Raw genomic sequence first — 54,393 nt, 5'->3', positions numbered from 1 at the left:
CACCTGAGAAAATGCATCAACAAAATATTCTAAAAAGAAAAACATATAAATCAAAAAACCTGAACAATAAATCTATTGTTCAGGTTTAATTAATTATTTTTAATCTTTAATAATCTGTATTGATTATTTAGGACTAGACATTAATCAGATTATTGGTATTTATATTTTATCCGCTAACCATTCTTTTAAAGCATAGAAATTTTGAGGAGCAACACCATGACCAACAGGAAATTCACTATACTCATGTTTTATGTTTAAAGATTTTAAAAATATAGGTGCTTTTCTAGCCCAATCTACAGGAATAACTTGATCTACACTACCATGAGAACAATAGAAGTTAAGACCAGAATAGTCTTTAGTTTCTACATCTTCTGGTAAAATTGCAGGATTTATATAACCACTTAAAGCGATGATGTTTTTCACTTTTTCTGGATAGGTTAATGCTACACCATAACTTAAAATAGTTCCTTGACTAAATCCTAAAAGCGATACATTATCTTTATTTACAGGATAGTTAGCAATTGCTTCATCTATAAATTTTGCAATAAGATCTCTCGATTGTTTTGCTTCTTCATCATCACTCCATTTTGCTCCAGTAGCATCAAAATTGATAGTGTACCAAGCGTTACCATAAGGTTGCATGGCTTGAGGAGCTCTTACAGAAATTATAAATAACTCTTCCGGTAATTCGGCAGCAAAAGAAAACAAGTCGTTTTCGTCGCTTCCATAACCATGAAGTAGAATAAGTAGCGGCGCGTTTTCTTTTAAAGAAGATTCACGAATGATATGATGAAGGGAAAGGTTCTGTGTAGTCATTATTAATTAGATTCAGGTTTACCAATATTTGCGAATAATTTTTGAAAGAAGCCACCAACTAATGGCACTTGTTGCATTTTACCAGAAATAGCAGAAGATATACCATAAACAAATAATACAGCAAAAAACACCCAAAAACTAGAGGTGATTGGCCAGCTATCAAAAGAATTAATGACTCTTCCTAGCAATAAAAACATAATCCATAAACCTAGTCCTTGTCTAATATGAAAGGAAGAGAAATCGTTTTTTTTATCGTTGTTTAAAAAATAAGCTATTATAGGACCAAATATGGTGATGTACGCTACAATGGCTAATTTTTTTCCTTCTTCAATGGTTTGTTCTGTCATTATTTAAGAATCATTTTATTATTTGCAATAATACCATAAACACTTCCTTTTAAGGGCGTATTTAAAAATATACTGTTTTTAGATTTTGAAAGTATATTCGATTTTTCGAAAGTAAATTTACCATTCGGATTAAACAAACTTGCGTTTATTTTATTTCCTTCGGAAATTGTTATGCTTTCTTGTCCGAATCGTTCTTTTCCTTTCGTTAAAATACTTACCGTTTTCTTTACAGAGAATAACGTGTTTAATGCAGCGAAAGCGCTTTCTAAACCAATAGTTCCGTAGTCAGCATAATCGAACTCAATATTTTTAAGTTCAATGTTTAACGGATTATGATCACTGGTAACCAAATCGATAGTACCATCTTTTACGCCTTCCATTAAAGCGTCTACATCTTTTTGAATTCGTAAAGGTGGTTGTACTTTATAATTGGTGTCAAAATCGGTTAAAACTTCGTCTGTAAAAAATAGATTGTGAATTGCAACGCTACAGCTGACGTCTAATTTTTTCTTTTTCGCTTCTCGAATAAGGTCTACCGCTTCTGTAGTAGAAATAGTAGGAATATGTAATTTTCCGTCCGTATATTCCAATAAAAACAAATCACGAGCTACTTGCAAGGCTTCGGCAAGATTCGGATTTCCTTTTAAACCTAAAGTCGTACTTGTAATATTTTCGTTTACAACACCATTTCTGCTAATAGATTTATCTTCTGGATAGGAGTACACCAAAGCATCAAAATTACTAGCATATTGTAAGGCGATTTTTAGCATATTGGCATTTGCAATGGGCTTTTTATAATCTTGAAAAGCGCAGGCGCCAGTATTTTTCATATCAAACATTTCTGCAAGATGCTCCCCTTTACTGTCTTTAGTTAAAGCACCAATGGGTAATAATTTTACCGCATGATGTTGTGCTTTGCTAATTACAAATGCAATGTCTGAACTAGAATCTAAAATAGGTTCTGTGTTCGCATTCATGGCAACCGTTGTAAATCCAGAAAGCGCAGCAGTTTGTAAACCGTTGTTTATAGTTTCTCTGTCTTCAAATCCTGGTTCACCAAAACAAACACTACTATCAAACCATCCTTGGGATATGTGTAAATTTTCTAGATGTATTTCTTTATAATTGGCAGTATTTTTAATGTCTTTAGCAATTTTGCTAATCACACCTTTTTCTATTAAAATATCTTGAACCGTATTATGAAACTCGCTTTTAGAGTCTATAATTGTAGCAGATTTTAGGAGTACGTTCATTTCAAATATTTTAAGAGTAGCATTTCAATAACCAAAAATACCAATGCAAAAATAACAAACCATTTCCATAGCTCGTTAATTTTAGAGTCACTTTTTAAAGTGTTAAATAATTGGGTTATCGAATTACTTGTAGTTATATTTTTAAGGGTGCTAAGGTCTTGATATACCAAATTGCTTTCGGCTCTATCTAAGTTATAGCTTACGTTTTCTATGCTTTCGGTTTTGTTTTTTATGGAATAAATTCCAGCTTCGTTTGGTGTTTCGTTCGTAGTTATAGAAACCTTATTATTAAAATATTGCTGCTGCGGAATCATATTTATTTCCGACTTAGATAACGAAAGAATATCATCTTGCTGCAGCTTTACAGTAACATCATAGTTATTTTGTTTTCCAATAGTGTAATATAATTTAGGAATCTGTAAACTACGTTTCGCAATATTATAAAAGGTAGGTACAATTAAAGGCGAATTTTTAAAATTGGAGTTTTTACTGTTTAAAGCGGAAGCAAATACAAATACATTTTTGTTATTTGCTAGAAAGGATTTAGCATCTTCAAATTGTAATACTTTGGAAGCATTTTCTGTTTGAAACGTATAATAGCTATTTACTTTCGGATACTGAAAATTAGCCACACGTTTATCAAAAACATTCGTGTATAAAGGATGCGAATAATTAATCGTTGTTATCTTTTTTTCGGAAGTATTTTTAGCGTTAAAAGCTAATCCAGATTGCAATAATAAATTATTGTAGGAGGAAAGCGTGCTCTCTTCATTAGGAATAACAATTAGAAATCCTCCAGTATCTGTAAAAGCTGCAAGTGCAGTAGAAAGTGCATTTGGTATCTCTCTTAATTCGTTTAGAATAATAAGGTTTTGTTTTTCAAAAACACTATAATTCAATTGATTCTCTTTGGTGCTGGTATAGTTGAATTCGCTTTCTGTAAAAATTCGTTTTAAATACGAATCGTTCGCATTATCAATACTTAGTACATTAATTTTTGCAGCTTTATTGATATTAAAAAATAAGCTATTATCAAATTGAAGCTGTGTGTCTTCTATCGTGATTTCGCCAAGAATACTTTCATTTGCAGGAATCGTAAAATTTGCAGTAGCTTCTCCTTGTATAGCAACGGCTGTTTTTGCAATGAGTTTTCCATTGTTTAATAAAGAAATGGGAATGTTATCTAGAGCAATTCCTGTGTTTTTTAATCGCACACTAATATCTATATTCGTTGCAGTAGTTTTTGAAATGTAGACACTATCTACAGAAATATTATTCGTATTTACTGGTTTTAAAGCTACAGCATGCACTTTAATTAAAGAGTCTGTTTTTGGGTTGAAACGGTTTTCCTTTTCTTGAAAATCAGATATAAAAACCAAGTTCTTAATGCTGTTTTCTTTACTGAATAACGTTTTACTTTTTAAAAGTACAGCATCATAATTTAATTGATTTGGAGCATAATCCAATTGTAATAAATCATTTTTAATAGCCTTTATAGTCGTGTTTTTAAAGGTTTGATTATTGGTGATAATCGATATACTTTCGTCTTCTGGAACTTCTGTAAGTACATCTTGAATTGCTCTTTTAAGTAATTCTCCTTGTGCGCCTTTTGCTTGTAAGCTAAAACTATTGTCTAAATAAATAACCGTTTCTGCTTTAGTAGTTAAACTATTAGTTTTAGAAGTATAAGGTTGTGCAAAAGCAATAATTGCTGCTGCTAGTAGAAGTAGCCTGGTTAATAAGGTTAGCCATTTTTTTAGAATCGCACTTTTACGCGTTTGTAGATTTACTTTCTTTAAAAAAGCAACGTTGGTAAACTTTTCAATTTGAAACTTACGAAGCTGAAATAAATGGACAATAATAGGAATAAGCAGTGCAAATAATGCGTAAAGAATTTCTGGGTGTTTAAACTGCATATTATTTTAGATTGGTCAAAGATAAAAAATGATTGTGAATTTAAAAGTTTTTTTCGTGACGAATACACGAATGTTTTTTTGCGAATTTATTGTAAAATGTTATAAAAAAAATATTAGTGGATTCATGACAGATTATTTGTTTCAGCTAAAAGTTAACAAAAGAAAAAATAATCGATCATAGGTTTCATTTCATGGGTATTAAAATAGGCTGTTATTTCTTTCTGTGCTTCGTGATTAGCAACGGTAACGATACATTGCGGATTTTCAATTTGTTTTAAGTATTCAAAATTATGCAATTCTTGATTGTAAATATGTTTGCCAATTTTCTTCTGGTTATCGCAAATCCAATAAAAAGGAATTTCCTTTTCAATTAAAGCTTTGGCAATATTTTTTCCTTTGGTTCCTGCTCCCCAAATAGTGATTGGTCTTTTAGTATCATAATCCAATTCTAAAAAGTAATGCAATTTGATATCTAGAAAATAATTTTGTGCATAATGCTCGTGTGTTCTAGAAGTTCTGGTGCTATAATCTCGCCATTGATGCAGTACTTGATTACATGGAATACATTTGAAATTATGTTTGTAAAACCGGAATGTTAAATCATAATCCTCAGGATAACGACTCGGATTAAAAGCATCCGCTGTAATAAAATCTTCCCGATGTAACATCCAACAAGGAGAAGGAATTACGCATTCTTTATAGATTTCAGAATAATTACTTCCTTTTATAGTTAGGTCATTCAGCCAGGTTTCATATCGTGCATAACCATTGCTAATGCCTTCGTCACTAAAATACTTTACCAATCCGACGGCAACGTGTTGTTTTCCGCTTTCAAGTAAACTATGTATCATAATTTGCAATTTGTCTTCATGCATAATATCATCACTATCCATTCTAGTAATATAGGTTCCTTTACTATTTTTAAAAGCAAGTTGTAGTGCGTCTATAATGCCTTCGCCATTATTTTTAAAAAGTTTTATTCTAGCATCTAATTTAGCATAGGTTTCTACCAGTTTATAGCTCGCATCCGAAGAACTATCATCTACAATAAGTAATTCCCAATTGGTATAGCTTTGTTGGAGTATAGAATCGATGCAATCGGATAAAAAAACTTCGGTATTTTTAAAAGGAGTGATAATACTAATGAGAGGATTTTGCATCTAGCTAATATAGGTTTTAAGTTAGAAGTATTTATAGTTATTAGCACTTAGAGTTTGAAATGTTTTGAAGGTACTATTTTTTATATTAGGTTTAACTTTAAATACTTTAGGCACTTCAAGGACTTGTAACTTCTCTTATTTTAACAAAAAGTTAAGGAATTAAATTGTAACACATTGTATTTTTGAGCGTCAATTAAGCAAACTCAAACCAATTTCTCCTAAAAGAGGGAATATTAAAATATTAATTTATGAAAAAAGTATTAGCCGTTATTGGCTTAAGCACATTGTTAGTCGCTTGTGGAACTTCTACTAAAACGGGATCCAATGATTTAGCAACAAGTACAGCAATTGAAACTGCTTTAGATTTAACTAAAGTTGTTAATGACAAAGTTCCAGTAACTATTAATCCAGGACGTTTTACTGTAGAAACGGTAACGTATAGATTGCCTAGAGTAGTTCAAGGTACGTATTCTGTTAGTGATTTTGGAAAGTATGTAGACGACTTTAAAGCTTTTGATTACAAAGGGAATGAAATAGCGACTACTAAATTAGATGATAATTCTTGGACCATTGCAAATGCAACAAACCTAGACAAGATTACATATTATGTTAATGATACTTTTGATACAGAAAGCTCTGGAGGAATTGGAGGAGAAAATCCTTTTTCACCAGCAGGAACGAATATTGAATCTACAAACTACGTATTAAATTTACATGGTTTTGTTGGTTATTTTGACTCGTTAAAAAACGCACAATATAAATTAGATGTAACTGCACCAGCAACTTTTAAACGTTCTTCTGCAATTCAAGAAGTAGGAACAGCAACAAGTAAAGATGGTAGTACTTCGACTACGAGCTATTTTGCACCACGTTATTTTGATATTACAGATAATCCAATGTTTTATGGGGATCTAGATGTTGAAGAATTTCAAGTAGGTGATATAAAAGTAGTATTAAGTGTATATTCTCCAAACAAAGTGCACACAGCGGCTTCGCTTAAAGAAACAATGTTTAACATGATGCAAGCGCAAAAAGCATATTTAGGAGATGTGAATGCAACACCTCGTTATGATATTTTCTTGTATTTAAGTGAAGGTAAAGAAGATTCACCTAAAGGATTTGGAGCTTTAGAGCATCATACATCTACAATGGTAGTAATGCCAGAAAGTTCTCCTGCTGAAGGTTTAGCTAAAAGTATGACAGACGTTGTAGCACATGAGTTTTTTCATATTGTAACCCCTTTAAGTGTACATAGTGATGATGTACATTATTTTGATTATGACCAACCAACATTCTCTAAACATTTATGGATGTATGAAGGTGTAACAGAATATTTTGCACAACACTTTCAAGTATATGAAGGTTTAATGACAGAAGACGAATTTTATACTACTATGTTAAGCAAAATTAAAACTGCTGCTAACATGAACGATACGATGAGTTTTACTAAAATGAGTGAAAACGTATTAGACGAGCCATATGCGCCACAATATTACAATGTGTACATGAAAGGTGCTTTAATTGGTATGTGTATAGATATCTTAATGCGTGAAGAAAGTAACGGAAACAGAAGTATGCTTTCTTTAATGAAAGAACTTTCTGCTAAATACGGAAAAAACAAACCTTTTAATGATGATACTATTATTGAAGAAATTACAGCAATGACATATCCATCTGTAGGTGCATTTTTAACGACACATGTGGAAGGTACAACACCAATTGACTACAATGCGTTTTTTGCTAAAGTAGGATTAGCATTTGAAGAAAGTAAAGTAAAAACAAACTACATTCAAAATGATGGCGAATTTATTTTTGCTCCAAACAGAGAAACGCAAACTATTGCGTTTTCTCCTGCAGTTGCAAACAATAGCTTCTGGAATGATAATGGTGTAAAAGCTGGTGACGTTTTGAAATCTGTGGATGGCGTAGCATTAACTATGGCTTCTGCACAACAAATTATTGGAGGTATGTATGCATGGCAACCAGGTAAAGAAATAAACGTTGTTTTAGATAGAAATGGAGAAGAAGTGATTATTAAAACTACACTTACACAATCTTATACTTCTGGTGAAAAGTTACAACCAAAAGCGGATGCTACAGAAGCACAAAATAATTTACGTAAGGCTTGGTTAAAAGGATAATAAATCTTTTTGTAAAGAAATAAATCTCTTTATATAGAGATTAAGAATAACTAAAAATGCCAGATACAAATTGTATCTGGCGTTTTTTTATTTTGCAATGGAAAAAGTGAATGTACTTCCTTTTTCGGGCTTAGATTCTAGTTGAATAGATCCTCCAAGTTTTTCTACAAGCGTTTTTACTGTGTATAAACCAATTCCTGTTCCCTTTTTCCCTCGTATATCTGTGGTTTCTGCAGTACTAAAAAGGTTAAAGATATCTTTCTGTTTTTCTGCTTCAATACCGTTTCCATTATCGGTAACGCTAAAAATATATTCGCTTTCTGTACTAGAAAAATGTAACGAAATTAAAGGTTCTGGTTTGTTATTATATTTAATGGCATTATCCACCAAATTAAGAAGTATTTGCGTGATTGCTGCTACATTTTGATTCTGTATAAAACCTTCTTTTGTGTATTTGAAATTAGTATCTTTAAGCATTAGAATAGATTTTATCTTTTCAAATAGCTTAGGTATTGAAACATCTTCAAACTCCTTATTTACAAGGTCATCTGCTTTATAGTGCATTAAAATACCATCAATATAATCTCTTAATGTTTCCGCAGATTCTTCAATGTAATCAATGTATTGTTTAGAATCTTTAGATAGTGTATTTATGTTTTCTTCTTTTAATAATTCGGTTAAAGAACTAATATTTGCTAATGGTGATTTTAAATCGTGTGAAACATGACTTGCAAAACTTTTTAAATGGTTATTTCTATTATTAAGTTCCTCTTGCAGACTTTGTAATTGGTCGTTCTTTTTTCGTAATTCAAATAAACGCATGACTTGTTTTCCTAAAGAAACTAATGCTGCCATTTGGGCTTTAGTTAATTTTCTTGGTTCATGATCATAAACACACAAAGTACCTAAAGCCAAACCTTCTGGATTTCGTAAAGGTACTCCAGCATAAAAAATGGCTTTAAAGCCTTCTATTAGTGGGTTACCCTGAAAACGTTTGTCTTTTCTAGAGTCTTCAACTATAAAAATATCTTCTTCTTGTAAAATAGCATGTCCGCAAAAAGAAATGGACCTCGGGGATTCTGATATATTTATACCATGATGTGATTTTAAAAAATTTCTATCCGCATCTAATAACGTAATTAAAGAAATAGGTACATTACATATTGCAGCTACAAGCTCTGTAATATTATCGAAATCGCTTTCTGGTAAAGTATCTAGTAATCCAGATTCTTTAACGCATTTAAGGCGTTCAATTTCATTATCAGGTAATTTGGGCTCTATCATTTAATAATTGGTTTAACAGGGAGTTTTATGAATTATTTAAACCTAATAAGTAAAAGTATCTTATTTTTTTTAAGTTCTATAATTGTAATCCTTTTTTTTAAGAATACATTAAGTAAATGTTTAGGTTGAATAGAAAAAATACTATATTTATAAGGCTATTAATCCATTTTCTAATATTATGAAAAATATTTTTTTGTTATTCATCCTGATGCTTTTTACTACCGGAAGTCTTTTTTCTCAAGATAAAAAGGAAATTGTAGATGCTAATTTTTGTGTTTCCGTAAACGGAAAAGTTTTTAAACATGAGAATGGAGAAATCGTTTTGCTAGAGAAAATTATAAAGTTGAACAACGGAACTATGATGTATCCAAATGGAGGTTATAGACTAAAAAATGAAGATAAATTCTATTTAAAAGAAGGGGAATGTATCGGTTTTAGCGGAAAAGTATATGAAAGCCAAGACAAGTTAAACGTTGTTTTATACAAAAAGTTTAAAAGAAATAGAAAGTAATTTAAAAGCCTTCAAAAACACCAAGTCCAAATAAAGCAAAATCATATTTTACAGGATCTTTAGGATCTAATTTACGTAAAGCAGTATCTAGTTCTAATAAAGCTTTTGCATCATTTTGTTTGCGATTAAGTATCCCAAGTTTTCTTGCAACATTTCCAGAGTGTACATCTAGCGGACAAGATAAAAGGCTAGGAGAGATGCTTTGCCAAACACCAAAATCTACTCCAGCATTATCGTTTCTAACCATCCAACGTAAAAACATGTTTATACGCTTTGCAGCAGAACCTTTAAGTGGATCGCTAACATGCTTTTGTGTTCTTTGTAAATGTTCTATTTCAAAAAAAGTTTGTTTAAAGTGATGAATAGCCTTCTGTAACGAACCGTTTTCTAAATGATTAGCAAATACAGCTTCTAAACCGTTATGCGTTTTGTAGATATGCTGCAAAGCTTTCACAAAGGTTATAAAGTCTAAGCCATTGAAAGTTCTATGTACAAAAGGTTCTAGTTTTTCTAAATCGCTTTCTTGATGATTCACTATAAAATCATGAGGAGTATGATCTAGCATTTGCATCATTCGTTTTGCATTTTTATTGATGCTTTTTCTATTTCCCCAAGCAATAGTAGCTGTTAAAAAACCAGCAATTTCGATATCTTCTTTTTTAAAAAATTCATGCGGGATTTGAATAGGATCGCTGTCAATAAATTTCACATTATTGTATTCTACGACTTTGGCATCTAAGAATTCTTTGAGCTCTTTTTGGTTTAGTTTTTTCACCAAGCAAAGATACTTATTCTATTGTAATAGTTTCGGTTGATGCTTCTAGCATTCTTCCATTTTCTTCCATGGTAATTTTAATAGTAAATGCAAGTGTTGTACCTTCTGCTATAGCTTCGTTTAAAACAAAATCTTTTCTGTTATAATTATATCCGTTTCCGTCATTTAAAATAGTAATAACATTTTCTATAGGTTCATTTTCTAGCGTTTCTGGATTTTTATAAGAGAGTTTGTTGTTTAATGAATTTCCTGCAACAATACCCAAAATATCCTGGTTTGCGGTAATTATAATTTCAGAAACATGCTCTTTTAAAGTATAGTTTTCATCACAACTAGTTGCATAAGCTGTATTCGAAAACTTTTTTAATTCTTTAAAATTGGAAGCAACTACATACTCAAATAAATTATCAAAATTTAACACTAAATCTTCTGATGTTACTGTGGTTGTATCGCCATCTACTGCATCTTCTGCAGTAAAATATAGAGACTCATAATACAGGTTATAATCTTCTGTACAACAGGAAAAAATAAGAACTTGCAAAAGGGCAAAAAAGGCAAAAGATTGAAAGATCTTCTTAATCATGCGTTTTGTTTTTATAATAGATGCAAGTTTTTGCTTTTGGTTGCGTGGTGTTCTAATATTTTTTGAATAAAAATCTTCCTCCTCCTTACTTTATCTAAATGTCACTAAAGAAGTAGCTCTCTTCTTATTTTAAGAGGTGAATGAATTTCCGTTTGACAAAAACAAATATAGGAAGAAAGGGAGTTAAGCAAACTATATGTTATTCTAAATGCTTACTATAAAATCCATCTTTTAAATCTTCCGTTCGCTGTTGCGGAATTACTTTGAAATACATTTTAAAGAAGTCTAATTGTTCTTGGTTTAAAGCAGGCAACGGAATATCTCCTGTTCCCCAAAAGAAGTCCATATTTGAGGGTGTATTGATGCTTATGTTTTCTAATTGTATGCTTTTATATTCTTCTGAATATTTAGAATTTTTATATGGTGTTATAAGGTATTCCGAAGAAAAAGTACTAGAAACGGCAAGCTGTTTATTATTGCTAATTTGCTCATTATTTATCTTAAAAAGCAATGGTATAGCTGCAAGTACCACAGACATAACGATAACGACTTGAATGCTTTTTTTAGCCATCAAGACATGGGAAACTATGAGTAAACTAAAACACAATATAAACGGAAAGAAGAAGCGATATTGTGGCGAAGTTAGTATTAGAAAAACCATCGTGATTACTGCAACACTATAAATAATATAATACGCTTTTCGCTCTTTTGATTTCGCTATAATAAATGGAATCACAGCCAAAAGTAGTATCATTAATTTATTAAAAACACCATGCAAACTAGGAGCTAGTAACCAGCTTTTTAGTTTTGTAAAGTATGATGCCTTTTCAAAAGCTTCCGCAGTTAAATGATAGGCATAAGGTTTGGTGTAATTCACAAAATAGGTTTCTACACTTTCTGGTAAACTCCAAGACGTTTTTAAACTTTCTATTCCTTGTAAAGGGAACATTAAATTACCCGTTACTATTATATTTTTAATAGCAAATAGGAATAGCGTTAGGCTTCCAAATAAAACAATAATAGAGGTCGTGCTTCTTGTAAATATGAAATAGTGCTTATATAATACGAATGCAAAAATGCAAAATGGTAAAGCAGTTAGTTTTATAAAAATCATAAAAAACGAAAGCATTACAACGGTAAGAAAAGCCTGTTTTGTATAACTAGAATAGCATAGTATAAACTGATGTAAAAGGATAAAATTTAAAACATAAATAGCAATATCTGGTGATGGCGCAGATATAAATTGAAAGAAAAAAACATTAGCTATTGGGAACAACCCAAAGATGAGATTTTCTTTTGAAGTGTCTTTTTTTGAGATATAATCATGCAGTCTAAAAATAGCATAGACATTACCAAGTAGTAATGCTAAAGCGCTTAAATCATTAAAGCGGTTGTAAATAAAGCTAAAATTAAAAGCACTTTGTAAAATGTGCCAACCAGAAGTTTGGCCAAGAAAAACGTGTAGATTTACCAAACCATTTACAAAACCAAATTCATTAAGCCATTTAATGGTTTGTATGTAATACGATTCGTTATCTATAACAAATGGAGGAGAAGCACTTTGGGCTAAAATAAGGATACTAATAACCGTTAAAAGTATTTTAAAAAAGGTAGAAAGCGCAAGTAATTTTGTTTTTAATTGGTACCAAAAAGCAACTATTTCTTTACGATTTATAAATGCTAAAGCACTTGTGATTAATAGTAAAACAATTTGAAAGGACGCATTAATAGCAAATGGAATTGCCCAAATACTAGCAAGTAGAGTAACTCCGAAAAAACCAAAAAAGATAGTTATTACGCTATCCTGTTTTTTTAATTGTAAAATACGGTTTATGTGTACTCCAATAATGCTACTTATTGCAAGAATATAAAACCAAGAAAGGAGGATTAGTAGCATACTAATTATATAATTTCAAATTCCAAAAAAAGTTTCGAAGGGACAGTTTCGTATACGAATAGGCTTCTTGTTTTATACACGGAACACGGAATACTGAACACTGCTTACTAAATACTGTCAACTATCTTCCCATCTACCATAGTCAGTTTTCTATCCGCCATATCTGCTAATTCTTCGTTATGGGTAACAATTACAAAGGTTTGTCCAAACTCATCACGTAGCTTAAAAAAGAGATTATGCAAGTTTTCGGCAGAGGCGCTATCTAAATTTCCCGAAGGTTCATCTGCAAAAATTAAATCCGGATTATTAACCAAAGCTCTAGCAACCGCAACACGTTGTTGTTCGCCTCCAGAAAGTTCATTAGGTTTGTGTTTGTATCTATGTGATAGCCCTAGAAAATCTAAAAGTTCTTTCGCTCGTTTTTCAGCTTCCGCAGGTTTTGTTCCTTTAATAAAAGCAGGGATACAAACGTTTTCTAAAGCTGTAAATTCTGGTAATAATTGATGAAACTGAAAGATAAAACCAATATTATGGTTTCTAAACTTAGCCAAAGCCTTATCGCTTAAAGAAGTAATATCCGTTTCTTTAATCTTAAATATGGTTTCTTCTTTTTTGGAAGCTTTATCGAGAGTTCCAAGAATTTGTAAAAGGGTTGTTTTTCCTGCTCCAGAAGCACCAACAATAGATACAATTTCTCCTTTTTTAATATGAAGATTTACACCTTTTAACACGTGTAAATCTTCGTAATATTTATGAATATTTTTGGCTTGAATCATTATCTTTTTATCAAGCTATGAAAGTACTACTTTATGCTTAATCCAGCAACTTTAAATGTTTTTAGGTTTCGATTTAAAGATGTTTTTTACATTATTATAATCTATAAAATAAACCATTCTAAGAGAAAAAGTATGATTAATATCTTCTTGAAACAAATCGTCTAAACTTGCAAAATAGTCCTCTTTGGAAGCATTAGAAAAGTTAAGTAATTGATTTCTGTACAATGCAGTTAGCTGACTTCCAGGAGCAAATTGCCAAGAATACGATAAGTCTAAATTCCAAGTATCAAAATTAACATCGGGATTCTCTACATCTGCTTTTACATAACCATCGTCTTGATTTAATCTTCCATTTTCTTGTAATGCATATAAGTCATCTTCATAAGTTACCGTACTCCAGTAGTTTCTAAAGGTTAAGTTTAAAGCATGAAAGGAGTTGAAATTATAACTTCCTGAAATACTATTAATTATTGTTTCTTGATCGCGTTGCCCATATATAATATCATTATTATCCAGAGTCTCTATATAACCACGCTCTTTCTTTTCCATATCATAATTAAATGAATATTGCATGATAAACTTATCCCCAAGTTTTAAACGAGGTTCTATGCTAAAGAAATAGCTCGTGTAATCTCTTCCGCTTTCAAAAAGGGTTTCATAACCTAAACTAGCATCTAAAGCAAAGGTTTTGTTGTAGTTCGATGAAATCCATCCGTTCATATTCAGCCAGTCTTCAGAAATAAAATAACGATTTTTTGCTCTTGGTCCAAAATAGTCATATTGTTTTCCAGGTTGTATGGCAACATAAGCGCCAAAGTCCATTAAGCTCTTTTTTAAGTTTCCGCTAAAATTTACATTAAAATTTTTACCGGTATATGTATGTGGTTTAAACAAGTAGCTTACATTGGCGTTAACGTATAATTGAAAGCTATTTAGTCTTTTTGTAGGTTCAAAAATTCTATAGCTTCCGTTAGCATAAAAATTACTGAAGTTATTTCTGAATAAAATTCCCATATCGTTGATATCGTATTTTTTATCGACAGCTTCATGTTCTACAGAAAAACGATACTTACCACTATTTTTTCCAAAGCCGATTCTACTGCTATAACCAACTTGATTGTTTGCATCCGGAAGGTTTATAGCACTTCTTTTTACTTGAGCAATAAAACCATAGGTATTATTTTTATTGACAAGATCTAATAGTAAACCGGTTACATTGGCATCTCTTGCATGTCCATTTCTAGTAACATTAGTATTAATTAAACTTACCGAAGAGTTTTTATTAAACTGTTGGTCTACAACAAGAATGTTATAATTCGCCAAAGGCTCTACAACTTCTTCACGTATAGCATTAGTAACATTATCTTTTATTTGTGCTTTTGTTTTTTCGGTAATGGCATTAAAAACACCAATACCTAAACCATTTTTGGTTCTACCCGAAACCTTAATAGCATTAAGCATATTCACTTTTTGAGGGTTGTCTATTAATTCTTCATCCTCACTTAATGCAACTTCTCCAGTAGGCGCATTTCCAATTCTTCGAGAATAGAATAAGTTTCCTTTAGAAAATAGATCGACACCTTCCGTAAAGAATTGTCTTTGCTCGGAAAACTGTTGTTCAAACGGACCTAAATTTAATTGTACATCATCAAAACCAGCTTGGCTAAAATCTGGAATTAGTGTTGCATCTAAAGTAAAGTTTTCACTAATTCCGTATTTAACATCCATACCAACACCATAATCCGGACTGTTTTTTGAATTGTATGTTGCAGAAGCAAAAGGATAAAAACTTAATCGAGTAGGAGGTTCAATGTTTTCAATTCCTTTAATTTCACCATTATATAAACCGATATAACCTTTGGTAACATCTACAGGATTCCATGTATATTGGGAGTTGTCTGTTCTAAATCTTCTATGAAATTGTAATCCCCAAGTTTGCACTTTCTGATTAGAAAAACGCAAAGCGGAATATGGAATTTTCACTTCAACGATCCAGCCATCATCTACAATTTTAGTTGCGCTCTCCCAAACGGCATTCCATCCAAAGTCTTCTCCAATGGTTGGGTTTGCAATAGCATCTGCTTGGTTACCTGTTGGGAAAATGAAAAACTCGACATCGTTTTGTGCATCGTTATTCGGGTTTAAAATAATTCCGAAGAAATCGGAAATCCCAAAATTATCACGTTGGGAAAATTGTTTAATAATATCTTCTGGAACGTCGTGTAAATAAGCAGCAAAAAAGATAGCATTATCGTTATAGGTAACTTTAACCTCTGTTTTTTGATGCGCCTTTTCTGCTGCTCCAGCATCTGGTCTAATTTGAGTAAAGTTTCTAGCTACTTCTGCATTTTGCCATGCAGCATCGTCTAAAACGGCATCAATTTTTGGTGCTTGTTCTGTTCTTAAAATGTGTAATGACTTTTTTTCTTGGGCTTGCAAAGTAATAGCAGTAACCATTGCAAGTAAAAGGAGGATTAAATGTCTCATTTGGTGATGTGTTTAGTTTTTGATTGATGACTTAAAGACATTAAAAAAAAAGGAATGTTACAGTAAATTTAAGAAACCAAAAATACACTTTATTATTAGGTCTATAAAAAAAAATGGATAAATGCAGAGAACAGAAGTACCAACGGAATTTTAAAAGTTTTTTTTCGACTTATTTTTTTTGCTTATTTTTATACCATTAATCCATATAAGATGCCATACAAACAATTTGAAGAGTATAATATTGAAGTTACTGAAGGTCTTAAAAACCAATTTAAAAGTATTATTGAAGATTTAGGTGAAGACACGAAACGCGATGGATTGCTTAAAACTCCAGAACGTGCAGCTAAAGCAATGCAATTTTTAACACAAGGTTACGATCAAAGTCCGGAGGAAATTCTTAAAAGCGCTATGTTTAAAGAAGATTATAAGGATATGGTAATTGTAAAAGATATAGAATTGTATTCGTTATGCGAGCATCATTTACTTCCTTTCTTCGGAAAAGCACATATTGCATACATACCAAACGGACAAATTGTTGGTTTAAGTAAATTACCAAGAATTGTAGATGTTTTTGCGAGACGATTGCAAGTACAAGAGCGTTTAACACATCAAATTTTAGACTGTATTAACGATACATTAAAACCGCAAGGAGTTGCCGTGGTTATTGAAGCTTCTCACATGTGTATGATGATGCGTGGTGTGCAAAAGCAGAATTCGGTAACTACAACTTCTGGATTTAGAGGCCAATTTGAAAAAATTGAAACACGAAACGAATTTTTAAAATTAATTAGCACCAAGCTTTCTTAGAGAAGCTACACGTAACCTATAGTAAAAAAAATATACTAATTAAGTGTCCGTTAATCTTGGCACTTTTTTTGTTTACTATATACGTACTATGAATTTACAAATTAAAAACAAATACAAATTATTAGCAATAAGCATCTTATTAGATGTAATAGGATTAATACCTTTTATAGATATTGTTTGGGCACCACTTTCTGGGTACATTATGACAAGATTATATAAAGGTGAAATTGGAAAAATAGCCGGAGTTATTACTTTTATTGAAGAAGCTATTCCCGGATTAGATTTTATTCCAACGTTTACCATCATGTGGCTTTATACACATATATTTAAAAAGACAAAACCGGAAGAAACGATTATTGAAGTAGATGCAGAATAATTTTTTCTGATATTCTTAATTTCGTTTATTGAAAAATGCACCTCTCTGTTATTAAAAGAAAGGTGCATTTTTTTAACCTGAATTTTTACGCTACAAGGTATAACTCACAGAGAAACTAAAATTTCTTCCAATATCATAAATACCATCTGGTTTTAATCTAGATAAGTGATTTACATATTTTTTGTTAGTTAAATTAGTTCCCGTAATTTGAAACTGTAAAGCATTTTTAAACACGTGTATTTCTCCACCAAATCCAGCACTTAATAAACTATATCCTGAAGTTTCGGTTTCAAAAATGTTCGTATTTTTTTGTGCTAAAGCGGTACTTAAGGTCACAAAAGCATTTCCGTTTTGTACAGGTTTTAGATTGTATTCTATGCGTAGCGTATTGTTTATCTTATTTGCAGGAATTAATGGTAGGTAATCTCCGCTATTTTGTTTTCCTGTAACGGTTTCAAAACTACTTTCTATGTGTAACCAATCTAAAGGATGTGGATGTATGTGTAAACCAATTTCTCCTCCATATAAAGCAGCATCTTCTTGAAGATACAGATAAACAGGGTCGTCATTCATCGTTTCACCATTTGGAGATAAATAAATGTAATCGTTAATTACATTATAAAATCCGTTAGCAAAAACCTCTAAATGGTCTGTTTTATACTCTAAAGCTAAATCGGTTTGAAAGTTTTGTTCGTTATTTAAATTCTCGTTTCCTATTTCAAAACGGTTTGTTCCTTCATGTGATCCATTTGAAGTAAGTTCAGCAAGGTTTGGAGCTCTAAATCCGGAAGCTACATTTAATCGAGCAACTACATTTTTTGTAAGATTAGTTTTAAATCCTAATGCACCATTAAAGCTATTAAAGTTTTTATTAAGTCCTTCTAATACATCTATTTTTCTAGTATCATAACGTGCTCCTAATTGCACATCCACTTTTTCAAAATGAATATGAGAGGTTGCTAATACGCCAAAATCATTCGTTGTTGCATCTGGAATTAATTGTTCTTCACCATAATTCGTGTTGGTTTGATTCATACCTTGAATACCAACAATAGTTTCAAATTTCCCTAATTTTGGCATGTGATATTTAACATCATAATTAAAGGTTTTAAGCTTCATGTGTAACGCAGGGTGCAAAACTTCATCGTTATGTTCTTCTTCCTCTTCGTGTTCTTCGTGATCTTCCTCAGCTTCCTCATGATCGTGTTCTTCTTCAAATTCTTTTCTATCGTTGTATGTAAAACCAAGATTTACATCTAAACTAGAATTTTCAAAAAAGAGTGTAGATTTTGAACTAAAAATATGATTTGTTAGGTCTTGATATGGTAATAGCGGATAATTGTTTAAACTTTGAATTCCAATTTCTTCAGGAATCCCAAGCTTTGAAGCGTTTAAGTTATAACGTAATTCCGTTTTAAAATTGACCGCTTGATAACCTAATGCAGCTTTCAAATCTTTTTCGTTAAAACGTGTATTGGTAACTCTATACGATTCCGTTTTATAGTCTGCATGCTCGGCAAAACTTCCTCTAATTAAAAACTTAAAATGTTCACCAGAACTTTTGTAACCTAAATTGGTGTTTAATCCTTCGGTATTTGAAAAATATTGCAGATTGATATTGGTTTCACTTTCATTCTGTTGTGCAAATCGTTCCGGATTTAAATATAAAACACCACCAAGCGCATCACTACCATAGAGTAGGGAAGCGGGACCTTTTATAACTTCTACACTTTCTATTCCTGCATCACTAATGCCAAGACCATGTTCGCTACCAAATTGCTGGTTTTCAAGCCTTATTCCTTGTGTGTATACCAAAACACGATTGGAACTTAGACCTCGAATTACGGGTTTAGAAATACTAATTCCTGTGGAAACGCCCTCTACACCAGGAATATTCGTAATTCCCTGTGATAGATTAATAGCGCCATTTTTCTTTAAGTCGGAAACTTTACGTTGTTCGACTTTCATTACGTTTTCACTTTGTAATTTGTGAAAAGGAGTAGAGACAATAACTTCTTCCATTTCTATTGCGGAAGCATTTAAATTAATCTCTAAATTTTCTTCTAGCGGAAGCGTAATGGTTTGTGAGAACGTTTCGAAACCAACATAAGAAACTAAAATTTTATAGTTTCCGTTTGGTAAGTTGTTTAAAGTGAAAATACCATCTGCGTTGGTTGTAGTTCCTTTTTCTAGCTGTGGGAAATAAATGTTTGCAAAAGCGATTCCTTCTTTCGTTTCGCTATTTAAAATAGTACCATTAATACTGTTTTGTGCGTATATGTTTGTTGCTAATAAAAGCAAAAATATTTTTATAAATGATTTCATTTACTAATTAATTTAATGTGAATTTTACTGAAATAATTTCAGCTCTAAAACCAAGAGATAATTAAAATAGAAGATAGTAAATAGGGCCTATATTTTGATTACGTTTTATAAAAAAAACATAAAGGAAATAGAAACGAATTTAATCAACTACTTAAAAAAGTATTTGGTGTAATGGCATTAAACTAATTGTGGCGGACCACGTAACGCAAAGGATAAGCGTTGGTATTCGGAAATAAATTGATATTGTGAAGTATGTACTTTATGATTGTTTTCTACATAAATTAAATGGAATGCTGGCGCCTGAAAAACAAAAGAACTATTTACTTTAAACTTATAAAACTCACATTCTAAATCTAGCGTGTGTAAGTGTGTTTGACTTAAATTATCTGTACAAACGTCGTGTTTATGGTTTTCAAAAACATGACCAAGCTTCACTATACTTGGTATAAGTATAGTAACTATGAGGAGTATAGTTACAAATTTAAAGATGCTATGTTCTTGAATGGGTTTCATGTTTTATAAAAATCGACCTAAGCCAAATCGTCTAATCATCTTTTTTTCAAATTCCCAAAAGAATTTATGTTGACCAAATAGCCAACCAAAAAATACTAATAATATTTGATAGAAAATTAGGCCAATGATAATAAAAAGGATCCAATAAACAAATATGTTTAGGTTTTCTTTAGTAATTCCTATCCATTTCATTAGTGGCCTTCCTACAAATAAAGACGAAGAACCGGTTAAGGCAAAGACAATGAATATAGCAATCATTTCCCAACGATACGTTACTTTCCACCTATTCTCTACTTTGGTAAAAAGAAACAGGAAAAAGCGTACTAGTGCATAAGAAATAATAATAGTTAATACTATTTGAATACTAAAATGAAGTTCGTTAGCAAACCTACTGGAAAGTCGGTAAGCCGAATAAAATGTTACTAATAAACCAAGTATAGGAAATAGTAATTGCCAATTTTTTTGAATTTCCCAACGTTGTTTAAATTTTTCCATGCATGTAATTTCGATGCAAAAATACAGAACGCAGTTTAATTTCTCGGGATAAAACCTGCTAATTTTTGTTTATATTTTAATTGAAAATAAATAAAATAGTTATAGAGTTTATAATTAACATCGTAGCCATAATCTGTGCCGTATTCATAGTTTATTTTCATTTCATACAGGTTAGGATCGTATAGACTCGGATTAAGAACTCGAGTATTCCATGCATTTACGAAAAGATGATTTTTATTTTCTAAATACTCTTGGGAATAGAAGCCCTCTGGTTTTGCTCTAGTGGCAAACCAAGAACTAAAACCGGTTTCAATGATTACTATTTCGTATTCTAGCGCTTCGTTACTAATAGTTATGGTGTCATTTTCTATACTAGGTTTTGTTTCTTCAACTACTTTATTGTTTTTCGTTGAATTACAAGCTACTAATAATGTACATACAAGTATCGCGTAAAGAAAGGATTTCATTTTAAAATTTGTTTGCTATTAAAATACAAAAAATGCCAAACAAACGTTTGGCATTTAAGTTAAAATATGTAGAATTTTATTTATTTACCTCCAAAAAGTCCACCGAGTAAACCACCAAGTCCACCTTTTCCTTTTGTTGCTTGTCCTAATACCATTCCTGCAACATCATCAATTACACTACCATCACCATCTGCATCTAATATTTTTTCAAGGAAACTTTGCTCTTCTTTAGCTTCACTACCACCAAGTAATCCACCAAGTAAACCACTTAAGTCGTTAGACGAACTTACATTGTTTTGACTTGCTTGTTTTCCTAAAACACCCATTAAAATTGGTGCCGCTACTTTTAATATGTTGGCTACAGAACTAGCATCTAAACCAGATTTTTCACCAATAATTTTTTCAACGCCTTGTTTTTTGTTTCCAAGAACGTGACCTAAAATTTTGTCTCCATCATTTAGTACTTCGTCATCAACTCCACCACCAAATAAACCACCAAGGTTATCTAATATACTTCCATTATGTTTTCCACTTAAAGCTCCCATTAAGCCTTCAGCACCTTGAGGTGTAGAAGCGTTACGCTCCATAGCCTTCATTAAAACAGGTAAAGCCATTGTTAATACGCTACTTGTTTTGTTTTGATCTGTTCCTGTAGAACCTGATACACCACTAATGATAGTTTTACCAAGGTCACTGTTTAATAAGTCTAGAATTCCTGACATTTTTATTTTTTATTTTAATTAATACGAATCGCTATATATCAAAAGATATACTACTAAATTACACAAAAAAAGTCTTAACGTTTTTGTTAAGACTTGATTTTTAAAATATTTCAAAAAACACCGATGAAGTGTTATTTTTTATCGTCATGAAGTAATCTCTTGATTTGATCTGCTAATTCTGTACCAATTCTATCTTGTGCTTCATTCGTTGCAGCACCAATATGTGGTGTTAAAGAAACTCTACCATTCATTAAAACGGGAATAGCAGGAGTAGGCTCATTTTCAAAAGTATCTAGTCCAGCAAAAGCAACTTTTCCAGATTCTAAAGCATCTACTAAAGCAACTTCGTCTATAACTCCTCCGCGAGCAGCATTTACAATTCCAACGCCATCTTTCATTAGATCAAATTGTTCTTTCCCAATAACATATCCGTCTTGTGCAGGAACGTGTAAAGAAATAAAGTCCGCATGTTTTAAAACTTCTTCCATAGATTGTGTAGCGATGTTGAATTTAACAGACTGTCCATCAAAGAAATCCACACTTACATCAGCTTCATCAATAAATTTATCTGCAGCTATAACTTTCATTCCAACACCTAAAGCTATTTTTGCCACTTCACGGCCAATACGACCAAATCCAATAATACCTATTGTTTTTCCACGTAACTCAATACCTTTAGCATAATTTTTCTTTAATGCTTTAAATTTAGAATCGCCATCCAATGGCATGTTTCTGTTCGAGTCGTGTAAAAAACGAACGCCACCATAAAGATGCGCGAATACTAATTCGGCAACAGATTGCGAAGACGCAGCAGGCGTATTAATTACGTGTAAGCCTTTGCTTTTTGCATATTCCACATCTATATTATCCATACCAACACCACCACGACCAATGATTTTTAAGCTTGGACATGCATCAATTAAATCTTGGCGTACCGTTGTTGCACTTCTTACTAATAGTGTGCTAATTTTATTTGTGTTGATGTAGTTTATTAGTTGTTCTTGCGCTACAGTTGTAGTTAAAACTTCAAAACCTGCTTCTTCAAGGGCTTTTACACCACTTTGAGAAATTCCGTCATTTGCTAATACTTTCATTTTTTATGTATTATGTTGAAAGTTGAAAGTTAAATGTTGTTTGAACGATTTATACTTCCACTTTACATTAAAATTTATTTTATGCTTTTGTTTCTAATTCACTCATTACTTCTACAAGTGCTTTTACACTATCTAAAGGCATTGCGTTGTACATGGAAGCTCTATAACCACCAACACTTCTATGTCCATTTAAACCACTAATACCTGCTTCATTAAGCATGGTTTCAAAAGTTTCTTTTAAATTTTGGTTAGATAATGTAAAGGTTGCGTTCATGTTAGAACGATCTTCTTTATTGGCATATCCTTTAAATAACGGGTTTAAATCTATTTCAGAATACATGACACGAGCTTTCATTTCGTTAATTTCTTCAATAGCCTTAAGACCACCAAGATTTTTTAACCATTCTAGAGTTAACATAGATGTGTATACTGCAAAAACAGGAGGTGTATTAAACATACTGCTTTTACTAATATGTACTTTATAATCCATCATGGACGGAATTTTACGAGATACTTTTCCTAAAACATCTTCTTTAACAATCACTAAAGTAGTTCCTGCTGGTCCCATATTTTTTTGTGCGCCAGCATATATTAAATCAAATTTAGAAAAATCTAAAGTTCTTGAAAATATATCACTACTCATATCACAAACAAGTGGAATAGGAGAGTTTGGAAAAGATTTCATTTGTGTACCAAAAATGGTATTGTTAGATGTAACATGAAAATAATCATGATCACTAGGAATATCATATCCTTTAGGAATATAATTATAACCAGCATCTTTGGAAGAAGCTACTTCTAAAATATCATCATATATTTTGGCTTCTTTTACCGCCTTATCACTCCAAGTTCCCGTATTTAAATATGCAGCTCTTTTTTCTAAAAGATTTAGCGCAACCATTAAAAACTGTGTACTTGCTCCACCTTGTAAAAACAAAGCTTTGTAGCCTTTGCCTTCTAATCCAAGAAGCTCTAAAGCTAAGGATCTTGCTTTTTCCATAACATCTACAAAAGATTTACTTCTGTGTGATATTTCTAATAAGGATAAGCCATCATTGTTGAAATCCATTACAGCTTCTGAAGCTTTTAATAATACTTCTTGCGGAAGAATACTAGGTCCTGCACTAAAATTATGTTTTTTCATTGAAAAATTTATTTTTCATTTCCGAGAAACCGGAAATTTTTATTTTTAAACAGTTACAAAGGTGCTAATTTTTGAAGGGAATTATGTTATTAAAATGATAATTATTCACTAAATTTTTAACAAAAATGCAATAGTATCTTCACCATCAGCATAATCGGAAAGTTCTGGTTGTTGGGTTTTACCAAATACTATTTCGTTTTCGTTAAAGCCATTAGATACAATGCATTGAATATTGTTTATTTTAGTATCTATATACGTTTTGAGTGCTTCTGTGCTATCGTAATATTCATAAAAAACGGTAGCGATTGGCGAAGCGAAACTAGTGTCTTCTTTAATCATTAAAAAACCATTTTCAAGCATATCAAATTCGCTCATTAAATATACCGCTTTATTATAATCGTAATTATTGGCGTACTTACTTTCGTTTATGATAGCATTCCAAGGATACATCGCTTTAAAAAAGGGCTGAAAATCGTAATCTTTTGGTACAAATAGCTTCGATACGTTTCTGCATCCTAAACCGTAGTATCTAAAAATATCTTCCGATAAAGCGGTTAATTCTTCTTCAGTTTCGTTTCCTGTTAAAATGGCAACAGAGTTTCTGTTTTTTCTAATAATAGAAGGTTTGTTTTTAAAATAGTATTCAAAATAGCGCGCCGTATTATCACTTCCTGTTGCTATAACCGCATCAAAATTTTCTAGCTTTTGTTCTGTTAGCGTTATTTTTCCTTTAAAAGCAGGTTCTACATGTTCTAAATATTTTGCTATAAAAGGAAGTAGATGTTTGTCGTTACTAGATTGTTTTACTAGTACTTCATGTCCAGAAATTAAAACAGATAGAAAATCATGAAAACCTACTAGAGGAATGTTTCCCGCCATGATTATAGCTACTTTCTGTGTATTTACTTCCTGGAAGTCATACGTTGCTAACCAGTTTTTTAAATTGCTAATCGCTAGTGATTTGGACCAACTATTAAAAGTAAAGATTAGGTTTTTTTTAGTAAACCAACCGTTATGTTCTTGTGCTAGTTTGATTTGATGTTTAAAACCATCAAAAAATAGTTCATTGTGTTCTATATTTTCTTTTTTCTGAAAGTTTTCAGAAGTAAACTGGCTTAAAAAGTCTCCTAATTTCGCAAAAGCGTTAATTCTTTGGTCTAAATTCATCTTGTATTTGGTTATGAATACTTTTGGCGTTATTTTTGCGCAAAGTTAGAAAAATGAAATGAACGAAATTTTTTTAAGCCTATTTTTTTAAAAGGATTACATTAAATTTCAAATAATTCTTAATTTTATAGAATTTTCATCGTTTTTAAAGACTATTAAATTTAATTGAAAATTACGCTATGGCAATTATAATAACAGACGAATGTATCAATTGTGGTGCTTGTGAACCAGAATGTCCGAATACAGCAATTTACGAAGGTGCAGACGATTGGAGATACAAAGATGGAACGAGTTTAGATGGTAAATTAGTTTTACCAAACGGGAAATCTGTAGATGCAGACGAAGCACAAGAACCAATAAGTGATGAGATTTACTACATTGTACCAGATAAATGTACCGAATGTGTAGGTTTTCATGAAGAGCCACAATGTGCTGCAGTATGTCCTGTAGATTGTTGTGTACCTGATGATGATCACGTAGAAACAGAAGATGTACTTTTAGGAAAGCAAAAATTTATGCATCCGGAAGAGTAGAAGATATTTTTAATAATAATATTAAATCCTGAGTTTGTACTTAGGATTTTTTTTGCTTTTATTTTTGAATATATAAAGCATTAAGTTTCCTTTACAGCTAATATAATTCCCAAGTTTATTATGAGATTTGCAGTATTTTTTTTTAGTGTTCTATTTTGCATACAAAGTATACATGCTCAAATAATAGAAATTCCAGATGCAAATTTTAAAAATGCATTAGTGAATACTAACTGTGTGAGTTTAGTCCCAGGTTCTACTACCGACTCTAATGCAGATACAAACAATGATGGAGAAATTCAAGTGTCAGAAGCAGAAGCAGTATTTAGTATAGCTATTTATAGCAGTAATATTAACTCCATGATTGGTATTGAATATTTTACGAATCTGGAGCGTTTACATTGTGATTTTAACTCCATTGATGTATTAGATTTAAGTAATAATATTAATTTAAAAGTAATTTCATGTGATTTTAATGGAATGACAAGTATTAATACATCTAACTGTGTTAATCTGGAGTCTCTTACATGTTCTGATAATGCAATAACAAGTTTTGACTTAAGTGATAATATAAACCTTGAATCCTTGCGGTTTGATAGAAATTCAGTTGCAGTTTTAGATGTTACAAACAATGTATTATTAAACCATATAAATTGTGATAGGAATAATATAATTAGTTTGGACCTTAGTAATAATGTTAATCTGGAAACGCTTCGATGTGGAAGTAATCTATTTGAAACTTTGGATTTAAGTAATAATAGTAACCTTTCTACATTTACTTGTATGACTAATTCATTAGGAAATACGAATAGATTAAAGACGATAGATTTTAGTAATAACATTAATTTAAGCTTTTTTTCATTCTATGGTAGTCCAGATCTTACGGCAATTAATCTTAAAAACGGGAATAGGATGTCAGCAGTGCAAACTAGTAGTATAGCTGGTTGTCCAAACTTAGTTGCTATTTGTGTAGATGCTAACGAAGTTGATCAAATACAAGCATTGGTAGATTACAATGGTTATACTAATTGTAATGTTGTAACCGATTGCTCTAGTTTAAGTGTAGAAGAATATGCATTAAATACAATTACTGTTTATCCAAATCCAGTTGCAGAGAAATTATATATTTCGTCAAAGGATTTTATGGATTCTATTACTTTTTATAATGTAAGTGGCTCCTTAATAAAGACGATTTCTAACATTAATCAAAGAAAGTTAGAAATAGATATAAAAGATTTTTCGGATGGTGTTTACTTTTTAAAAGTACATTCGAATACAGGAGTTTTTTCATCAAAAATAGTTAAGAATTAAAGGGATAGGAGATAATGGAATTAATTTTAAAAAAACCTAAGCTTAAGCTTAGGTTTTTTTTTGACTATTTTTTTTAAAAAATTAAAAATAATTTACGGGTAACATTTAGGGTTTAATTGGAACATAACGCAAAGAATCAAGTTATTAACCTTTGGAAAGAAATAAGGTAATAACAATTAACTCTGTAACTTTTAAACTATATATAAATTATGAGAAAATTTTTAACACTAACTTTATTACTATTGATTTTTACTTCTTGTGAGAAAGAGACTGATTTTGAAACCGCATCAAACTCCGAATTTAAAAAAGAATCTACAATTTTATTTTCGAGTGCAAAATTTGAAGAATTGTCTAATACATATTCAAATATAGATAAAGCCATGATGGATCAATCTTTGGAAGAAAATACAATAGACGGTCAGGTGCTTTATTCTATGGATTTAAGTACTGAAGGTGTGGATTTAAGACAATTATTTTTTACAATTGAAAATGGTGTATTAGAAAATGCCCTTGTTATTGAAAATAAAATAAAAGAAGATACAAGTGACATACAATTTGATATTCGTACTAGTAAGAATGAGCTTCTTGGTGGAGCCGATTTAGTAAAATCCGATGGAGGTGGTAGAGTATTCAAAGTGGATGGAGGTTCTTACACAGGCCCTACAGATTCTACTTTAGGTCAAGGAAATTCTTGCTTTAGAAATTGTATAGTTAATATGGCTGAAGCATGTATGCAAAATCCTATAGTGACTCTTGCATGTATTATTGTGAATAATTTAATTGTGGCCAATTGTGTAATACGATGTTTATAATTGCTAGCTTTATATAAAAAAAACCGAGCAATTGCTCGGTTTTTTTGTTTTTACTGTTTTTAATATTTTAGAAATTAAATCCTAGTCTAGCAAAAACATATCTACCATCAGAACCCATTTGAACAGAATCGGCTAAACCACCTTGATCTGTCCAACCATCAAATTGAGAAGTAGGATATTTATTAAATAAGTTATTTGCTCCTAAAGTTAAATTCAGGCTTTCTGTAAACTTGTATCCTAAACTTAAGTCTACAATATTTCTTGCGTCATATGTATCTGTTGCAACTTGTTCTAAAGCGTCTGCTTCTGCAAAAGTTACAGGAGGAGAATCTACCCATTGAAAATCTTGTAGTTGTACTTCGCTAAAACGAGTAATAGATACTAAAACATGGAATTTAGAAACGCTATAGCCAAGGTTTAAACCAAATTTATAATCTGGAGCGGCAGCCTTTAAATATGCTTGAGAAAAAGGACCAAAGAATCTTAGTTCTGCTTCTTCATCGGTCATGCTACTTCCTTCAAATTCAGGTGTATTTATGTTTTTAATTTTTAACTTATTAATGTTTCCAATAACGCCTACATTAACTTTACTATCCTTTCCAAAAGCCATTTCATAGCCTAAAACAATATCCAATCCAGTGGTTTGCGTATCCACACCATTTGCAAAAAATTGCGCAGCATCTACATTTAAAGGACCTAAAATTGCTTGATCTGTAAAATTATCTGTTAGTATAATTCTGTCGTCTACATTAATTAAATATCCATCTATAGTTGCAGTGAATCCACTTTTCTTAAAAGTAAAACCTACACTTCCGTTAAATGCTTTTTCTTCTTTTAATTCTTCAATTCCAAAAGCTTTAGTAACGGTACTGTTATTGGCAGATAATAAAGAAGGAACAGATTCACCAGCCACTATATTATTGAAAATAAGGTTATAATACAATTGGGCTAGAGAAGGCGCTCTAAAACCTGTAGATACAGAACCTCTAATAGCTAATGCATCATCTAGTAATTTATATCTACTTGCAATTTTGAAATTAAAAGTATTTCCAAAGTCACTATAATTTTCAAAACGTAAAGCACCTCCAATTAAAAAGTCGTCACTAATATTAAGTTCGGTATCAAAATAAATACCATAATTGGTTCTGCTTCTGTCTATTTCATTTGCAGGACTATAACCTGGGAAACCTTGAGAAGCTCCGGGTAACTCATCATTATTAGTATCTGTAGCTACTGTTTGCGTTGCAGGATTTGTAACAGGAACTCCGTTTTCATCATAAAGCGCGTAAGAAGCAACCTCTCCAGCAAAAATCCCGAAGTTTTCTGTTCTATATTCCATACCAAATGCAATACTTAATCCAGAAGCTACATCTTCAAAATATTTATTAAAATCTACACCAGTAGTATTTTGAGAAAGGTAATGTCCACCAGCGTCAAAATCTGTCGGCGAAGCATCTCCCATAGAAGCGTTATTACTATCTTTTACATAATAATGGAAGTCGTTTTTACCAAAGGTATTATTAAAGTCTACATTCCATCCGTTACTCATTTCGTGTCTTACACCGGCAGAAACAGAAATGTCTGTAATATTAGAAGTTATTCTAGGAGTAAACCCATTAGGATATAAGCTAGGTACCGATCTATTATCTCCATCATCAAAACTATCACGAGAGAAAGCATATGCATTGGTGTCTCTAAAGTTACGACCACCAAAAGCATAAATTTCTGTTTTATCATCTACAGGAATTGCTGCATTTACCATAAAGTTAAATCCGTCTACACCAGCACTACCATATCCTTTTCTCCAAGAAAACCCAGGACGAAGCGTGTTGTTTTTGGATAAAAGTTCTGTGGTAAAGTTTATAAAACCGCCATTTTTACCTAGAGCTGCACCGTAGTTTAAATCAATTTTAACGGTTTCTCCATCCATTCTTTTGTCTTTACCATCTAATCTGTTTTCACCTTCTACATTGTATAAGGTTTCTCCAGATCTTTCTTCCCAACCATCTCCAACGGCTGTACTATAAGCACCGTAAGTAATACCTCCAGAAACGCCATCTGTATTATTTTTAAGTACAATATTAATTACACCAGCAATGGCATCAGATCCATATTGTGCAGAAGCACCATCTCTTAAAACTTCTATTCTTTTAATAGCAGAAGCAGGAATCGCATTTAAATCGGTACCAGAATTTCCACGACCTCTTGTTCCAAAGATGTTTACTAAAGAAGATTGGTGTCTTCGTTTTCCATTAATTAATACCAGTGTTTGATCTGGACCTAAACCTCTTAAAGAAGCAGGAACCACATGATCGGCACCATCGGATCCCGATTGTTTACTTGCATTAAAGGAGGGAGCTGCATATTGAAGTATTTCATTAACTTCTACTTTTCCTGTTAAGGATGCAATTCCAGCAACATCAAGAACATCGACAGGAACAGCAGTGTCTAGCGCAGTTCTTTTAGGACTACGAGATCCAACAAGTACCACCTCGTCTAATCCTACACCTTCTGCCATAGTAACATTAATAGAGGACTGTCCGTTTACGTCTAATTCTTGTGTGTCATAGCCAATATAGCTAAAAATAAGTGTCGCATTTTCATTGGTAGTAATACTATAATTTCCATCAAAATCGGTGGTAACACCATTAGTGGTTCCTTTTTCAATAATATTTACATTTGGTAACGGTAAGCCTTCTGGATCTGTAATATTTCCAGTTATTGTTTGTCCAATGGCAAATTGGGCACTAAAAAGTAAAAGCAATACTAAATAAAAGTGTTTCATATCGTTATTATTTTTGATTAGTTATAGGTTAAAGATATGTAAATTAAACATTTAAGTGAGATTTTGTTTTTAACTTATTAACTTATTTATTAAAAATTAATCAATAATGAGTTGTATCATTTATATTTGCAATCGCTAATAAAAATAGTTTCCTGAAAGGTATATGCCTTTGGCAGGTAAAAGAAGTTTAATTTAAAGATTTCCGTTTTTGCGGAAAAACACATATGAAAGCAGGAATTGTAGGATTACCAAATGTAGGAAAGTCAACTTTATTTAATTGTTTATCTAATGCTAAAGCGCAAAGTGCAAACTTTCCGTTTTGTACTATTGAACCTAATATTGGAATTGTAAATGTACCAGATCCAAGATTAGAAAAATTAGAAGAACTAGTAAAGCCAGTTCGTGTACAACCAGCAACTGTAGAGATTGTAGATATTGCAGGTTTAGTAAAAGGAGCAAGTAAAGGAGAAGGTTTAGGAAATCAATTCCTTGCAAACATTAGAGAAACCGACGCTATTTTACATGTATTGCGTTGTTTTGATAATGACAACATTATTCATGTAGATGGTAATATAAATCCGATTAGAGATAAGGAGACTATCGATATGGAACTGCAGTTAAAAGATTTAGAAACTGTAGATAAAAAATTAGATAAAGTAAAAAGAGCCGCAAAAACTGGAAATAAAGAAGCACAAAAAGAAGAGGCTGTTTTATTAAAAATAAAAGAAAATTTAGAAGCTGGAGTTTCGGTAAGAGCTTTAGAATTTAGCGAAGAAGATTATTTAGAATTTGTAAAACCTAGTCAGCTTATTACAGACAAACCAGTAATGTATGTTTGTAATGTAGACGAAGGATCTGCTGTTTCTGGTAATGCATACGTAGCATTAGTAAGAGAAGCTGTAAAAGATGAAAATGCTGAAGTTTTAGTATTAGCAGTTGGTACAGAAGCAGATATTAATGAATTGGATGATTACGAAGAAAGACAAATGTTTTTAGCAGATATTGGTTTAGAAGAAGCTGGAGCTGCGAAATTAATTCGTTCTGCGTATAAGTTATTAAAACAACAAACGTATTTTACAGCAGGAGTAAAGGAAGTTAGAGCTTGGACCGTTAATGTTGGAGCAACAGGACCTCAAGCTGCTGGTGTTATTCATACCGATTTTGAAAAAGGTTTTATTAGAGCAGAAGTTATAGGTTATGAAGATTTTGTTACTTTTGGTAGTGAAGCAAAGGTAAAAGAAGCTGGTAAAATGCGAGTAGAAGGAAAGAATTACGTGGTTAAAGATGGCGATGTAATGCATTTCTTATTTAATGTGTAAAAAAGAATAGAGAAAATAGAGTAAAGACTAAAAGCGAGATGAATTTTCATCTCGCTTTTTTTTGCATCTTATTTGAATAATTCCTGAAATGTTATCGTATTAAAAAATCGACTTCATTTTCAATTTCAAATGAAGCTTTAACCCCAATTTCATTTTCTAATAACTTGTTAATTACTTTGTGCCTTCTGTATTTCATTTTTTCACGCGAAATACTATCTTAGCAACTTATCCTATTTTTTTATTCAACTATGTCTCAAGAAACCAAATATACCGAAGATAATATACGCTCACTAGACTGGAAAGAACATATTCGTATGCGTCCGGGGATGTATATTGGTAAACTTGGTGATGGTTCTTCGGCAGATGATGGTATTTATATTCTTTTAAAAGAAGTACTAGATAATTCCATCGATGAATATGTAATGGGAGCTGGTAAAACCATTGAGATTTCTATTCAAGGAACCAAAGTGATTGTGAGAGATTACGGACGTGGTATTCCTTTAGGAAAAGTGGTAGATGTAGTTTCTAAAATGAATACTGGTGGGAAGTATGACTCTAAAGCCTTCAAGAAATCTGTAGGTTTAAACGGAGTTGGTACCAAGGCTGTAAATGCCTTATCTTCCTTTTTTAGAGTGGAATCTACGAGGGATAATAAAAGCGCTTCCGCGGAATTTGAACAAGGTAACCTTATTAATCAAGATCTATTAGAAGATACCTCGAGACGAAAAGGTACTAAAGTATCTTTCGTTCCGGATGAAGTTATCTTCAAAAACTACAAGTACAGAAGTGAGTATGTTGAAAAAATGCTCAAATACTATGTGTACTTAAATCCAGGATTAACCATTGTTTTTAACGGTGAAAAATTCTACAGTGAAAATGGTTTAAAAGATTTATTATCCGAAAACATTAACGAAACAGACAGGTCCTATCCAATTATTCATTTACGTGGTGACGATATAGAAGTAGCGCTTACGCACAGTAAAACACAGTATAGCGAGCAATATCATTCTTTTGTAAACGGACAAAATACCACGCAAGGTGGAACGCATCTTGCAGCATTTAGAGAAGCATTAGTACGAACTATAAGAGAATATTTTGGTAAAAATTACGAGGCTTCCGATATACGTAAATCGGTAGTATGCGCTATTGCCATAAAAGTAATGGAGCCTATTTTTGAGAGTCAGACAAAAACCAAACTTGGTTCTACAGATATGGGAGGCGAATTGCCAACGGTAAGAACCTATATCAATGACTTTCTTAAAAAATACCTAGATAACTTTCTACACAAAAACACCGATGTAGCAGAAAGTATTCAACGCAAAATATTGCAAGCAGAACGCGAACGTAAAGAGCTTTCCGGAATTAGAAAACTAGCAAAAGATAGAGCGAAAAAAGCAAGTCTGCACAACAAAAAATTACGCGATTGTAGAGTGCATTTTGGAGATATTAAAAACGACAGAAACCTAGAAAGCACCTTGTTTATTACCGAGGGAGATTCTGCATCTGGTAGTATTACTAAATCCCGTGATGTAAATACACAAGCAGTATTTAGTTTAAAAGGGAAACCTTTAAACTGTTACGGACTAAGTAAAAAAATAGTATATGAAAATGAAGAATTCAACTTACTACAAGCAGCTTTAAATATAGAAGAGTCTATTGAGGATTTACGTTATAACAATATTGTAATTGCAACAGATGCCGATGTCGATGGTATGCATATTCGTTTGTTATTAATTACTTTCTTTTTGCAATTCTTCCCAGAAATTATAAAAGAAGGACATTTATATATTTTGCAAACACCATTGTTTAGAGTGCGTAATAAAAAGGAAACGGCGTATTGCTATTCCGAACAAGAAAGAAGAGATGCAGTACAAAAATTAAAGCCAAAACCAGAAATTACTCGATTTAAAGGACTTGGTGAAATCTCACCAGATGAGTTTGTACATTTTATAGGGCAAGACATTCGATTAGATCCTGTAATGCTAGATAAAGATATGTCGATTGAAGAATTGCTAAGTTTCTACATGGGAAAAAACACACCAACAAGACAAGAGTTTATTATCGACAATCTGAAGGTGGAATTAGATATTATAGAAGAAGAAAGTGTATAATTCATATCCTATAAAAGCAAAATTCACAAAATGAGAACCAACAACAATAAAGCAAAGAATTTTATAATTTCATTATATTTTATACTTATCGTATTTGCTATTATTTCGGCTGTTATGTTTAAAATGTTTAGCAACATTAGTGGTAATGCTTTGGTTGTATTTTTAATTATAGCATTAAGTTTTGGTCTGCTTTTTTTTGTGGTTCATTCTATTTCAAAGTTTTTTGAATACGATAGTGATGGTATGAAAGTAGTAGTTACCAATAGAGGTTTATTACTATCGGATAGGTTTAATTATAGAGAACATACTGTCGAGTTTACTAAAACAGATTTAAAAGGTTTTAAGTTTAATAATTATATAGTGTACACTAGTTTGGTGTTACTAATAAAAGATAAAAGTGGTACCTCTAGAAAAGAACGATTTAATGTTACTATGGTTGCTAAAAAGAAACGAAAATACATCCGACAATCGTTAAATAAAATGATTAAAAACAATAGAAAATTAGCTAGTTCATGATAGAAGATAATGATGATTTGGTAAATGAGCAAAACGAAAGTCAAGAACCACAAGAAACCATTACCAGGGTTACTGGAATGTTTAAAGAATGGTTTTTAGATTATGCATCTTATGTAATTTTAGAGCGTGCTGTTCCTGCAATAGAAGATGGTTTTAAACCTGTGCAACGTAGAATCATGCATTCTATGAAAGATCTAGATGATGGTCGTTATAACAAAGTAGCAAATATTGTTGGTCATACCATGCAATACCATCCGCATGGAGATGCAAGTATTGCAGATGCTATGGTGCAAATCGGACAAAAAGATTTACTTATAGACACACAAGGAAACTGGGGAAATATATTAACAGGAGATAGAGCAGCAGCTTCTCGTTATATTGAAGCACGTATTTCAAAGTTTGGATTGGACGTTGTTTTTAACCCGAAAATAACCGAATGGCAAGCTTCTTATGATGGTAGACGAAAAGAACCAGTAAATCTTCCAGTAATGTTTCCATTGCTTTTGGCGCAAGGAGGAGAAGGAATTGCGGTTGGTTTATCTACTAAAATATTACCGCATAATTTCATCGAATTAATTGATGCTTCTGTAAAACATTTACAAGGAAAACGATTCACCATTCTTCCAGATTTTCCTACTGCAGGAATTGCAGATATCACTGGGTATAATGATGGTTTAAGAGGAGGAAAGGTTCGCGTACGTGCAAAGATTTCCCAATATGATAAGAATACATTAGTTATTACAGAAATTCCTTTTGCTACAAATACGTCGTCTTTAATAGATTCTATTTTAAAAGCGAATGAAAAAGGAAAAATAAAAATCAAAAAAATTGAGGATAATACGGCAGCTAATGTAGAGATTTTAGTGCATTTACCTGCCGGTATTTCGCCAGATAAAACGATTGATGCACTGTATGCATTCACCAATTGTGAATCTTCTATTTCGCCTTTGGGTTGTGTTATTGAGGATAACAAACCATATTTTGTAGGTGTTTCTGAAATGCTTCGTCGTAGTACAGATAATACAGTGCAGCTTTTAAAACAAGAATTAGAAATTAAACTTGGTGAGTTTCAAGAACAATGGCATTTTGCTTCGTTAGAACGTATTTTTATTGAAAAAAGAATCTATCGTGATATTGAAGAAGAAGAAACTTGGGAAGGCGTAATTCAAGCCATAGATAAAGGACTTCAGCCACATATAAAACATTTAAAACGTGCCATAACGGAAGAAGATATTACGCGTTTAACCGAAATACGAATCAAACGTATTTCGAAATTTGATATCGATAAAGCACAGCAAAAAATTGATGCGCTGGAAGAACAAATAGCAGAAGTAAGGCATCATCTTGCAAATCTTATCGATTATGCAATTGCATATTTTACACGATTAAAAAAGGAATATGGCGAAGGAAGAGAACGTAAAACAGAAATTCGAGTTTTTGATGATGTAGATGCTACAAAAGTAATTATTCGTAACACAAAACTGTACGTAAATAGAGAAGAAGGTTTTATTGGTACCTCATTAAAAAGAGATGAGTACGTTGGTGATTGTAGTGATATTGATGATATTATTGTGTTTACCAAATCTGGTAAAATGATGGTTACCAAAGTAGATAGTAAAACGTTTATTGGTAAAGATATTATTCACGTTGCCATCTTTAAAAAGAAAGACAAACGTACCATTTACAATATGATTTATCGAGATGGTAAAAGCGGACCTTCGTATGTAAAACGATTTGCCGTTACCAGTACAACTCGCGATAGAGAATACGATTTAACAAACGGGAATTCTAGTTCCGTAGCCCTATATTTTTCAGCAAATCCGAACGGAGAAGCAGAAGTAGTTTCTATCATGTTACGTCAAGTGGGTGGTATAAAAAAACTAAAATGGGATTTAGATTTTTCTAATGTAATAATAAAAGGAAGAGCATCTAAAGGAAATGTAGTTACCAAGCATCCTGTAAAGAAAATAGAACTTAAAGAAAAAGGAGTTTCTACTTTAAAACCACGAAAAATCTGGTTTGATGATACCGTACAACGATTAAATGTAGATGCTAGAGGTGAATTAATTGGGGAATTTAGAGGAGAAGACAGATTGCTAATTATCACACAATCTGGAATGGTAAAAACCATACTTCCTGAAATTACTGCGCATTTTGAAGAGGATATGATTGTGCTAGAAAAATGGATTCCTAAAAAGCCGATTTCTGCTATTTACTTTGATGGCGGAAAAGAACTTTACTATGTAAAACGTTTTTTAATTGAAACCGAAGGTAAGGAAGAAAGCTTTATTTCTGAACACCCAAAATCACAATTAGAAATTGTTTCTACAGATTGGAAACCAATGGCAGAAATTGAGTTCACTAAAGAAAGAGGGAAAGATCGAAAAGATAATGTAGAGCTAAATTTAGAAGAATTTATAGCTGTAAAAGGAATTTCAGCCTTAGGAAATCAACTTACAAAAGATAAAGTGAATCAAATAAGTTTATTAGATCCTTTGCCTTATGAAGCTCCAGAGGAAATTCCAGCAGAAGAAATAGAAGTGATAGCAGAAGAAGATGTAACAGAAGAAACCTCTGAGAAAACTTCAGAAAAACCAGAAAAGGAAACACTAAAAATAAAGTCGGAAGAAGTTAAAAAAGGAGATTCAAAACCAACAGAAGATAAGGATGCATCTAAAGATGGCGAAGGACAAATAACCTTGTTTTAATATTATGTCATTCTAAACTTGTTTCAGAATCTATATCCTTATAATGCATCTGAAAATGTTGGAGGAAATACCAACATTGGCAGAAATTTTTATCTAAATATTTTAATATTTTAAAATACAAAATGTCATTTCGAATGTAGTCGAGAAATCTAACAAAAAGATTCCTCCATTGCTGCCGGAATGACATTTTTTTATAAATTAAAGACTAAACTTGTTCTTAAAGTAATAGCTCTTTAAAAAGATAATGTCATTTTTAGCTTGTCGAGAAATCTAAATCACAATCGACTTTCATGTGATTTTATTTCTTCCTAGTAATTCTAAAATTAATAAACTCCACCATTAAAGAAAAGGCGATAGCAAAATATAAATAGCCTTTAGGTATTGCGCCAACCGTTTTTCCAAATAAATTGGTATGTGAAAGGTGAGCCGCTTCTGTAATAAGCATAAAACCAATTAGGATTAAAAAAGATAAACCCAAAATTTGCATACTTGGATGTGCATCAATAAATTTACGAATTGGGTTTGCAAAACCAATCATGATACTAATAGAAATTACTACGGCAATAATCATTAAAACAAGATTGTAGTAATGGTTTTCATGTAAACCGTTAGTCATACCAACTGCAGTTAAAATCGAGTCTATAGAGAAGATAAAGTCAATAATTACAATTTGCGTGATTGCTTGCGACAAGGAAGTGATTTTTTTACCTTTCACAGCATCTTCATCATGATGTGGCGTGTCTACTTTTTCTCTAATTTCTGAAGTACTTTTATAAATCAAAAATAATCCTCCAGCAAATAATATAATACTTTGCCAGCTTACAGCGATTTGTAACCATGAGGTTTCAAAATGATAAAAAGGTTCACTTAAGCCAACTAAAAACGAAACAAAGAATAATAATATAATACGCTGCACCATGGCAAGCAGTAAACCTATATTTGTTGCCTTGCTACGTTGCTGTTCTGGTAATTTGTTTGCAGCTATAGAAATAAATACAATATTATCTATCCCTAAAATAATTTCTAAAAAGGTCAAAGTTAACAATGCAAAAATCGCATCACTAGTAAATAAAAAATCTAACATAATATTTTATATTAAGGTATGTTCCTATTTGTTATTTGTTTCCGAAAACTTTCCGGACGGTTACCAAGTTTATTCTAGTTTTAAACATGCTATATTCTTTTGAGCATCCCTAGAAATTTTGCGCATAAATACGCGTTGCTATTTTTTAAAAGCAGCTCCTTTTTGTTTTAATTTTTCACCAACATAAGAATACTCAAAAGTATATGAGCTATCTGTAGTTGTAAGTATTTTTAAATGCACGTCTTTATGCTCTGCCATATTTTTAGGTTTAATGGTTTTGAATATCATTTCGCAATCATTAATCCAACGTACTTGTGTAGAATCTGTTTTTCCTTCGTAAACTTCAATTTGTAAATCACTAGTTCTTGTAAAGTCAGATTTATAAATAATATCATCTATGACTACTTCACTATAAAAACTTCCTGTTTTATAATCGGTGCAATTTCGCTCTACTTGATAACAGCCAGAAAAACTTAAAACAATTGCAAATAACAGTATCTTTTTCATGAAAAACATTTTGTACAAAATTAGCAATATTTTGTGTTATTGTAGTTTTTTTCTGAAAGTAATACGTGTATTTTTTATTTTAGGATATAGTTTGTTTTGAAATCTTATAGTATAGATGCTTCTGAATACTTTTAATAAAAAAAGTTTAGAACATAGAAAACTATAAAAATGGCATTTGCTGAGAATCGTCTAAATGAAAAAATAATGTACTAGGTTACAAATTGTCAAAATTTTGAAAACTACCATCCGAATAAAAAATAACAATGCGTTCTATTTTTTTTTCGGAAGAAGCATTTATCGAATTATTTAAAGAAGAAGAAATCGAAGAAGAAGGTGAAGTTGAAATTTCTTCCTTTTCGCTTTTTGGTGGATCTATCTTTTTTTCCACTTTTTCAATTTCTGGAATTTTCACTTCACTTTTATTGTCCTTCGGAAAAATTCCTTTTCCATTCATCAACCAATATAATTCCACCTCTGGAAAATGGGCGAGCACCTTCATTACAAAATCTAAACTTGGCTTATTTCTGCCAGAAAGAATATGCGAAATAGTGGAGCGTTGCACACCAACTTTCTCAGCAAAAGAAGAGGCACTTTCTCCATAAAAATCGATGACTTTCTGTAGTCTTTTTGTAAATCCTTCGGTGTTTATCATTGTAAACAAGTTGTTTTGTTTTTATAACGTTACAAATGTAAACATTATTTCAATAGCATGGTTGTATTAGTCTAATATATTTAATATATATTCATTTGAAGCTTTAAATAAGATAGCTTAATTATCTGAAATAAAGATATTTAAGATTTAAATCGCAATAATGTTAAAATTTTATAACGCAATATTTGCTTTGCCTTGTAGACTTCTGTAAATCTGTTTAACAATGTAACCAAAGTTTATCGGTTTTAGTGTTTACAATTGTAAATTATCAATTGTTTACCTTTGTAATCAATACAAATTACATATGGAATTAGAAACCTTAGAATTGTTGTTCAATAGATACAAAGAAGTGCAACTTTTTAATAGATATATTCACGCAAAAGACATTGCTCCTTTGTTGCAAAAGCTAGCTTTAAAATGCCAAGTTTCGGTGGTGGGGAAATCTGTTCTGAATGAAAATATTCATACTATTACGCTTGGGTCTGGACCTAAAAAAATATTGATGTGGTCTCAAATGCACGGAAACGAAAGCACGACAACGAAGGCTATTTTCGATTTATTGAACCTTTTATTAAGCAGCCAGGAAGTTTCGGAGACTATTTTAAAAGCGTGTACAATACAGATTATTCCTATTTTAAATCCTGATGGCGCTAAAGCGTATACGCGTGTAAATGCGAATCAAGTTGATTTAAATAGAGATGCCCAAGCGCTTACGCAACCAGAAAGCCTTGTTCTTAAGTCTTGTTTTGAAGCTTTTAAGCCTCATTTTTGTTATAATTTACATGGACAGCGGACTATCTTTAGCGCAGGAAACACGAATAATTCGGCAACGGTTTCGTTTTTAGCGCCAGCACAGGATGAGGCTTGTACTATTACTAACAATAGAAAGCGAGCTATGGAGATTATTGCGGTTATGAATGCTAATTTGCAGATGCAGATACCAAATCAAGTTGGTGTTTATGATGATTCTTTTAATATAAACTGTGTTGGGGATACCTTTCAAGCGCAAAATACACCTACCATTCTTTTTGAAGCAGGTCATTATAAGGACGATTACACAAGAGAAAAGGTTAGAGTGTATGTTTTTCAGTCTTTACTGGTTTCTTTGGATTATATAGCTAAAAATGCTGTTTCTGGTGATGCTTATCTTCCTTATATAGACATTCCGGAAAACCAGAAGTGTTTTTATGACCTTATTATTAGAAACGCTAGAGTAGAGCCAGGTGGTGATTTGTTAGATATAGCAATCCAGTATCAAGAAAGATTAATTACTAATACGATTGAATTTATACCTAAAATCGAGAAATTTACAAGTATAAATCAGTTTTTTGCACACAAAGAAATAGATGTTAATGGCGGTGTAGTAGAAACCTTAAAAAAAGAGGCGATAACTATAGGTTACGAAAACGATTTAGTAAAGTTAAGAAATGAAGAAATTTCATTAAAATTAACAAAATCTTGATATTTAGTATATATAAATCAATAAAAATGTATTATTTTTGAATAAAATTTAATAATACGATAAAAATGGCTAAGTTTAAATTAGACGAAATAGATCATCAGATTTTAGATATGTTGATTCAAAATACCAGAGTTCCTTTTACAGATATTGCAAAAAAACTATTAATTTCTGCTGGAACTGTGCATGTAAGAGTTAAAAAAATGGAAGATGCCGGAATAATAAAAGGTTCTTCATTAACTTTAGATTATAAAAAGCTTGGTTACTCGTTTATTGCTTACGTTGGTGTGTTTTTGCAAAATACTTCACAAACAAAATTTGTTTTAGAACGTATAAACGAAATACCAAATGTAACGGTAGCACATATCACAACAGGGAAGTTTAATATTTTCTGTAAAATTAGAGCTAAAAACACAGAAAACGCAAAAGATATTATCTTTAAATTAGATGATATTGATGGTATTTATAGAACAGAGTCGATGATCTCTTTAGAAGAGAGCATAAACGACAAAAAACGATTAATGCATTCTATATTTAGCGAATTATAGAAATCAAATATAGTATTTAATAAGCCCTTTTTTAAGGGCTTTTTTATTTTTAAAAATTTATGAAAGTAAAAGATTTAAACGCTTCAGAATACAATACGTATTATGAAACATACATAAGTAAAGCTAATGATTTAAGCTTGTTAGATGGTTTAATTGAAAGTTTTAATACAACACTAGATTTTTTTAATAATCTGCCGGAAAACAAAATGGAATACGCTTACGCGGAAGACAAATGGACGGTAAAAGAAGTGATGCAACATATCATAGATACAGAACGTGTGTTTGCGTATCGCGCTTTGCGATTTTCTAGAAATGACCATACAGAGTTGCCTGGATTTAGTGAGAATGCATACACGCCTTCTAGCGATGCTAACAGGAGAACGAAAGCTTCTCTTATTGAAGAGTATATGCATGTTAGAAAATCTACAATAAGTTTATTTAAGAGTTTTACTAATGAAATGCTTTTGTTAAGCGGTAAAGCAAGTGGCGGAAATATGTCCGTTAGAGCAATTGGATTTATTAATATTGGTCATGAAAAGCATCATTGTGAGGTGATTAAAGAACGGTATTTATAATTATTCCTCTTCATCGATAACAATATGACCGGAATCGTTTAAAAGTAGATCGTCATTACTGTCAAAATTAGTCATGGTGTAATGTAACTTACTACTAACCTTGACTAAATAAATAGCGTCTTCTGTTTTTACTTCAACAGCTTCAATGGTTTGGTTTTTGTGATTATCAAAAATAATGATATCGTTATCTCCGTAACCATCCGGAAATTTTTGCGTTAATAACTCCAAAAGTTCTGGAGTTAGTTTTTTGTAGTCTACAATTAATCTTTGCATAACTAGAGTGTTTAAGTTAATAAAACCATAGTATCTTCTTTTACAAGCGACTTAAAGTTACAAAATTTTTAATTCAAAAAGTTACGAAGCGTAAAAATTAAATGCTTCTAATATTAATTCGTTAGAAACTTTACAGTTTATTTTTGGTTTTCCAATAGCTTCAAGAAGCACGAAGTTGATGTTACCATGCTCGTTCTTTTTGTCGTATATAAGTAGCTCAATAATAGGAGCGTAGTCCTTATCGTCAAATACTACCTTTCCGAAAGTATTTGTGATTGTAGTTTTTATTTCTTGGTTTGTTGTTTCGTCAAGACCAACAAGTTTTGTAGATATGTAGCTTGCTAGAATCATTCCTACAGCAATCGCTTCTCCGTGAAGTAAAGGTTCTTTGTCTGCATTGCTTAAAAAGTAAGACTCTATGGCGTGGCCCAAGGTATGTCCGTAATTCAAGGTTTTTCTAACGTTTTCTTCGTGAGGATCTTGTGCTACAATGTCTTTCTTTATCAGAATAGATTCGTAAATAAGTGTATCTAAATCTGCGGTTGTTTGTTTAGAAAGATCTAAAAATTTGCTCCAATATTCTAGGTTTGATATTAGGCCATGCTTTAGCATTTCGGCTAAGCCGGATCGCATTTGATTTTCAGGTAATGTAGCTAGAAAAGCGGTATCGATTAAAACCATTTCGGCAGTGTTTATAACACCTATTTGATTTTTTAAATGGCCTAGATCTATTCCTGTTTTTCCACCAATAGAAGCGTCAACCATTGCTAGTAATGAGGTTGGGATGTTTATAAAGCTAATGCCGCGTTTAAATGTAGAAGCTACAAAACCACCTAAATCTGTAATTACACCACCACCAACATTTATCATTAAGCTTTTTCTGTCTGCGCCATATTCCGATAAAGCTTCCCAAAGACCTAAACATATATCTAAATTCTTGTTTTCTTCCCCAGATTCCATCTCTAAAATGTCATATGTTATTTCGGTATCTATATTAGCTAAAACAAAAGGCATACAGTCTACGTTTGTATTTTCATCTACTAAAAAGAAAATTTTAGAATAGTTTGCAGCTTTTAAGTGTTCATTTAAAGAAGTATACCCGTTTTCATTGAAATAGATACTGTAATCTTGAGTAGCAATAGGTGTCATTAACTATAAAATTATTTTGACGTAAAAATAAGGAGAAATTAATCAAATATAATAGACTTCAATTATATTTGTTCCAGAAAACTTAATATTCTCATGCATACAGATAAAATATTTGAAAATACGGAAATTGCTTTTGCATTAAAAAATGATTCGCAATTAGAACGCGCTTATTTTTTGTTTAAAATGATTTCTAATGAGCCTTTGGTGCGAATTGGTACTGCGGCTACCAATTTTGCTTTAAAAGCTAATTTACCTATTGAGGGTTTAATCCGTTCTACGGTTTTTGATCATTTTTGTGGTGGTGTAAATGAAGAAGATTGTTTGTCTGTTATAGAGAATATGTACACAAAAGGTGTGAGTTCTGTTTTGGATTATTCGGTGGAAGGAAAAGAAAACGAAGGGGAATTTGATGCAGCAATGCAAAAAATATTAAAGATTGTAAATTTTGCAGATGAAAAGGAAAGTATGCCTATTGTGGTTTTTAAACCTACGGGTTTTGGTAGGTTTTATTTATACCAAAAATTAGGCGAAGGAAAAGCGCTTACTGATGAAGAACAGGCGGAATGGGATAGAGTAGTAGCTAGATTTGATGCCGTTTGTAAAGCTGCAAAAGAAAAGGATGTGGTTGTTTTAATTGATGGTGAAGAAAGCTGGATGCAAGATGCAGCAGATGATTTAGTTAGACAAATGATGCAACGTTATAATACCGAAAAACCTATTGTTTACAATACATTACAAATGTATAGACATGATAGAATGACTTTCTTGAAAAAAGAAGCTGCTTTAGCAAAAACTAACAATTACTTTCTAGGCTATAAATTGGTTCGTGGTGCTTACATGGAGAAAGAGAATGAAAGAGCTGAAAAGAAAGGCTATACTTCTCCAATTTGTGAGAGTAAACAAGCAACAGACGAAAACTTTAACGCTTCTGTTTCTTATATGTTAGATCATTTGGAAGCTATGTCTGTATTTGTGGGGACACATAATGAGGATAGCAATTATTTGGTTATGGATTTAATGAAGTCTAAAAACATAGCAAATAAAGATCCTAGAGTTTGGTTTGGACAGCTTTATGGTATGAGTGACCATATAAGCTACAATCTTGCCCATTATGGTTATAATGTAGCAAAATATATACCTTTCGGACCGGTAAAAGACGTGATGCCTTACTTGATACGTAGAGCCGAAGAAAACACTTCTGTTGCGGGACAAACAGGTCGTGAACTTACTTTGTTAAAGAAGGAAAAGCAACGTAGAAAAGGGAAGTAGTATAAAAAATAATTTCAGTTTTAAGCATAAAAAATCCCGAAAAGTTTCGGGATTTTTTATGCTTTCTATTTGGTCTTAGCTAGACTTCTTCCACCATTTTTTCTTTATTGGGTTTTTACCATAACCATAGGTGTAGCTTCCTGCTTTTTTATGGTCTACTGCATTTAGTAGAATAGCCATATTTGGTAAACGTTTTTCCGTATACATCGTTTGTGCTATATGCAATTGACGTTTATCTATATAATTTGCTCGTACTACATAAACAAACATATCTGCATATTTGCTAATAAGTAGCGTATCTGTTACTAAACCAACAGCAGCGGTATCTACAATGATATAGTCATATTCGTTTTTAACGGCTTCAAATAGTTCTCCAACACGATCGTTCATTAATAATTCGGAAGGATTAGGAGGAATAACTCCTGCTGGAATGACATCTAAAAAAGGGTTATTTTCTAATTTAGTAGTTACTTCGCTTGCGGTAAGGTTTTTATTTCCTATGAAATTTGTGATTCCAATTTCATTTTTAATTTTTAAGTAATTGGTCGCTTTTGGTACTCTAATATCTGTTTCAATTAAAAGCACTTTCTTTTCTGAGAAAGATAGGGAAGAAGCTAGGTTTATAGAGGTATGTGATTTACCTTCTTGACTAGTAGTAGACGTTACGAATATAATTTTTGCTCTATCTGAAATACCTTGAAGCATAAAATCTATATTGGTTCTAACCATTCTAAAAGCTTCCGCTTTTGCAGAATAATCTACTTTATCAATAAGTTTTTTACGATTGTTAGATTTTGGTATATCTCCTAAATAAGGTACATCTATATTCTTTTTAATGTCTTTAATAGTGTGCACTTTTGAATCTAATAATTGAAATAAGTAAATCAATCCTATTGGTAAACTTGCGCCTAAAATAAGTGCAGATAGATATACTATTGGTTTTATTGGTGATACTGGTTTGTTGCTTGAATAACCTCTGTCTACAACTTTGGCATTAGGAGAGGAGACGCCATGTGAAATAGCTGCTTCTTCTCGTTTTTGAAGTAGATACAAGTAAAGAGATTCTTTAATGTTTTGTTGTCTTTGTGTGTCTCTAAATTGTCTTTCTTTTTTAGGGGTTGTGTAAATTTGTCCGCTAATTTTATTCGCTTTTTCACTTAAAGAGCTTAATGTGATTTGATTAGAAGACTTAATATTGTTTAGGTTTTGGTTTAAATTACCTTTTAACTCATTAATTTGATAGGTTAAATTTACGACTGTTGGATTTTTTTCGCTAGAATGTTTTAATAATCTATTTCTTTCAATAACAAGGTCATTATGTCTTCTTGTGATTTCTCCAATTGAATTTTCTGCAATTCCTATGTTTGCTGGTAATAAATCTGAAGAATCACTGTTGTCATCCACAAAATCCTTCATGTAATCTATTAACTGAATTTGATTGGTGGTATTGATTATTTGCGTTTCATTATCTCTTTCATTTTGTAAAAAGATATTAGACTGTGTTGCTAAATCTGTTAGTCTGTTTCTTTTTTGAATGGTTTCTGCAGTTAAATCTACTTGCCCTAATTCTCTAGAGACTATTTCAAGTCTACTATTAATAAAGTCTGATGTAACCTCTACTACTTTTTGTTTGTCTTTAACTACATCTTTATTGTAAACTTCTATTAATTGACTCAAGAATAAAGAAGCTTTTTCTCTATTGTTATTAGAGATAGATAGTTTGATAATACTAGAGTACTCTTTGGTTTCAATACGTAAATCCTTTTTAAAGTTTCCTGTTATTTTGCTAACTGGAGAAATTTCAATAGTGATATTAGAGCCAATTTTAGCTGCATACTGTCCAAGATTTGGTGTTATAATAATATCTCCAAATCCTGTTTTTATAGGTTGACCAAAACTATGTAATGTTCCTTGATCTTCCATATTTTGGTCTTTAGACTTCCATATTTTCTCTCCTTCAGTGATACCTTTAAGTAGGAATTGTGTTTTGGAATGTATTTTCACATTCATTATGGTATCTGCTTGAAAAAGAATAGAGTCTGTTGCGCTAAAGTTTAAGTTTAATGGCGGATTGGCGTATACTTCGTGATTTTGAATTCTGCCTTCCACATAGTATTGAATATTAAACTTTAAATCTTTAACTACTTGTTCTATTAATTCTCTGGATCCAATAATTTCGGCTTCATCTAAAACATTATTAAGGTCTTTTTTGAATAAACCGTAATTTTGTAAAGAGGATATTTCTGGTAGCTTAGTACTTTGTCTTTCGTCTTTAATTTGTATGGTAGCACTCGCTTTGTATTGGTAGGTAGCGTATCTTAAATATAGATGAGCTAGTGCTATTGCAGCAATTACACATAGAATTACTAGTTTCCATTTGCTTAAATATGGATCTACTAAATCTCTAAAATGCTCTTTTTGATTTGCAGCGTTATTATTCATTGGTAGGCTTTTTAATTTATTATAATGGCGGTTAATGATACTAATACGGCAAGTGCCGAAATTACAACTGCTGTATTTTGGTTGTAAGATGCAGAACGCGCTTTAGCTTTGTTTGGCGATATGTAAATAACATCGTCTTGCGCTAGATAGTAACTCTGGTTGTTTAGTACAGAGATAGATGTTAAATCAAATTTAGCATATTGCTTTTTACCGTTATTATCTCTAATAAGTAAAACGTTATCTCTTCTACCGTAAATGGTTAAATCTCCAGCGTAACCTAGTGCTTCTGATAAAGATATTTTTTCGTCTTCTAGAACAAATGTTCCTGGATTACGTACTTCTCCTAAAACGGTAACCGTAAAGTTTATTAGTCTAATATTGATAATTGGATTCTTTAGATATTCCTTTAATCTTTCTTTTAATAATTCCGTAGCTTCTGTTCTGCCTAAACCTCCTATTTTTATTTGGCCAAGTACAGGGAATTCAATATTACCAAACTTGTCTACTAGATAGGTTTGCATTTTGGTACTACCTTGTGTTACAATTGCCGATTGTCCTTCAGATATTGTAGGTAGATTAAATGGCCTTGCGGCTTCTGGATCTAGTGAGGAAACAATTATTGAGATTTTGTCATTGGTTTTGTAAACTACATCGGTATTAAAATCTAATGGGGTGTAGTCTGCAAGGGATTCATCTTGAAAGTAAGTTACTTCTTGTGTTGTTCCGCAAGAAGCAAATAAAAAAATGGCTAATAGAGTAACTACAATACTAGTCTTTGTTTGGTTAAAAAGTGGTTTCATGATTAATAGCGTTTTTTATAAGTTTATTTTATGTTTAAAACATCGTATTTGGTGTTGTTAGGGTTGTATTCAGGCACTATGTCTTTTATTATAGAAACTATTTCAATATTGGAAGAAGTAGAATCTAATAGTAGTAATTTTTTTATTTTTTCTAGCTGATTTTCATTTACATCTCTACATTTAGCAATCATTATTTTTTCGTTATACGTTGGTTTTGTGTTTTCTCCATCTATTAATAGTTCTTCAAAAATTTTCTCACCTGGTCTTAATCCTATTATTTTTATATCAATATCTTCAGGGTAGTTTAATCCTGAAAGGGCAATCATGTTTTTTGCTAGATCGATTATTTTAACTGGTTTTCCCATATCGAAAACAAATATTTCTTCTCCTAATCCCATTGCTGCAGCTTCCAGTACTAGTTGACTCGCTTCGGGAATAGTCATGAAATAACGAATAATATCCTTGTGTGTAACTGTTAACGGTCCGCCAGATTCTATTTGTTTTTTAAATAATGGAATGACAGAGCCATTGGATCCTAAAACATTACCAAATCTTGTAATTATAAATTTCGTTTTTCCTTTTACTATGTTTTTCTGACAGAAGATGCATATTTCGGCAATTCGCTTTGTTGCTCCCATCACATTGGTTGGGTTTACAGCTTTGTCTGTGGATATTAGTATAAACTTTTCTGCACCATGTTTCATGGCAAGTTCTGCTGTGTTGTAGGTGCCAAATATATTTACGCTAACTGCTTCAAATGGATTGTTCTCCATTAGAGGTACGTGTTTATACGCAGCTGCGTGAAATATAATTTCCGGTTTATAGGTGTTGAAAATTTGATCTAAGCGTTGCTTGTTTCTTACGTCTGCAATAATAGTCTCAACGTTTGTTATATTGTTTCTTTTAAGTTCTTGTTGTAAATCATATAAAGCAGATTCCGAATTATCTATAATTACTAGCTTTTTATATTTAAAGATACTAAGTTTTCTAACTAGCTCACTACCAATAGAACCTGCTGCTCCCGTAACTAGAAGTACTTTGTTGTTGTACTCGTCTATTAATAATGGGTTGTCTATTCTAATTGGCTCTCTTCCTAAAAGGTCTTCAATTTTAATGTCTTTTATTTGTCCAATACTTAAGTCTCCATCAATCCAATGTTGAACATCTGGAACAATTTTTACTTTTAGGTTTAATGCAAAGAAAGATCCAGAAATTTCTAAAAGTCTATTCGAGTCTATGCTTTGAATAGATATAATTACTTCGTCTATATTGTTTTTTTCTACAAATTCTTTATCTATTTTTTTTGGATTATAAACATTTAGCATGTTTATTTTTTTTCCGATTTTACCATCTTTATCATCTAAAAACCCAAAAACCTTAATATTGCTTTTAGCATCGTTGGTAATGGCATCATAGGTTATCATTCCAGAGTTTCCTGCGCCATAAATAAGAACTGTTTTTAAACTTTCAAAATCATGAAACAGACTTCTGTACATGTGTTTAATGAAAAATTTAGCACCAATTATAAAGAAAATATTAAGTAATAAATGAATGTATATGATGGATCCTGGAATATCAAAAACGCTATCAAAATTATACTCTCTACTTATATAGGTGGTAATAATTAAAATAGTGGCCAAAATATTTAAACCAATAACCACATTGACAACATCTTTAACTCCTGTAAATCTTACAACACCTTTATGGGAGCTAACCATTAAAAAGCTAATTACGGTTGCTGCAAAAACAAAAGGAAGTTGTTTTAAAAAGGTGTAAAAATTAAAATCTATTTCAAAATTGAATCTAATGATATACGCTATAAAGAAAGTAAAGAGTACAATACAAGAATCAAATAATAGTACAAGCCATTTTGATGCGTATCGCTCTGTTAATTTTCTTAATATGTCATTATAATTAATCAAAATACGATATAATTAGTTTTGTTATTCTGTTTAAATCTGCTTCTGTAAGACAAGATCCGCTTGGTAAGCATAAACCTTTTTCATATAATTTATTAGAAACTCCGTTTAAGTATGCGGGAGTGTCTTTATATAAAGGTTGTAAATGCATAGGTTTCCAGGAGGGTCTTGCTTCAATATTGTTGTCATTTAATACTTTTAGTAAATTATCTCTTGTCTGTTTTGTGTCTAATAGAATACAGGTTAACCATCTGTTAGAGCTATATCCTTCTGGTTCTTGAAGAAATGTAATAGCCTCTATACTTTGTAGCTTCTTGTAATAATGCTTGTGATTTCGTTTTCTTAACGCTACGTAATTATCAAGAACTTTCATTTGTCCTCTGCCAACTCCAGCAATAATGTTAGACATTCTATAGTTGTAGCCAATGCTTTTGTGTTCGTATTCTATGCCGTCTTCTTTTGCTTGTGTAGCTAAAAAGATTGCCTTTTTCTTTAAAGCTTCGGTTTTACAAATTAAAGCACCACCGCCAGAAGTAGTTATTATTTTATTTCCGTTAAACGAAAGAATAGAAAAATCACCAAATGTACCGCACTTTCGACCATTAACCTGACTCCCAAATGCTTCCGCGCTATCTTCTACAACAGGAATGTTGTATTGATTAGATATTGCTTGTATTTCATTTACATTATATGGCATTCCGTATAAATTAATAGCTATAATAGCTTTTGGTTTTTTTCCTTTTTTAATTCTATCTTTTATTGTCTTTTCTAATAACACAGGACACATGTTCCATGTTTGCTCTTCGCTATCGACCAAAATAGGTGTTGCGCCTAAATAAACCACAGGGTTTACCGACGCTACAAATGTTTTTGTTTGGCATATCACCTCGTCACCTTGTTTAACACCTAAAAGGGTTAATGCAAGATGAATTGCTGCTGTGCCAGAACTCAAAACCGTGGCATAACTTTTTTGGTCTAGATATGTTTCAATATCCTTTTCAAAACCGTTTACATTTGGTCCTAAGGGAGCAATCCAATTTAATTTAAATGCTTCTGTTATGAATTCTTGTTCGTGTCCACTCATGTGAGGTGGAGATAACCAGATTTTAGAATTCAGTTTAGATTCATTAATAGCCATATAAATATTGTTGTTTTTAGAGTATAAATCAAAAAAATACGACAAAGAACCCATTTAAACGTTCTTTGATTTAATTAATAAAGGTATTAAGATTTATCTAGATTTAAACACGCTTTAGGCTTAATTAATTAATATGCCAATAGTCTACTTTTTTTAATAATTTTTTGCTAAATCAATATCATGAAGGAGGTTGTATGTAATAATCTGTTATAGATCATGTTAAATATACAAAATATAATATTACAGCTTATTATTTTCGTCCTTTAAAGAGGCGATTGGTTAGGATATATTCTTTTTAAGTAATAATTTAGTGCAAGCTATTTATCATTTTATGAAAAACAACCCATTTGTTTCCAAGACCTTTACTACAGTTTGGTCCAAGTATTTTAATGCCTCAAAACCAGGTTTAAATTTTAAGTTTATTAAGGATGTTACCTTTGTGAAAAGTAGTATGCTTCCTTTGTTCTATAATGTTGGTAAAAACATAACCAATGGTATGTCTTATGTTGTCGATCCTAAAGAAAAAGATTTTAAGGGAAAAGCTTTTTTAATGCATGATGTGCCGTCTTATTTTAATTTGGAAACACCTAATGCTTCCGATTTAAAAATCTATAAAGTAGGGCAGTACAAAGGTTTTTTGGCAGAATTAGATGCTTTTGAAAGTTATGATGCTTTTGCTAAAAGTCAGTTTAAATCGAATACAAGATATAAGTTTAGACGAAACCAAGAACGACTTGAAGCATGTTTTGATATTCGTTATTCCATTTATAATGAAGGTGTTGAAAAAGAAGCGTATCAGGTTATCATGGATGGTTTTAAGTCTTTACTTACCAAGCGATTTAATGAATTGGAAAAAGATAATGACATACTGGAAACTTGGGATTATTACTATGATTTAATCTTTCAGATGCTTCAAGAAAAACGCGCTTTATTAATAACAATTAGTAATGGCGATAAACCCATCGGAGTTTCTCTTAGTTTTCTTTCGGATACCACCATGTTTTACGCAATTACTTCTTTTGATACCGATTATTACCGATTTAATTTAGGACATACCACAATAATCAAACTATTTAATTGGTGTTTTGATAACGGATATACTATTTATGATTTTTCGAAAGGAGAATACGAATATAAAAATAGATGGACTAATAAAGAATACACCTACGAAAATCACATTTTATACGATTCTAAAAGTATTGTGGCGTCTACGACAGCAAAATTTATAAAATCTAAATATGCGCTGAAGCAATATTTAAGAGATAAGAGTGTTAACGAAAAATATGTAAAACTTAAGTTTTTATTAAAAGGAAAGAAAGCGGAAGTAGTTGCAAGAAGGAAATATACTATTGAAAAATTAGAAGTAAAAGAAGATACAAATTCTATGCAATTAATAGATTTGAAGAATGCTGATTTCTCTTTTTTAAAAGCTATAATTTATGACGAATTATACAAGAAACCGGAAGCTATTTCAGATATACGTATTTTTGAAATTAAGAGTTTAGATTCGGATTGCTATTATGTAGTAGGTGAAGAGACTAACTATAGAATATTATTTAGTTAATGTCTTGCTGAAATTGCCAAATCCGCCATGGTTTTACTTTTAAAATTGTATGTGCTTTTAAGCATGTTGTAATGGGCAAAAAGTTCTTCTAGGCCTTTGAAATTCTGTTCTGTATTTTCTCCAAAATTATGCGGATGAAACCATAAATGATAAACTTGCTTTTGTTTAGCAGCATAGGTCATCCCTCTTTTTATTCTCTTAATTTTTAGGGCTTCTAAAAAACTTAAATTCATACTATACGATCTTAAAAATCGACTAGAAGCAATATTTATCAAACCATGTTGCATTTGTAAGTCATGCGTGTTATGTCCAGAAATATTTAAATACGTATCTAACAATCTGTAAATCCTATTTTTTGTTTTACCCAGTAGCTCGGTGTCATTCGTGTTATACATCCAGTGGCTTTCCGTTCCTCGGTAGCTTAAAATGCCATGTTTTGCACAAATTCTTAAATACGTTTCGTTTATTTGATTTCTTGGGAATACCATGCTTTTAATCGTAATTCCATGCTGTTTTGCAATATTAATATTCGCTAATAAATCTGCCTCAAACTGTTCTGCTGTTTGTCCGGACTCGTTGCAATAATAATGACAAAACGTATGGCTTCCTATTTCATGGTTGCCATTTTGTTGTATTTTTTCTACTAACGAGGTTGCATAATGATATGGATCTTCTATTTCATTATTGCCAATAGCATCCAATAATCTATAGGGACTAAAATTAGAATTACTATAACTAGGTTTTAGTTTTGGGCTAAACCGAATTAACTCTTCTTTGTTTTTAGCAAGTAAGAACCCAACAGTAGCAAAGGTTAGGTGGATATTGTATGCGTCGCTTAATGCTAATAATCTAGGAATGATTTCGGAAACTTTTTCTAATTGCGATTTGTAGCTTTCTAAAGAGCGAACATCAAAAATACCCCAAAATAATTCGAAGTCTAAAGAAACCACTAAATGTCCTTGATCCAGTTTCATTTTAAAATGCTTAGAAATGTTTTCATAATGATTTTAATATCTGTAAACACGGAAGGATTATCAATATACATCTTGTTTAAAGCGATTTTTTTTGGCATAATATCTTCAATATAAAGTTTTTCAGGATTATCTGTATCCTTTAAAAGTTCTGCTTCGTCTCTAAAAGCAATAGAAGCATAGTCTGTAATTCCTGGCTTTACTTGTAGTATTTCACAATCTTCATTAGAATAGAATTCTACATACTTGCGGACTTCCGGTCTCGGGCCAACAAAACTCATCGTTCCTTGCAGCACGTTAATGAGTTGTGGCATTTCGTCTAGTTTGAATTTCCTTAAAAAATAACCAACTTTTGTTACTCTAGAATCGTTGTCGCCAAGTGTTAATAGTCCTTTTTTGTCTGCTCCTACAAACATGGTTCTAAATTTAAAGATTTTAAAATCTTTACTATTTTTACCAACTCGTGTTTGTCTGTAAAAAATAGAACCTTTAGATTCTAGTTTAATGAATATAGCAATCACCAATAATATTGGGAATAATATTACCAAGCCAAATAGTGAAAAAAATAAATCAAACAAACGTTTTATCATAGTGTGGTTTCTACAGCATTGGTAATTGTACTTACAATATATTGTAACTGTTCTTCTGTTAATTGCGGATAAATAGGTAAAGATATCTCTGCTTTATAATTATTAAAAGCATTTGGGTAATCTTCGATTTTGTAACCATAAGATTTAAACAAACTCAATAATGGCAATGGCTGAAAGTGTACATTAACTGCAACTCCTTCTCTAGCGATTTTATCTATAATAGCATCGCGTTGTTCTTCTGTTGCATCTTTGATTCGTAAAGCGTATAAGTGACAAGAAGATATTTTTTCATCATTTTGAAAAGG

General features: G+C 31.7%; 48 protein-coding genes (1 of these 48 cut by a window edge). 16 read left to right on the top strand and 32 right to left on the bottom strand.

The window, feature by feature from the left end:
• Positions 1 to 159: 159 nt before the first annotated feature.
• The 5 genes from ACVCXO_RS14465 to ACVCXO_RS14445 all read right to left on the bottom strand — a co-directional run bounded on the left by ACVCXO_RS14465 (position 160) and on the right by ACVCXO_RS14445 (position 5,492).
• A complete protein-coding gene (locus ACVCXO_RS14465) occupies positions 160 to 816 on the bottom strand; it encodes an alpha/beta hydrolase (protein WP_452230302.1) in 657 nt (218 codons plus the stop codon).
• 2 nt (positions 817 to 818) lie between these two features.
• Positions 819 to 1,163 carry a hypothetical protein gene (locus ACVCXO_RS14460; RefSeq protein ID WP_452230301.1) on the bottom strand — a complete coding sequence of 115 codons (345 nt, stop codon included), beginning with the start codon at positions 1,161 to 1,163 and terminating at the stop codon, positions 819 to 821.
• Positions 1,163 to 2,416, bottom strand: a complete 1,254-nt coding sequence (locus ACVCXO_RS14455) for a dihydroorotase (RefSeq protein WP_452230300.1) — start codon at positions 2,414 to 2,416, stop codon at positions 1,163 to 1,165. The genes ACVCXO_RS14460 and ACVCXO_RS14455 overlap by 1 nt, the downstream gene beginning before the upstream one ends.
• Positions 2,413 to 4,332: a BatA domain-containing protein gene (locus tag ACVCXO_RS14450; protein WP_452230299.1), complete on the bottom strand. Its 1,920-nt coding sequence runs from the start codon at positions 4,330 to 4,332 to the stop codon at positions 2,413 to 2,415. The genes ACVCXO_RS14455 and ACVCXO_RS14450 overlap by 4 nt, the downstream gene beginning before the upstream one ends.
• A 152-nt stretch (positions 4,333 to 4,484) precedes the next feature.
• Positions 4,485 to 5,492 carry a glycosyltransferase family 2 protein gene (locus ACVCXO_RS14445; RefSeq protein ID WP_452230298.1) on the bottom strand — a complete coding sequence of 336 codons (1,008 nt, stop codon included), beginning with the start codon at positions 5,490 to 5,492 and terminating at the stop codon, positions 4,485 to 4,487.
• A 248-nt stretch (positions 5,493 to 5,740) separates the two neighbouring features.
• Between ACVCXO_RS14445 and ACVCXO_RS14440 the strand changes: the two genes are divergently transcribed.
• Positions 5,741 to 7,633, top strand: a complete 1,893-nt coding sequence (locus ACVCXO_RS14440) for a M61 family metallopeptidase (RefSeq protein WP_452230297.1) — start codon at positions 5,741 to 5,743, stop codon at positions 7,631 to 7,633.
• Positions 7,634 to 7,720: 87 nt separating this feature from the next.
• Here the strand turns inward: ACVCXO_RS14440 and ACVCXO_RS14435 are convergent, their stop codons facing one another.
• The gene (locus tag ACVCXO_RS14435) at positions 7,721 to 8,917 is read right to left on the bottom strand and encodes a sensor histidine kinase (protein ID WP_452230296.1); all 1,197 of its coding nucleotides are present in this window, start codon (positions 8,915 to 8,917) and stop codon (positions 7,721 to 7,723) included.
• Positions 8,918 to 9,095: 178 nt separating this feature from the next.
• On the opposite strand from ACVCXO_RS14435, the gene ACVCXO_RS14430 reads away from it, so the two are divergent.
• Complete coding sequence (locus tag ACVCXO_RS14430) at positions 9,096 to 9,428, top strand: DUF6799 domain-containing protein (RefSeq protein WP_452230295.1); 333 nt, start codon at positions 9,096 to 9,098, stop codon at positions 9,426 to 9,428.
• A gap of 1 nt (position 9,429) precedes the next feature.
• On the opposite strand, the gene ACVCXO_RS14425 is transcribed toward ACVCXO_RS14430, so the two are convergent.
• From ACVCXO_RS14425 to ACVCXO_RS14405, 5 genes are all read right to left on the bottom strand, one after another.
• A complete protein-coding gene (locus ACVCXO_RS14425) occupies positions 9,430 to 10,203 on the bottom strand; it encodes a TIGR02757 family protein (protein WP_452230294.1) in 774 nt (257 codons plus the stop codon).
• Positions 10,204 to 10,216: 13 nt separating this feature from the next.
• Positions 10,217 to 10,786, bottom strand: a complete 570-nt coding sequence (locus tag ACVCXO_RS14420) for a hypothetical protein (protein WP_452230293.1) — start codon at positions 10,784 to 10,786, stop codon at positions 10,217 to 10,219.
• 199 nt (positions 10,787 to 10,985) lie between these two features.
• Positions 10,986 to 12,683 (bottom strand): LIC_10190 family membrane protein, encoded by a 1,698-nt coding sequence (locus tag ACVCXO_RS14415; RefSeq protein WP_452230292.1) that lies wholly within the window; start codon positions 12,681 to 12,683, stop codon positions 10,986 to 10,988.
• A gap of 107 nt (positions 12,684 to 12,790) precedes the next feature.
• A complete protein-coding gene (locus ACVCXO_RS14410; protein WP_452230291.1) occupies positions 12,791 to 13,459 on the bottom strand; it encodes an ABC transporter ATP-binding protein in 669 nt (222 codons plus the stop codon).
• 51 nt (positions 13,460 to 13,510) lie between these two features.
• Entirely contained in the window at positions 13,511 to 15,946 is a 2,436-nt protein-coding gene (locus ACVCXO_RS14405; protein WP_452230290.1) for a DUF5916 domain-containing protein, read from the bottom strand.
• 210 nt (positions 15,947 to 16,156) lie between these two features.
• Here ACVCXO_RS14405 and folE point away from each other — a divergent pair, with 210 nt between their 5' ends.
• Together folE and ACVCXO_RS14395 are read left to right on the top strand one after the other, a co-directional pair.
• The gene (folE, locus tag ACVCXO_RS14400; protein ID WP_452230289.1) at positions 16,157 to 16,753 is read left to right on the top strand and encodes a GTP cyclohydrolase I FolE; all 597 of its coding nucleotides are present in this window, start codon (positions 16,157 to 16,159) and stop codon (positions 16,751 to 16,753) included.
• 88 nt (positions 16,754 to 16,841) lie between these two features.
• On the top strand, positions 16,842 to 17,129 hold the full coding sequence (locus ACVCXO_RS14395; protein ID WP_452230288.1) for a hypothetical protein: 288 nt from the start codon (positions 16,842 to 16,844) through the stop codon (positions 17,127 to 17,129).
• A gap of 90 nt (positions 17,130 to 17,219) precedes the next feature.
• Here ACVCXO_RS14395 and ACVCXO_RS14390 read toward each other — a convergent pair whose 3' ends face one another.
• The 8 genes from ACVCXO_RS14390 to ACVCXO_RS14355 all read right to left on the bottom strand — a co-directional run bounded on the left by ACVCXO_RS14390 (position 17,220) and on the right by ACVCXO_RS14355 (position 25,056).
• Positions 17,220 to 19,454 carry a TonB-dependent receptor gene (locus tag ACVCXO_RS14390; RefSeq protein ID WP_452230287.1) on the bottom strand — a complete coding sequence of 745 codons (2,235 nt, stop codon included), beginning with the start codon at positions 19,452 to 19,454 and terminating at the stop codon, positions 17,220 to 17,222.
• A gap of 177 nt (positions 19,455 to 19,631) precedes the next feature.
• Complete coding sequence (locus ACVCXO_RS14385; protein ID WP_452230286.1) at positions 19,632 to 19,967, bottom strand: hypothetical protein; 336 nt, start codon at positions 19,965 to 19,967, stop codon at positions 19,632 to 19,634.
• Positions 19,968 to 19,970: 3 nt separating this feature from the next.
• Positions 19,971 to 20,462, bottom strand: coding sequence for a DUF6787 family protein (locus ACVCXO_RS14380; protein WP_452230285.1), 492 nt, complete (start codon positions 20,460 to 20,462; stop codon positions 19,971 to 19,973).
• Positions 20,463 to 20,497: 35 nt separating this feature from the next.
• Positions 20,498 to 20,929 carry a DUF6146 family protein gene (locus ACVCXO_RS14375; RefSeq protein ID WP_452230284.1) on the bottom strand — a complete coding sequence of 144 codons (432 nt, stop codon included), beginning with the start codon at positions 20,927 to 20,929 and terminating at the stop codon, positions 20,498 to 20,500.
• Between the two features lie 80 nt (positions 20,930 to 21,009).
• Positions 21,010 to 21,651, bottom strand: coding sequence for a DUF937 domain-containing protein (locus ACVCXO_RS14370; protein WP_452230283.1), 642 nt, complete (start codon positions 21,649 to 21,651; stop codon positions 21,010 to 21,012).
• Positions 21,652 to 21,782: 131 nt separating this feature from the next.
• On the bottom strand, positions 21,783 to 22,745 hold the full coding sequence (locus tag ACVCXO_RS14365) for a D-2-hydroxyacid dehydrogenase (RefSeq protein WP_452230282.1): 963 nt from the start codon (positions 22,743 to 22,745) through the stop codon (positions 21,783 to 21,785).
• 79 nt (positions 22,746 to 22,824) lie between these two features.
• On the bottom strand, positions 22,825 to 23,889 hold the full coding sequence (serC, locus tag ACVCXO_RS14360; RefSeq protein ID WP_452230281.1) for a 3-phosphoserine/phosphohydroxythreonine transaminase: 1,065 nt from the start codon (positions 23,887 to 23,889) through the stop codon (positions 22,825 to 22,827).
• A gap of 108 nt (positions 23,890 to 23,997) precedes the next feature.
• Positions 23,998 to 25,056, bottom strand: a complete 1,059-nt coding sequence (locus tag ACVCXO_RS14355; protein WP_452230280.1) for an acyl-CoA reductase — start codon at positions 25,054 to 25,056, stop codon at positions 23,998 to 24,000.
• Positions 25,057 to 25,235: 179 nt separating this feature from the next.
• Here ACVCXO_RS14355 and ACVCXO_RS14350 point away from each other — a divergent pair, with 179 nt between their 5' ends.
• The 3 genes from ACVCXO_RS14350 (at position 25,236) to ACVCXO_RS14340 (ending at position 27,709) form a co-directional block, all read left to right on the top strand.
• Positions 25,236 to 25,589, top strand: a complete 354-nt coding sequence (locus ACVCXO_RS14350; RefSeq protein ID WP_452230279.1) for a 4Fe-4S dicluster domain-containing protein — start codon at positions 25,236 to 25,238, stop codon at positions 25,587 to 25,589.
• 219 nt (positions 25,590 to 25,808) lie between these two features.
• Positions 25,809 to 26,897, top strand: a complete 1,089-nt coding sequence (locus ACVCXO_RS14345; RefSeq protein ID WP_452230278.1) for a T9SS type A sorting domain-containing protein — start codon at positions 25,809 to 25,811, stop codon at positions 26,895 to 26,897.
• A gap of 209 nt (positions 26,898 to 27,106) precedes the next feature.
• Positions 27,107 to 27,709, top strand: a complete 603-nt coding sequence (locus ACVCXO_RS14340; protein WP_452230277.1) for a hypothetical protein — start codon at positions 27,107 to 27,109, stop codon at positions 27,707 to 27,709.
• A gap of 67 nt (positions 27,710 to 27,776) precedes the next feature.
• Here ACVCXO_RS14340 and ACVCXO_RS14335 read toward each other — a convergent pair whose 3' ends face one another.
• Positions 27,777 to 30,494, bottom strand: coding sequence for a TonB-dependent receptor (locus ACVCXO_RS14335; protein WP_452230276.1), 2,718 nt, complete (start codon positions 30,492 to 30,494; stop codon positions 27,777 to 27,779).
• A 224-nt stretch (positions 30,495 to 30,718) separates the two neighbouring features.
• On the opposite strand from ACVCXO_RS14335, the gene ychF reads away from it, so the two are divergent.
• The 4 genes from ychF to ACVCXO_RS14315 all read left to right on the top strand — a co-directional run bounded on the left by ychF (position 30,719) and on the right by ACVCXO_RS14315 (position 37,148).
• Positions 30,719 to 31,813: a redox-regulated ATPase YchF gene (ychF, locus tag ACVCXO_RS14330; RefSeq protein WP_452230275.1), complete on the top strand. Its 1,095-nt coding sequence runs from the start codon at positions 30,719 to 30,721 to the stop codon at positions 31,811 to 31,813.
• Positions 31,814 to 32,061: 248 nt separating this feature from the next.
• A complete protein-coding gene (locus ACVCXO_RS14325) occupies positions 32,062 to 33,924 on the top strand; it encodes a DNA topoisomerase IV subunit B (RefSeq protein WP_452230274.1) in 1,863 nt (620 codons plus the stop codon).
• A 30-nt stretch (positions 33,925 to 33,954) separates the two neighbouring features.
• Positions 33,955 to 34,440, top strand: coding sequence for a hypothetical protein (locus ACVCXO_RS14320; protein ID WP_452230273.1), 486 nt, complete (start codon positions 33,955 to 33,957; stop codon positions 34,438 to 34,440).
• A complete protein-coding gene (locus ACVCXO_RS14315) occupies positions 34,437 to 37,148 on the top strand; it encodes a DNA gyrase/topoisomerase IV subunit A (protein WP_452230272.1) in 2,712 nt (903 codons plus the stop codon). Before ACVCXO_RS14320 ends, ACVCXO_RS14315 begins: the two co-directional genes overlap by 4 nt.
• 298 nt (positions 37,149 to 37,446) lie before the next feature.
• Here the strand turns inward: ACVCXO_RS14315 and ACVCXO_RS14310 are convergent, their stop codons facing one another.
• The 3 genes from ACVCXO_RS14310 to ACVCXO_RS14300 all read right to left on the bottom strand — a co-directional run bounded on the left by ACVCXO_RS14310 (position 37,447) and on the right by ACVCXO_RS14300 (position 39,391).
• Positions 37,447 to 38,232: a TerC family protein gene (locus ACVCXO_RS14310; protein WP_452230271.1), complete on the bottom strand. Its 786-nt coding sequence runs from the start codon at positions 38,230 to 38,232 to the stop codon at positions 37,447 to 37,449.
• A 138-nt stretch (positions 38,233 to 38,370) separates the two neighbouring features.
• Positions 38,371 to 38,739 (bottom strand): DNA topoisomerase IV, encoded by a 369-nt coding sequence (locus ACVCXO_RS14305; RefSeq protein WP_452230270.1) that lies wholly within the window; start codon positions 38,737 to 38,739, stop codon positions 38,371 to 38,373.
• A gap of 214 nt (positions 38,740 to 38,953) precedes the next feature.
• A complete protein-coding gene (locus ACVCXO_RS14300; RefSeq protein ID WP_452230269.1) occupies positions 38,954 to 39,391 on the bottom strand; it encodes a helix-turn-helix domain-containing protein in 438 nt (145 codons plus the stop codon).
• 304 nt (positions 39,392 to 39,695) lie between these two features.
• Here ACVCXO_RS14300 and ACVCXO_RS14295 point away from each other — a divergent pair, with 304 nt between their 5' ends.
• From ACVCXO_RS14295 to ACVCXO_RS14285, 3 genes are all read left to right on the top strand, one after another.
• Positions 39,696 to 40,853 (top strand): M14 family zinc carboxypeptidase, encoded by a 1,158-nt coding sequence (locus ACVCXO_RS14295; protein ID WP_452230268.1) that lies wholly within the window; start codon positions 39,696 to 39,698, stop codon positions 40,851 to 40,853.
• Between the two features lie 65 nt (positions 40,854 to 40,918).
• On the top strand, positions 40,919 to 41,398 hold the full coding sequence (locus ACVCXO_RS14290) for an Lrp/AsnC family transcriptional regulator (protein ID WP_452230267.1): 480 nt from the start codon (positions 40,919 to 40,921) through the stop codon (positions 41,396 to 41,398).
• Between the two features lie 59 nt (positions 41,399 to 41,457).
• Complete coding sequence (locus tag ACVCXO_RS14285; RefSeq protein ID WP_452230266.1) at positions 41,458 to 41,973, top strand: DinB family protein; 516 nt, start codon at positions 41,458 to 41,460, stop codon at positions 41,971 to 41,973.
• Here ACVCXO_RS14285 and ACVCXO_RS14280 read toward each other — a convergent pair whose 3' ends face one another.
• Positions 41,974 to 42,246, bottom strand: coding sequence for a hypothetical protein (locus ACVCXO_RS14280; RefSeq protein WP_452230265.1), 273 nt, complete (start codon positions 42,244 to 42,246; stop codon positions 41,974 to 41,976).
• Positions 42,247 to 42,327: 81 nt separating this feature from the next.
• A complete protein-coding gene (gene aroB / locus ACVCXO_RS14275) occupies positions 42,328 to 43,395 on the bottom strand; it encodes a 3-dehydroquinate synthase (protein WP_452230264.1) in 1,068 nt (355 codons plus the stop codon).
• Between the two features lie 93 nt (positions 43,396 to 43,488).
• On the opposite strand from aroB, the gene ACVCXO_RS14270 reads away from it, so the two are divergent.
• Positions 43,489 to 44,664, top strand: a complete 1,176-nt coding sequence (locus tag ACVCXO_RS14270) for a proline dehydrogenase family protein (RefSeq protein ID WP_452230263.1) — start codon at positions 43,489 to 43,491, stop codon at positions 44,662 to 44,664.
• Between the two features lie 75 nt (positions 44,665 to 44,739).
• On the opposite strand, the gene ACVCXO_RS14265 is transcribed toward ACVCXO_RS14270, so the two are convergent.
• Genes ACVCXO_RS14265 through ACVCXO_RS14250 form a run of 4 tightly spaced genes read right to left on the bottom strand, consistent with a single transcriptional unit; the run spans position 44,740 to position 50,963 of the window.
• On the bottom strand, positions 44,740 to 47,106 hold the full coding sequence (locus ACVCXO_RS14265; RefSeq protein WP_452230262.1) for a GumC family protein: 2,367 nt from the start codon (positions 47,104 to 47,106) through the stop codon (positions 44,740 to 44,742).
• 11 nt (positions 47,107 to 47,117) lie between these two features.
• Entirely contained in the window at positions 47,118 to 47,906 is a 789-nt protein-coding gene (locus ACVCXO_RS14260) for a polysaccharide biosynthesis/export family protein (protein WP_452230261.1), read from the bottom strand.
• Between the two features lie 23 nt (positions 47,907 to 47,929).
• On the bottom strand, positions 47,930 to 49,828 hold the full coding sequence (locus ACVCXO_RS14255) for a polysaccharide biosynthesis protein (protein ID WP_452230260.1): 1,899 nt from the start codon (positions 49,826 to 49,828) through the stop codon (positions 47,930 to 47,932).
• Complete coding sequence (locus ACVCXO_RS14250) at positions 49,821 to 50,963, bottom strand: aminotransferase class V-fold PLP-dependent enzyme (RefSeq protein ID WP_452230259.1); 1,143 nt, start codon at positions 50,961 to 50,963, stop codon at positions 49,821 to 49,823. Before ACVCXO_RS14250 ends, ACVCXO_RS14255 begins: the two co-directional genes overlap by 8 nt.
• 331 nt (positions 50,964 to 51,294) lie before the next feature.
• Between ACVCXO_RS14250 and ACVCXO_RS14245 the strand changes: the two genes are divergently transcribed.
• Positions 51,295 to 52,527: a GNAT family N-acetyltransferase gene (locus ACVCXO_RS14245; protein WP_452230258.1), complete on the top strand. Its 1,233-nt coding sequence runs from the start codon at positions 51,295 to 51,297 to the stop codon at positions 52,525 to 52,527.
• Here the strand turns inward: ACVCXO_RS14245 and ACVCXO_RS14240 are convergent.
• The 3 genes in view from ACVCXO_RS14240 to ACVCXO_RS14230 are tightly spaced (each overlapping or abutting the next) and all read right to left on the bottom strand, a layout consistent with a single transcriptional unit that may run on beyond the window.
• A complete protein-coding gene (locus tag ACVCXO_RS14240) occupies positions 52,524 to 53,501 on the bottom strand; it encodes a polysaccharide deacetylase family protein (protein ID WP_452230257.1) in 978 nt (325 codons plus the stop codon). The two genes, ACVCXO_RS14245 and ACVCXO_RS14240, sit on opposite strands and share 4 nt — an antisense overlap.
• On the bottom strand, positions 53,498 to 54,088 hold the full coding sequence (locus ACVCXO_RS14235) for a sugar transferase (RefSeq protein WP_452230256.1): 591 nt from the start codon (positions 54,086 to 54,088) through the stop codon (positions 53,498 to 53,500). Before ACVCXO_RS14235 ends, ACVCXO_RS14240 begins: the two co-directional genes overlap by 4 nt.
• Positions 54,085 to 54,393, bottom strand: partial view of a DegT/DnrJ/EryC1/StrS family aminotransferase gene (locus ACVCXO_RS14230; protein ID WP_452230255.1) — the end only. Its footprint extends 897 nt past the window's final position; only the last 309 of its 1,206 coding nucleotides appear in the window; its start codon lies off the right edge, out of view; it ends in the stop codon at positions 54,085 to 54,087. The genes ACVCXO_RS14235 and ACVCXO_RS14230 overlap by 4 nt, the downstream gene beginning before the upstream one ends.

It is taken from the genome of Lacinutrix sp. MEBiC02404 (assembly GCF_053601575.1).
This window is presented reverse-complemented; position numbering and strand designations above follow the sequence as displayed.

Excerpts from the sequence above, each read along its gene's own strand:
- ACVCXO_RS14465 (WP_452230302.1), bottom strand. The coding sequence starts at position 816 with ATGACTACACAGAACCTTTCCCTTCATCATATCATTCGTGAATCTTCT.
- ACVCXO_RS14460 (WP_452230301.1), bottom strand. The coding sequence starts at position 1,163 with ATGACAGAACAAACCATTGAAGAAGGAAAAAAATTAGCCATTGTAGCG.
- ACVCXO_RS14455 (WP_452230300.1), bottom strand. The coding sequence starts at position 2,416 with ATGAACGTACTCCTAAAATCTGCTACAATTATAGACTCTAAAAGCGAG.
- ACVCXO_RS14450 (WP_452230299.1), bottom strand. The coding sequence starts at position 4,332 with ATGCAGTTTAAACACCCAGAAATTCTTTACGCATTATTTGCACTGCTT.
- ACVCXO_RS14445 (WP_452230298.1), bottom strand. The coding sequence starts at position 5,492 with ATGCAAAATCCTCTCATTAGTATTATCACTCCTTTTAAAAATACCGAA.
- ACVCXO_RS14440 (WP_452230297.1), top strand. The coding sequence starts at position 5,741 with ATGAAAAAAGTATTAGCCGTTATTGGCTTAAGCACATTGTTAGTCGCT.
- ACVCXO_RS14435 (WP_452230296.1), bottom strand. The coding sequence starts at position 8,917 with ATGATAGAGCCCAAATTACCTGATAATGAAATTGAACGCCTTAAATGC.
- ACVCXO_RS14430 (WP_452230295.1), top strand. The coding sequence starts at position 9,096 with ATGAAAAATATTTTTTTGTTATTCATCCTGATGCTTTTTACTACCGGA.
- ACVCXO_RS14420 (WP_452230293.1), bottom strand. The coding sequence starts at position 10,786 with ATGATTAAGAAGATCTTTCAATCTTTTGCCTTTTTTGCCCTTTTGCAA.
- ACVCXO_RS14415 (WP_452230292.1), bottom strand. The coding sequence starts at position 12,683 with ATGCTACTAATCCTCCTTTCTTGGTTTTATATTCTTGCAATAAGTAGC.
- ACVCXO_RS14410 (WP_452230291.1), bottom strand. The coding sequence starts at position 13,459 with ATGATTCAAGCCAAAAATATTCATAAATATTACGAAGATTTACACGTG.
- ACVCXO_RS14405 (WP_452230290.1), bottom strand. The coding sequence starts at position 15,946 with ATGAGACATTTAATCCTCCTTTTACTTGCAATGGTTACTGCTATTACT.
- folE (WP_452230289.1), top strand. The coding sequence starts at position 16,157 with ATGCCATACAAACAATTTGAAGAGTATAATATTGAAGTTACTGAAGGT.
- ACVCXO_RS14395 (WP_452230288.1), top strand. The coding sequence starts at position 16,842 with ATGAATTTACAAATTAAAAACAAATACAAATTATTAGCAATAAGCATC.
- ACVCXO_RS14390 (WP_452230287.1), bottom strand. The coding sequence starts at position 19,454 with ATGAAATCATTTATAAAAATATTTTTGCTTTTATTAGCAACAAACATA.
- ACVCXO_RS14385 (WP_452230286.1), bottom strand. The coding sequence starts at position 19,967 with ATGAAACCCATTCAAGAACATAGCATCTTTAAATTTGTAACTATACTC.
- ACVCXO_RS14380 (WP_452230285.1), bottom strand. The coding sequence starts at position 20,462 with ATGGAAAAATTTAAACAACGTTGGGAAATTCAAAAAAATTGGCAATTA.
- ACVCXO_RS14375 (WP_452230284.1), bottom strand. The coding sequence starts at position 20,929 with ATGAAATCCTTTCTTTACGCGATACTTGTATGTACATTATTAGTAGCT.
- ACVCXO_RS14370 (WP_452230283.1), bottom strand. The coding sequence starts at position 21,651 with ATGTCAGGAATTCTAGACTTATTAAACAGTGACCTTGGTAAAACTATC.
- ACVCXO_RS14365 (WP_452230282.1), bottom strand. The coding sequence starts at position 22,745 with ATGAAAGTATTAGCAAATGACGGAATTTCTCAAAGTGGTGTAAAAGCC.
- serC (WP_452230281.1), bottom strand. The coding sequence starts at position 23,889 with ATGAAAAAACATAATTTTAGTGCAGGACCTAGTATTCTTCCGCAAGAA.
- ACVCXO_RS14355 (WP_452230280.1), bottom strand. The coding sequence starts at position 25,056 with ATGAATTTAGACCAAAGAATTAACGCTTTTGCGAAATTAGGAGACTTT.
- ACVCXO_RS14350 (WP_452230279.1), top strand. The coding sequence starts at position 25,236 with ATGGCAATTATAATAACAGACGAATGTATCAATTGTGGTGCTTGTGAA.
- ACVCXO_RS14340 (WP_452230277.1), top strand. The coding sequence starts at position 27,107 with ATGAGAAAATTTTTAACACTAACTTTATTACTATTGATTTTTACTTCT.
- ACVCXO_RS14335 (WP_452230276.1), bottom strand. The coding sequence starts at position 30,494 with ATGAAACACTTTTATTTAGTATTGCTTTTACTTTTTAGTGCCCAATTT.
- ychF (WP_452230275.1), top strand. The coding sequence starts at position 30,719 with ATGAAAGCAGGAATTGTAGGATTACCAAATGTAGGAAAGTCAACTTTA.
- ACVCXO_RS14325 (WP_452230274.1), top strand. The coding sequence starts at position 32,062 with ATGTCTCAAGAAACCAAATATACCGAAGATAATATACGCTCACTAGAC.
- ACVCXO_RS14320 (WP_452230273.1), top strand. The coding sequence starts at position 33,955 with ATGAGAACCAACAACAATAAAGCAAAGAATTTTATAATTTCATTATAT.
- ACVCXO_RS14315 (WP_452230272.1), top strand. The coding sequence starts at position 34,437 with ATGATAGAAGATAATGATGATTTGGTAAATGAGCAAAACGAAAGTCAA.
- ACVCXO_RS14310 (WP_452230271.1), bottom strand. The coding sequence starts at position 38,232 with ATGTTAGATTTTTTATTTACTAGTGATGCGATTTTTGCATTGTTAACT.
- ACVCXO_RS14305 (WP_452230270.1), bottom strand. The coding sequence starts at position 38,739 with ATGAAAAAGATACTGTTATTTGCAATTGTTTTAAGTTTTTCTGGCTGT.
- ACVCXO_RS14300 (WP_452230269.1), bottom strand. The coding sequence starts at position 39,391 with ATGATAAACACCGAAGGATTTACAAAAAGACTACAGAAAGTCATCGAT.
- ACVCXO_RS14295 (WP_452230268.1), top strand. The coding sequence starts at position 39,696 with ATGGAATTAGAAACCTTAGAATTGTTGTTCAATAGATACAAAGAAGTG.
- ACVCXO_RS14290 (WP_452230267.1), top strand. The coding sequence starts at position 40,919 with ATGGCTAAGTTTAAATTAGACGAAATAGATCATCAGATTTTAGATATG.
- ACVCXO_RS14285 (WP_452230266.1), top strand. The coding sequence starts at position 41,458 with ATGAAAGTAAAAGATTTAAACGCTTCAGAATACAATACGTATTATGAA.
- ACVCXO_RS14280 (WP_452230265.1), bottom strand. The coding sequence starts at position 42,246 with ATGCAAAGATTAATTGTAGACTACAAAAAACTAACTCCAGAACTTTTG.
- aroB (WP_452230264.1), bottom strand. The coding sequence starts at position 43,395 with ATGACACCTATTGCTACTCAAGATTACAGTATCTATTTCAATGAAAAC.
- ACVCXO_RS14270 (WP_452230263.1), top strand. The coding sequence starts at position 43,489 with ATGCATACAGATAAAATATTTGAAAATACGGAAATTGCTTTTGCATTA.
- ACVCXO_RS14265 (WP_452230262.1), bottom strand. The coding sequence starts at position 47,106 with ATGAATAATAACGCTGCAAATCAAAAAGAGCATTTTAGAGATTTAGTA.
- ACVCXO_RS14260 (WP_452230261.1), bottom strand. The coding sequence starts at position 47,906 with ATGAAACCACTTTTTAACCAAACAAAGACTAGTATTGTAGTTACTCTA.
- ACVCXO_RS14250 (WP_452230259.1), bottom strand. The coding sequence starts at position 50,963 with ATGGCTATTAATGAATCTAAACTGAATTCTAAAATCTGGTTATCTCCA.
- ACVCXO_RS14245 (WP_452230258.1), top strand. The coding sequence starts at position 51,295 with ATGAAAAACAACCCATTTGTTTCCAAGACCTTTACTACAGTTTGGTCC.
- ACVCXO_RS14240 (WP_452230257.1), bottom strand. The coding sequence starts at position 53,501 with ATGAAACTGGATCAAGGACATTTAGTGGTTTCTTTAGACTTCGAATTA.
- ACVCXO_RS14235 (WP_452230256.1), bottom strand. The coding sequence starts at position 54,088 with ATGATAAAACGTTTGTTTGATTTATTTTTTTCACTATTTGGCTTGGTA.